The 56,580-nt window shown below is 68.4% G+C and carries 47 protein-coding genes (2 of these 47 cut by a window edge); 21 read left to right on the top strand and 26 right to left on the bottom strand.

All coding sequences use genetic code 11. The features are described 5' to 3' along the window. The 5 genes from ASF08_RS17350 to ASF08_RS17330 all read right to left on the bottom strand — a co-directional run. Positions 1-334, bottom strand: partial view of a DoxX family protein gene (locus tag ASF08_RS17350; protein ID WP_056147651.1) — the 5' portion only. The gene continues 74 nt to the left of window position 1, outside the view; only the first 334 of its 408 coding nucleotides appear in the window; the start codon lies at positions 332-334; its stop codon lies beyond the left edge, outside the window. 168 nt (positions 335-502) lie between these two features. After that, complete coding sequence (gene cynS, locus ASF08_RS17345) at positions 503-991, bottom strand: cyanase (protein WP_018041857.1); 489 nt, start codon at positions 989-991, stop codon at positions 503-505. Positions 992-1,052: 61 nt separating this feature from the next. After that, on the bottom strand, positions 1,053-2,015 hold the full coding sequence (locus tag ASF08_RS17340) for an ABC transporter ATP-binding protein (protein ID WP_056147648.1): 963 nt from the start codon (positions 2,013-2,015) through the stop codon (positions 1,053-1,055). A 9-nt stretch (positions 2,016-2,024) separates the two neighbouring features. Beyond that, complete coding sequence (gene ntrB / locus ASF08_RS17335) at positions 2,025-2,864, bottom strand: nitrate ABC transporter permease (RefSeq protein ID WP_056147646.1); 840 nt, start codon at positions 2,862-2,864, stop codon at positions 2,025-2,027. Between the two features lie 3 nt (positions 2,865-2,867). After that, a complete protein-coding gene (locus tag ASF08_RS17330; protein WP_056147642.1) occupies positions 2,868-4,229 on the bottom strand; it encodes a CmpA/NrtA family ABC transporter substrate-binding protein in 1,362 nt (453 codons plus the stop codon). A 160-nt stretch (positions 4,230-4,389) separates the two neighbouring features. Here ASF08_RS17330 and ASF08_RS17325 point away from each other — a divergent pair, with 160 nt between their 5' ends. Together ASF08_RS17325 and ASF08_RS17320 are read left to right on the top strand one after the other, a co-directional pair. Beyond that, positions 4,390-6,306: a sigma 54-interacting transcriptional regulator gene (locus tag ASF08_RS17325; protein WP_056147639.1), complete on the top strand. Its 1,917-nt coding sequence runs from the start codon at positions 4,390-4,392 to the stop codon at positions 6,304-6,306. A 141-nt stretch (positions 6,307-6,447) separates the two neighbouring features. Then, positions 6,448-7,023, top strand: a complete 576-nt coding sequence (locus ASF08_RS17320; protein ID WP_018041862.1) for a PilZ domain-containing protein — start codon at positions 6,448-6,450, stop codon at positions 7,021-7,023. A gap of 8 nt (positions 7,024-7,031) precedes the next feature. Here ASF08_RS17320 and ASF08_RS17315 read toward each other — a convergent pair whose 3' ends face one another. Further along, positions 7,032-7,958 (bottom strand): LysR family transcriptional regulator, encoded by a 927-nt coding sequence (locus ASF08_RS17315; RefSeq protein WP_056147636.1) that lies wholly within the window; start codon positions 7,956-7,958, stop codon positions 7,032-7,034. A 129-nt stretch (positions 7,959-8,087) separates the two neighbouring features. On the opposite strand from ASF08_RS17315, the gene ASF08_RS17310 reads away from it, so the two are divergent. Continuing rightward, complete coding sequence (locus tag ASF08_RS17310) at positions 8,088-9,020, top strand: ring-cleaving dioxygenase (RefSeq protein ID WP_018041864.1); 933 nt, start codon at positions 8,088-8,090, stop codon at positions 9,018-9,020. Positions 9,021-9,076: 56 nt separating this feature from the next. Continuing rightward, positions 9,077-9,706: an alpha/beta hydrolase gene (locus tag ASF08_RS17305; protein ID WP_018041865.1), complete on the top strand. Its 630-nt coding sequence runs from the start codon at positions 9,077-9,079 to the stop codon at positions 9,704-9,706. Here ASF08_RS17305 and ASF08_RS17300 read toward each other — a convergent pair. Together ASF08_RS17300 and ASF08_RS17295 are read right to left on the bottom strand one after the other, a co-directional pair. Beyond that, the gene (locus ASF08_RS17300) at positions 9,664-10,911 is read right to left on the bottom strand and encodes a glycosyltransferase family 4 protein (RefSeq protein WP_056147932.1); all 1,248 of its coding nucleotides are present in this window, start codon (positions 10,909-10,911) and stop codon (positions 9,664-9,666) included. The genes ASF08_RS17305 and ASF08_RS17300 overlap by 43 nt on opposite strands. Before the next feature lie 23 nt (positions 10,912-10,934). Further along, positions 10,935-11,750: a class I SAM-dependent methyltransferase gene (locus tag ASF08_RS17295; RefSeq protein ID WP_056147633.1), complete on the bottom strand. Its 816-nt coding sequence runs from the start codon at positions 11,748-11,750 to the stop codon at positions 10,935-10,937. A gap of 312 nt (positions 11,751-12,062) precedes the next feature. Here ASF08_RS17295 and ASF08_RS17290 point away from each other — a divergent pair, with 312 nt between their 5' ends. Then, positions 12,063-13,154 carry an adenylate/guanylate cyclase domain-containing protein gene (locus ASF08_RS17290; protein ID WP_018041868.1) on the top strand — a complete coding sequence of 364 codons (1,092 nt, stop codon included), beginning with the start codon at positions 12,063-12,065 and terminating at the stop codon, positions 13,152-13,154. Further along, positions 13,151-13,633, top strand: a complete 483-nt coding sequence (locus ASF08_RS17285; protein WP_056147630.1) for a YaiI/YqxD family protein — start codon at positions 13,151-13,153, stop codon at positions 13,631-13,633. The genes ASF08_RS17290 and ASF08_RS17285 overlap by 4 nt, the downstream gene beginning before the upstream one ends. Positions 13,634-13,678: 45 nt before the next feature. Here ASF08_RS17285 and ASF08_RS17280 read toward each other — a convergent pair whose 3' ends face one another. After that, positions 13,679-14,626, bottom strand: a complete 948-nt coding sequence (locus tag ASF08_RS17280) for an HD-GYP domain-containing protein (RefSeq protein ID WP_238254195.1) — start codon at positions 14,624-14,626, stop codon at positions 13,679-13,681. Between the two features lie 260 nt (positions 14,627-14,886). Further along, a complete protein-coding gene (locus ASF08_RS17275) occupies positions 14,887-16,194 on the bottom strand; it encodes a flavin monoamine oxidase family protein (protein WP_056147624.1) in 1,308 nt (435 codons plus the stop codon). Between the two features lie 274 nt (positions 16,195-16,468). Between ASF08_RS17275 and ASF08_RS17270 the strand changes: the two genes are divergently transcribed. After that, positions 16,469-17,185: a sulfate transporter family protein gene (locus ASF08_RS17270; protein ID WP_056147622.1), complete on the top strand. Its 717-nt coding sequence runs from the start codon at positions 16,469-16,471 to the stop codon at positions 17,183-17,185. Between the two features lie 12 nt (positions 17,186-17,197). Here the strand turns inward: ASF08_RS17270 and ASF08_RS17265 are convergent, their stop codons facing one another. After that, entirely contained in the window at positions 17,198-18,355 is a 1,158-nt protein-coding gene (locus ASF08_RS17265) for a complex I NDUFA9 subunit family protein (protein WP_056147617.1), read from the bottom strand. Positions 18,356-18,893: 538 nt separating this feature from the next. Here ASF08_RS17265 and sfnG point away from each other — a divergent pair. From sfnG to gltX, 3 genes are all read left to right on the top strand, one after another. Further along, positions 18,894-20,003 carry a dimethylsulfone monooxygenase SfnG gene (gene sfnG, locus ASF08_RS17260; protein WP_056147613.1) on the top strand — a complete coding sequence of 370 codons (1,110 nt, stop codon included), beginning with the start codon at positions 18,894-18,896 and terminating at the stop codon, positions 20,001-20,003. A gap of 167 nt (positions 20,004-20,170) precedes the next feature. Beyond that, positions 20,171-21,421: an SfnB family sulfur acquisition oxidoreductase gene (locus ASF08_RS17255; protein ID WP_056147610.1), complete on the top strand. Its 1,251-nt coding sequence runs from the start codon at positions 20,171-20,173 to the stop codon at positions 21,419-21,421. Positions 21,422-21,494: 73 nt separating this feature from the next. Continuing rightward, entirely contained in the window at positions 21,495-22,841 is a 1,347-nt protein-coding gene (gene gltX, locus ASF08_RS17250) for a glutamate--tRNA ligase (protein ID WP_056147608.1), read from the top strand. Between the two features lie 221 nt (positions 22,842-23,062). Here gltX and ASF08_RS17245 read toward each other — a convergent pair whose 3' ends face one another. Both ASF08_RS17245 and ASF08_RS17240 read right to left on the bottom strand, forming a co-directional pair. Beyond that, the gene (locus ASF08_RS17245; protein ID WP_056147607.1) at positions 23,063-24,760 is read right to left on the bottom strand and encodes a methyl-accepting chemotaxis protein; all 1,698 of its coding nucleotides are present in this window, start codon (positions 24,758-24,760) and stop codon (positions 23,063-23,065) included. 358 nt (positions 24,761-25,118) lie between these two features. Further along, positions 25,119-26,030, bottom strand: a complete 912-nt coding sequence (locus ASF08_RS17240) for a LysR family transcriptional regulator (protein ID WP_056147604.1) — start codon at positions 26,028-26,030, stop codon at positions 25,119-25,121. A 120-nt stretch (positions 26,031-26,150) separates the two neighbouring features. On the opposite strand from ASF08_RS17240, the gene ASF08_RS17235 reads away from it, so the two are divergent. Continuing rightward, positions 26,151-27,011, top strand: a complete 861-nt coding sequence (locus ASF08_RS17235) for a DMT family transporter (RefSeq protein ID WP_056147594.1) — start codon at positions 26,151-26,153, stop codon at positions 27,009-27,011. 24 nt (positions 27,012-27,035) lie between these two features. On the opposite strand, the gene ASF08_RS17230 is transcribed toward ASF08_RS17235, so the two are convergent. The 4 genes from ASF08_RS17230 to ASF08_RS17215 all read right to left on the bottom strand — a co-directional run bounded on the left by ASF08_RS17230 (position 27,036) and on the right by ASF08_RS17215 (position 33,075). Beyond that, positions 27,036-28,307: a hemolysin family protein gene (locus ASF08_RS17230; protein ID WP_018041881.1), complete on the bottom strand. Its 1,272-nt coding sequence runs from the start codon at positions 28,305-28,307 to the stop codon at positions 27,036-27,038. A gap of 125 nt (positions 28,308-28,432) precedes the next feature. Next, a complete protein-coding gene (locus ASF08_RS17225) occupies positions 28,433-29,662 on the bottom strand; it encodes an MFS transporter (protein ID WP_056147591.1) in 1,230 nt (409 codons plus the stop codon). Between the two features lie 136 nt (positions 29,663-29,798). Continuing rightward, the gene (locus ASF08_RS17220; protein WP_056147588.1) at positions 29,799-31,838 is read right to left on the bottom strand and encodes an OmpA family protein; all 2,040 of its coding nucleotides are present in this window, start codon (positions 31,836-31,838) and stop codon (positions 29,799-29,801) included. 226 nt (positions 31,839-32,064) lie between these two features. Continuing rightward, on the bottom strand, positions 32,065-33,075 hold the full coding sequence (locus ASF08_RS17215; protein ID WP_056147583.1) for a DUF2865 domain-containing protein: 1,011 nt from the start codon (positions 33,073-33,075) through the stop codon (positions 32,065-32,067). Positions 33,076-33,226: 151 nt separating this feature from the next. Here ASF08_RS17215 and ASF08_RS17210 point away from each other — a divergent pair, with 151 nt between their 5' ends. Then, positions 33,227-33,763 (top strand): CreA family protein, encoded by a 537-nt coding sequence (locus ASF08_RS17210; RefSeq protein ID WP_085984238.1) that lies wholly within the window; start codon positions 33,227-33,229, stop codon positions 33,761-33,763. A 67-nt stretch (positions 33,764-33,830) separates the two neighbouring features. On the opposite strand, the gene ASF08_RS17205 is transcribed toward ASF08_RS17210, so the two are convergent. Then, positions 33,831-34,172, bottom strand: a complete 342-nt coding sequence (locus ASF08_RS17205) for a hypothetical protein (RefSeq protein WP_018041886.1) — start codon at positions 34,170-34,172, stop codon at positions 33,831-33,833. A gap of 369 nt (positions 34,173-34,541) precedes the next feature. Here ASF08_RS17205 and cysS point away from each other — a divergent pair, with 369 nt between their 5' ends. From cysS to ASF08_RS17185, 4 genes are all read left to right on the top strand, one after another. Next, on the top strand, positions 34,542-35,924 hold the full coding sequence (gene cysS / locus ASF08_RS17200; RefSeq protein WP_056147581.1) for a cysteine--tRNA ligase: 1,383 nt from the start codon (positions 34,542-34,544) through the stop codon (positions 35,922-35,924). Beyond that, positions 35,921-36,541 carry a hypothetical protein gene (locus ASF08_RS17195; RefSeq protein ID WP_018041888.1) on the top strand — a complete coding sequence of 207 codons (621 nt, stop codon included), beginning with the start codon at positions 35,921-35,923 and terminating at the stop codon, positions 36,539-36,541. Before cysS ends, ASF08_RS17195 begins: the two co-directional genes overlap by 4 nt. A 151-nt stretch (positions 36,542-36,692) precedes the next feature. Beyond that, positions 36,693-37,031, top strand: coding sequence for a helix-turn-helix domain-containing protein (locus ASF08_RS17190; RefSeq protein ID WP_018041889.1), 339 nt, complete (start codon positions 36,693-36,695; stop codon positions 37,029-37,031). Further along, positions 37,021-38,235 carry a type II toxin-antitoxin system HipA family toxin gene (locus ASF08_RS17185; RefSeq protein WP_018041890.1) on the top strand — a complete coding sequence of 405 codons (1,215 nt, stop codon included), beginning with the start codon at positions 37,021-37,023 and terminating at the stop codon, positions 38,233-38,235. The genes ASF08_RS17190 and ASF08_RS17185 overlap by 11 nt, the downstream gene beginning before the upstream one ends. Before the next feature lie 138 nt (positions 38,236-38,373). Here the strand turns inward: ASF08_RS17185 and ASF08_RS17180 are convergent, their stop codons facing one another. Further along, entirely contained in the window at positions 38,374-40,884 is a 2,511-nt protein-coding gene (locus ASF08_RS17180; RefSeq protein ID WP_056147577.1) for a caspase family protein, read from the bottom strand. Between the two features lie 747 nt (positions 40,885-41,631). Between ASF08_RS17180 and ASF08_RS17175 the strand changes: the two genes are divergently transcribed. Further along, on the top strand, positions 41,632-43,698 hold the full coding sequence (locus ASF08_RS17175; RefSeq protein WP_244474571.1) for a TonB-dependent siderophore receptor: 2,067 nt from the start codon (positions 41,632-41,634) through the stop codon (positions 43,696-43,698). Between the two features lie 181 nt (positions 43,699-43,879). Here the strand turns inward: ASF08_RS17175 and ASF08_RS17170 are convergent, their stop codons facing one another. Together ASF08_RS17170 and ASF08_RS17165 are read right to left on the bottom strand one after the other, a co-directional pair. Then, positions 43,880-44,095, bottom strand: a complete 216-nt coding sequence (locus ASF08_RS17170; protein ID WP_056147574.1) for a hypothetical protein — start codon at positions 44,093-44,095, stop codon at positions 43,880-43,882. Positions 44,096-44,363: 268 nt separating this feature from the next. Next, positions 44,364-44,969: a ComEA family DNA-binding protein gene (locus ASF08_RS17165; RefSeq protein WP_056147572.1), complete on the bottom strand. Its 606-nt coding sequence runs from the start codon at positions 44,967-44,969 to the stop codon at positions 44,364-44,366. A 219-nt stretch (positions 44,970-45,188) separates the two neighbouring features. Here ASF08_RS17165 and ASF08_RS17160 point away from each other — a divergent pair, with 219 nt between their 5' ends. The 4 genes from ASF08_RS17160 to ASF08_RS17140 all read left to right on the top strand — a co-directional run bounded on the left by ASF08_RS17160 (position 45,189) and on the right by ASF08_RS17140 (position 52,031). Beyond that, positions 45,189-47,054, top strand: coding sequence for an ABC transporter ATP-binding protein (locus ASF08_RS17160; protein WP_056147569.1), 1,866 nt, complete (start codon positions 45,189-45,191; stop codon positions 47,052-47,054). Between the two features lie 203 nt (positions 47,055-47,257). Then, positions 47,258-48,394: an S-(hydroxymethyl)glutathione dehydrogenase/class III alcohol dehydrogenase gene (locus ASF08_RS17155; protein WP_018041895.1), complete on the top strand. Its 1,137-nt coding sequence runs from the start codon at positions 47,258-47,260 to the stop codon at positions 48,392-48,394. Between the two features lie 193 nt (positions 48,395-48,587). Then, positions 48,588-49,421 carry an S-formylglutathione hydrolase gene (gene fghA, locus ASF08_RS17150; protein ID WP_056147567.1) on the top strand — a complete coding sequence of 278 codons (834 nt, stop codon included), beginning with the start codon at positions 48,588-48,590 and terminating at the stop codon, positions 49,419-49,421. A 423-nt stretch (positions 49,422-49,844) separates the two neighbouring features. Beyond that, a complete protein-coding gene (locus tag ASF08_RS17140) occupies positions 49,845-52,031 on the top strand; it encodes a TonB-dependent siderophore receptor (protein WP_056147557.1) in 2,187 nt (728 codons plus the stop codon). A gap of 72 nt (positions 52,032-52,103) precedes the next feature. Here the strand turns inward: ASF08_RS17140 and ASF08_RS17135 are convergent, their stop codons facing one another. The 5 genes in view from ASF08_RS17135 to ASF08_RS17115 are tightly spaced (at most 37 nt apart) and all read right to left on the bottom strand, a layout consistent with a single transcriptional unit that may run on beyond the window. Then, on the bottom strand, positions 52,104-53,066 hold the full coding sequence (locus ASF08_RS17135) for an aliphatic sulfonate ABC transporter substrate-binding protein (protein ID WP_056147556.1): 963 nt from the start codon (positions 53,064-53,066) through the stop codon (positions 52,104-52,106). A gap of 29 nt (positions 53,067-53,095) precedes the next feature. Next, positions 53,096-53,629: a cupin domain-containing protein gene (locus ASF08_RS17130; RefSeq protein WP_056147551.1), complete on the bottom strand. Its 534-nt coding sequence runs from the start codon at positions 53,627-53,629 to the stop codon at positions 53,096-53,098. Positions 53,630-53,655: 26 nt separating this feature from the next. Beyond that, the gene (locus ASF08_RS17125; protein ID WP_156629628.1) at positions 53,656-54,597 is read right to left on the bottom strand and encodes an ABC transporter substrate-binding protein; all 942 of its coding nucleotides are present in this window, start codon (positions 54,595-54,597) and stop codon (positions 53,656-53,658) included. After that, positions 54,597-55,700, bottom strand: a complete 1,104-nt coding sequence (locus ASF08_RS17120; protein ID WP_056147549.1) for an LLM class flavin-dependent oxidoreductase — start codon at positions 55,698-55,700, stop codon at positions 54,597-54,599. The genes ASF08_RS17125 and ASF08_RS17120 overlap by 1 nt, the downstream gene beginning before the upstream one ends. A gap of 37 nt (positions 55,701-55,737) precedes the next feature. Continuing rightward, positions 55,738-56,580, bottom strand: the 3' portion of a protein-coding gene (locus tag ASF08_RS17115; protein WP_056147546.1) for an acyl-CoA dehydrogenase family protein. It continues 300 nt past the right edge of the window; 843 of the gene's 1,143 nt are visible here — the last part of the coding sequence; its start codon lies off the right edge, out of view; it ends in the stop codon at positions 55,738-55,740.

Here is a 56,580-nt window from a genome sequence, read left to right as displayed (position 1 = left end):
AGCAGAACAGGATGGCCGCGTCGCCGCCGTTGAGAGCCGGGAACTGGCTCTCGGGCGCATGAGCGATGAAATAGGCGAAGGCCATCTGGCCGGAGAGAATGAACGCCACCGGCCGCGTGAACAGGCCGAGGACGATCAGCGCGCCGCCGACGATTTCGAGGACGGCCGCGAACCAGAAGAGGGTGAACAGCGCCGGTGCCGCCCCGCCACCCACGCGCATGGGAAACCCGAACAGCTTCTGCGTGCCGTGCTCCAGGAACAGCACGCCGGCGACGATGCGCAGGACGCTGAGAAGCCGGGGTGCCCAGGTGGCCGAGATCGCGTTGAGGTTCATGCGGAAACAATCTCCGAGGGGGAGGGCCGTGCGTGCGGCCAAGCCTCCGCAATCAGCACGAAACCCCCTCCGCCGTCGACTCGCCGCGCGTGAGAAAAGTCACCGCGACCTCCTTCGAGGCCGCGGTGCCGCTAAAGTCCAGAATGCTTTCGAAGCATGGCTCCAGATTTACGGCTCCTTGAAGCCGTAATCCGGCACGCCTTCTTCGTTGTCATAATATTTATACGGCAAAAACTTTCCGGACAAGTTCATCTTCACCCGGTCGCCCTTGTTGTTGGGCTCTCGTTCCATGGTCATGTTGAAATCGATCGCCGACATGATGCCGTCACCGAAATCCTCCTGGATCAGTTCTTTCCAGGTGGTGCCGTAGACCATCACCAGCTCATAGAAGCGGTAGATCAGCGGGTCGGTGGGCGGCATCTGCGGGATCGAGCCGCGATAGGGCGCCTCGTTCAGCATCCGCTCCTCGGATTCGGTCAGGCCGAACAGCTCCGCCGCCTTCTTCGCCTGGGCTTTGGGCAGCTTCATCTGCCCCATGCAGGCGGCGGTGATGAGGATCGGCGAGAGTCCGCCGATCTCGGCCTGGATGTGCTTCCAGGTCCAGCCCTTCTCGCGCTTGATGTCGAGGAGCTTTTCCGTGAGGTCTTCGCGCTTCATGTGAGGTCTCCGATGAAGGAAGGTGGGTGAGAGGCGGCGCGCGGATCTGCGAGGCGCCGATCTAGGAGGCGGCGGGGACGGGGACCGGCTCCGGCTCGTCCGCGCCCGGCCGCACCACGGGCGGGTGGCGCTGGTCGTAGCCGGCGGGCATGGCGTCCCGCAGGCTCTTCGAGCGGCTGACGAGGAAGTCCATCAGGTGGTTGCGCAGGGCGTAGTAGCCCGGCGCGTGATGGAGGTTCGCGCGCTCGCGGCGCTTGGGCAGCGGGTTCTCGACGATCTCCGCCACCTTGGCCTCGGGGCCGTTGGTCATCAGCACGATGCGGTCGGCGAGGTAGATCGACTCGTCGACATCGTGGGTGATCATGAAGACGGTCTGGCCGGTCTCGATGCAGATGCGGCGCACCTCGTCCTGCAGGGTGCCCCGCGTGAGCGCGTCCAGCGCCGAGAACGGCTCGTCCATGAGCAGGATCTTGGGCTCGATGGCCAGCGCCCTGGCGATGCCGACACGCTGCTTCATGCCGCCCGAGAGTTCGGACGGGCGCTTATGCTCGGAGCCGGCGAGTCCCACCGTGGCGATGGCCTTGCGGGCACGCTCCTCCACTTCGGCGCGGGACGCCTTGCGCCAGCGCGAGGAGACCGCATAGGCGACGTTGCCGAGCACCGTGCGCCAGGGCAGCAGGGCATGGCCCTGGAAGATCACGGCCCGGTCGAGGCTGGTTCCCTCGATCGCCTGCCCGTCGACGATGACGACGCCCTCGCTCGGCGCCTCCAGCCCGGCCAGGATGTTGAGCACCGTGGTCTTGCCGCAGCCGGAATGGCCGATCATGCAGACGAACTCGCCCCGCCGCATGGGCAGCCACAGGTTCTCGAACACGGTGTTTGGCTTGCCACCGGGGGCGGGATAGCGCCGGGCGATCCCCTCGATGGAGATGAACTTTTCGGAGGACGACATGCGGCTGGTCCCGGCGGCGGGGTCGGGAGCGGCGCTCGCGGAGCGCCGCGCGAAGGGGATGAGCTTGCTCATGGCGCGGCCTCACTCGGGGAAGGTGACGAGGCGCTGCGCCCGGGCGAGCAACTGGTCGAGGATCATGCCCACGAGGCCGATGACCAGGATCGAGACGATCACATTGGTGATCGAGAGGTTGTTCCACTCGTTCCACACGAAGTAGCCGATGCCGGTTCCGCCCACGAGCATCTCGGCCGCCACGATCACGAGCCAGGCGATGCCGATGGAGATGCGCATGCCGGTGAGGATCGTCGGGGCGGCGGCCGGCAGGATCACCGTGAAGGCGCGCCGGATCGGCCCGACCTCCAGGGTCCGGGCGACGTTGAGCCATTCCTTGCGCGTTCCGGCGACACCGAAGGCGGTGTTGATCAGCATCGGCCAGAGCGAGCAGATGAAGATCACGAAGATCGCCGACAGGCTGGAATCCTTGATCGTGTAGAGGGCGAGCGGCATCCAGGCGAGCGGCGAGACCGGCTTCAGGAGCTGGATGAAGGGGTCGAGCGCCCGGCCCATCAGCGGCGACATGCCGATGAGAAAGCCGATGGGGATGGCCACCAGCACCGCGAGACCGTAGCCCAGCGCCACCCGGCCGATGGAATAGGCGAGCTGGATGCCGAGACCCTTGTCGTTGGGGCCGCGATCGTAGAACGGGTCCCTCAGGTGCTTCCAGGCGGTGGCGGCGACGTCGAGGGGCCCCGGCATCGCCGACTTGCCGGTTGTGGCGCTCGCACCCATGAGGGCCGCGTATTCCGGGTCCATGGCCTCGGTCTTGGCGACCCCGCCCACCGCGATCTGCCAGAGCAGCAGGAAGGCGGCGAGGACGGCCAGGGAGACGATGCCGGCGCGGAGCGAGAGTGAGGCCTTCATGGCTCAGCCCGCCCGCTTGATGGCGAAGGAGTTCAGGTACTCTTCGGGCTTGGCCGGATCGAAGGCCTTGCCCATCACCGAGAAGGATTTCGACGTGGCGGTCGGCGGGGTGAGGCCGGCCTCCTTCATCAGCCGGGCTGCGTCGGTGGCGAGATAGACCTTCTCGGCCACCGCCTTGTAGTCGACATCGCCCTTGATCTGACCCCAGCGCTTCATCTGGGTCATGATCCAGACCGCGAAGGACGACCACGGGAAGGCGTCGAAGTCGACGCGGTCCGGCACCTTGCGGACATTACCGAGGCCGTCGGCGAAGGTTCCGGTGAGCACCTGTTCCACCACCGTCACCGGCTGGTTGAGGTAGTTGGCCGGCGCGATCTGCGCGGCGATCTCCTTGCGGTTCTCGATCTTCGAGGCGTAGGCCGTCGCCTCGATCACGGCGCGGAGGAGGGCGGCGTAGGTGTTCGGGGTCTGGGTGACGAAATCCTGCGAGGCCGCGAAGGCGCAGCACGGGTGCCGGTCCCAGATCTCCTTCGACAGGATGTGGATGAAGCCGACGCCATCATAGACCGCGCGCTGGTTCACCGGGTCGGGGGCGAGGAACCCGTCGATGTTGTCGGCCCGCAGGTTCGCGACCATGTCCGGCGGCGGGACGGCGCGGATCTGCACGTCGGTATCGGGGTCGATCCCGGCTTCCGCGAGGTAGTAGCGCAGCAGGTAATTGTGCATCGAATAGTCGAAGGGCACCGCGAGCTTGAAGCCCTTCCAGCTTTTCGGGTCGCGCCGGTCCTTGTGCTTCATCGCCAGGGTGATCGCCTGGCCGTTGACGTTCTCCACCGCCGGCATCGTGTAGGGAACGGGGTTCGATCCGACGCCGAGCGAGATGGCGATGGGCATCGGCGCCAGCATGTGGGCGGCGTCGTATTCCTTGTTCAGGGTCTTGTCGCGGATCACCGCCCAGCCGGCGGTCTTCACCACCTCCACGTTCAGCCCCTGCTTCTCGTAGAAGCCCATGGGTTTCGCCATGATGATCGGCGTGGCGCAGGTGATCGGGATGAAGCCGACCTTGAGATCGGTCTTCTCGGGCTTCGCCCCTTGCGCGAAGGCCTCGGCCACGAATTTCGTGGGCAAGAACTGGCTGACGGCGGCCAGCGCCGTCGCCGCGCCGACGCTCCTGAGGAAGGCGCGCCGCTGGGCATCCTCGGGGAACAGGGCCCGCATCACCGCGCCTTCGACGGCCCGCGTGATCGCGGCGTCGCCGGACAAGGCTTCGGCGTCGTGCGCGGCTTGATCGCGATGGTTTCCGCAGGAGCAGCCGCCGCGCTTCAAGGTCAGCCGGGCGTTGAACGGATCGTCGAAGAGCGCCATGTCGCGGACCTTTCTGCGGAGACGCTCTTCTCATGGCAAACGCTGTGCCAGCCACAATTCCGATAAAAAGCGTAGCCTAAACAAGGGTTTGAGATAAGGACGCACGCTACGAAATATCGTCGATTACGGTTTTTCGTCACCGATGCTACGAGATGTCGTCATGGAAAGATCAGACGCGCCGACCGCCTCGCCCTATGGACCTGCCTTCGACAGGGCGGCGGAAGCGATGCTGGTGCTCGATCCGGTGGCCGACGAGATCCGGGACGCCAACCCGGCCGCCGCGCGCCTGCTCGGCTACGATCCCGATGTCCTGCGGGGCATGCGCGTCACCGGCCTCCATCCCGACCAGGTGCCGACGCTGATCGTCTTCACCCAGGCCGTGCAGGCGCGGGGCCGCGACTGGACCCACGCCCTCTCGCCGAGGCACGCCGAGGGGCACGGCCTCCATGTGGAATATAGCGGGACGATCCTGCCGGGTGAGCCGGCGCTCCTCCTCGTCAGCCTGTTCGACCTCGACGAGCGTCGCCGCCGCCTCGTGGATACGGAGGCCGATGCGCATATGCGGGCCGGCCTGTCCGAGTGGCAGCGGATGGAGCGGATCTTTCGCGATATCGAGCGCGAGAACCAGCTGATCCTGCGCGCGGCCGGCGAAGGCATCTACGGGGTCAATGCCGAGGGCATCACCACCTTCATCAACCCGGCGGCCGAGCGGATGCTGGGCTGGGACGCGGCCGATCTCGTCGGGCGCGACATGCATGCCACCGTCCACCACAGCCACCCGGATGGCTGCCATTACCCGCACCAGGATTGCCCGATCTACGCCGCCTTCCGCGATGGGGCCGTGCATCAGGTCGACACCGAGGTGTTCTGGCGCCGGGACGGCGCCCCGATCTTCGTGGAATACACGTCGACGCCGATCCGCGACCGGGGCCGGCTCCTCGGCGCGGTCATCGTGTTCCGCGACATCAGCCAGCGGCGGGAGGCCGACGAGCGCCTGCGCCAGGCCCTGGCGGAGGTCGATTCCCTGCGCCAGCGCCTGGAGCTCGAGAACGCCTATCTGCGCGAGGAAATCCGCGAGGGCGGGCACCACCAGGGCATCATCGGCCGTTCTCCGGCCATCGAGGCGACCCTCCGGCAGATCGACCTCGTGGCCGGCACCGACGCCACCGTCCTCGTCACCGGCGAATCCGGCACCGGCAAGGAGCTCATCGCCCGCGCCATCCACGAGGCGAGCCGCCGCCGGGACCGGCCGCTGATCCGGGTGAACTGCGCGGCGATCCCGCGCGAGCTGTTCGAGAGCGAGTTCTTCGGCCACGCCAAGGGCGCCTTCACCGGCGCCCTGCGCGACCGGGTCGGGCGGTTCGAACTCGCCGATGGCGGCACCCTGTTTCTCGACGAGGTCGGGGAAATCCCCATCGACCTGCAGGGCAAGCTCCTGCGCGTGCTGCAGGAGCGGCAATTCGAGAGGGTCGGCGAGGAGCGGACCCGGCTCGTCGACGTTCGCCTCGTGGCCGCCACCAACCGCGACCTCAAGGCCGAGGTGAAGCGGGGGCGCTTTCGCGAGGATCTCTACTTCCGCCTCAACGTCTTCCCCATCGCGGCCGTGCCCCTGCGCGAGCGGCCCGAGGATATTCCCCTCATCGCCCAGCACTTCCTGAAGGGCGTGGCCCGGCGCCTCGCCATGCCCGACCTGCGTCTCACGGAAGGCGATGTCCGCCGCCTCGCGCGCTACGACTGGCCCGGCAATGTCCGCGAGCTGGAGAACATCGTCGAGCGGGCGGCGATCCTGGCCGTGCGCGGGCGGTTGCGGTTCGACCTGCCCGAAGCCGAGGGCAGCGGTCCCGTCGAGGGGCGGCGCCCGCAGGGCGAGGTCGTGACCGGCGCCACCCCTGCCACCGAGGCCGAGCGGAGGGCACGCGACCGGGCCGACATCTCGGCCGCCCTCATCTTGAGCAAGGGCCGCGTCTTCGGGGCCGGAGGGGCGGCCGAACTGCTCGGCGTCAAGCCGACGACGCTCGCCTCCCGCATCAAAGTGCATGGCCTGACGGGGGTCGGCCGGTCGGGCGGCGGAGCCTGATCCGATCCGCCTCACTCGCCTTGCGTGTAATGGCTGTGGACCGCGTTGTTGATGCAGGATATTGAATCGAATTCTCTCGATCGTGAAAGCTTCGCCTGAAGACTCGCCAACATAGGAAGGCTCGACGCAACAAGGGATGCGATGAGCGACAGGCGGTCGGAGGCGCGATACAAGGTCATCCTGCCAGCTCTTTGCTGGGGGCGGCATCGGCAGAATTTCTATGCGGTCACCGACGATCTCTCCTCGGACGGAATTCGTTTCAAGTCCTCGGTCGTGCCCGCCGTCGATGAGCGACTGACCTGCAGTATCCGCCATGCCGGATCTATCGAAGCCATCGTCGTGCGAGCGGAGACATCCGCCTTCGCCATACGGGTTCTGAGCGCCGACCATCCCCTCGGGCTCGTGGTGCAGAGCCTCCTAAGCGTCGCGAAATCGCAAAATCCCCCGCCCCTGGTGACGCGCGCCTTTCCGCGCATCGTTCCGGAAATCCAGGACGTGCTGGTCACGACCGAGGCCGGATCGATGCTGCCGGGCCGTGTCATCAACATCTCGGCATCGGGGGTCGCCGTCTCCATGGAAGAACCCCTCGACGTCGGCACGCTGATCGTCATCGGCAGGACCAGGGCCAAGGTCGCCCGCCGGTTCGACAACGGCATCGGCGCGGCCTTCCTCTCGCCGCTCCACGCGGACGCGGTCGGCCCGCATGTCGTGCTCTGATCGCGGCCTCAGGGCTGTACGGCGGCTCCGTTCGACCAGGGGGCCGCCGCGAACCGGGCCGCCAGGAAGGCAATGAGTGCGAGGACGCGGGCGGGGCGCGGGTCGCCCGGCGGCGTGACCAGATGCAGGGCGATGGGCGGCAGGTCCCAACCGTGCAGCACCCGTTCGAGCCGCCCGGCCCGAAGATCCTCCCAGACCATGAAATCCGGCTGGACGGCGAGACCGAGCCCGGCGCGAAGGGCGGGGGTCAGGGCGTCGGCATTGTTGGCCCGCAGCGGCCCGGCAGGGACGATGGCCGCTTCCTCGCCCTCGCGGCTGGTGAAGATCCAGCGGTCCGGGCTCGGCAGGTAGGCGTAGCCGAGGCAGGGATGGCGGGCGAGGTCGCGCGGATGCTCCGGCCGGCCATGCCGGTCGAGATACTCCGGCGATGCCACGAGGGCGCGGTTCACGAGGCAGAGGCGCCGCGCCCGCAGGGAGGAATCCGCCAGCGCGGCGATGCGCAGGCCGATATCGAAGCCCCCGCCCACGAGATCGACCAACGCATCGCTGAGATGGAGATCCACCGAGACTTCCGGATACTGGCCCAGGAAATCCGGAAGGATCGGGGCGACGTGGAGGATCCCGAACGACATGGGGGCGGCGAGCCTCACCATGCCGCGCGGAACCGATGACGAGGCCGTGGCCTGGGCTTCCGCCGCTTCACCCTCCGCGAGGATGCGCGCGGCCCCCTCCCGCGCCGCATGGCCAAGTTCCGTCAGGGCGATCTTGCGTGAGGTCCGATGGAACAGGCGGCCGCCGATCCGGCCTTCGAGGCGGGTGATCGCCTTGGAGACCGTGGCCTTCGACAGGCCGAGTTCATCCGCCGCCCGCCCGAACGCACCCGTCTCCGCGACTTTGGCGAAGATCGCCCAGGCTTCGAAATCCGGCAGTTTCATAGGCGCATTTCCAGAAACGATAGGTTTCCATCGTTTCTGTTTTCATGCGGCATGCCAAGCCCCAGATTGTCGTCATCACGAAGCGGCGCGGTGGCCATCCACCGGCCAGCGCGTCCGGGAGACACGACCATGTCCGATAACGGCCTGCACCACGTCACCGCCTATGCCGGCGACATCCAGCGCAACCTCGATTTCTACCGGCGCGTCCTCGGCCTGCGCCTGGTGAAGAAGACCGTCAATTTCGACGATCCCTCGACCTATCACCTCTATTACGGCGACGAGGCCGGACGGCCCGGCACGATCCTGACGTTCTTTCCCGTCGCCCATGCCGCGCGGGGACGGGTCGGGATCGGCGAGACGCAGGAGACCGCCTTCCGCGTTCCCCGCGCCTCCATCGGCTGGTGGACTCACAGGCTGATCGAGAAGGGCGTCGACCATGACGCCCTGGTTCAGCTCTTCGGCGAGCCGGTCCTCCGCCTGCGCGATCCCGACGGGATGGTGCTGGCCCTGGTCGGGGTCGACGACGCCACCGAGGGGGCGTCTTCCCGGACCGGTGCCGAGGTTCCGGCCGAGCACGCCATCCGGGGCTTCCACGGCGTCACCCTGCTCCTCAAAGAGGCGGAGCCGACGGCGCGGATCCTCACCGGGGTGTTCGGCTTTTCCGAGGCCGGACGCGACGGGGCGATGACCCGCTACGCCAATGGCGGTGCTCTCGGCGGGTTCGTCACCCTCCGGGCGGTGGGCGAGTTCCTGCGCGGACGGCCCGGAGCCGGCTCGGTCCATCACATCGCCTTCCGGGCGAAGGACGATGCCGAGCAGGCCGCCATGGTGGCCGATCTCACCGGCACCCACGGCCTGCAGGTGACCGAGCAGCGCGACCGCGCCTATTTCCGCTCGGTCTACTTCCGCGAGCCCGGCGGTGTGCTGTTCGAGATCGCCACCGACATCCCGGGTTTTGCCGTCGACGAGCCGGCCGAGGCCCTGGGCGAGGCGCTCAAGCTCCCCGCCTTCCTCGAAGCGCACCGCGCGCGGATCGAGGAGGTTCTCCCCGTCATCGCCTGACACGGCCGCCCCTCCGCGAGGAGGGGCGGTTCCCACGCACTCTTCGCGAGGCCGTCATGACCAAGCTGTCCTTCACTCACCGTTTCGAGCCCGCGACCGTGGCCGGCTCGCCTCCGCTCCTGCTGCTCCACGGCACCGGCGGCGACGAGAGCGACCTGCTGCCCCTGGGTCGCGCCGTCTCGCCGGGCTCCGCCCTGCTGTCGCCGCGCGGACCCGTCCCGGAGAACGGCATGCCGCGCTTCTTCCGGCGTCTCGCCGAGGGGGTCTTCGACGAGGCCGACCTCCGGCGCCGTGCGCGGGAGCTCGCGGATTTCATCGCGGAGGCCCGTGAGGCTTACGGCATCGCCGCACCGGTGGCGCTCGGCTTCTCCAACGGCGCCAACATCGCCGCCGCCCTTCTCCTGCTCCATCCGGGCGTGCTGGCGGGAGCGGCGCTGCTCCGGCCGATGATGCCGCTGGCGGAACCGCCCGTTCCCGACCTGACCGGCACGCCCGTGCTGATGCTGTCGGGCATGGCCGATCCGATCGTGCCGGCCGAGAACGCCGCGCGTCTCGCCGGAATCCTCGGCCGGGCCGGGGCGGATGTGGCGCACGACATCCAGCCGGCGGGGCACGGGCTCGGCCAGGCCGACGTCACGGCGGTTCAGGCGTGGATGGCCAGGATGGTCGAGGGGGAGCGCGCGTAAGCGAGGCTGCTTCGGTAGACCGCCTCGATCCCGTCGAGATGCCGGTCGAGGGTCAGCGGATCGGCCCAGAACAGGTCGTAGGCCGCATCCGACATCCGGCGCGCCTCCGCGTCGTCGGAAAGACGCATGAGGGCGGCGGCGAGGGAATCCGGTTTGCCGGACGCGAACCAGAGACCGTTGACGCCGTCCTCCACCGCTTCCCGTCCGGCGCAGATGTCGCTGACGATCACCGGCGTCCCCGCCGCCAGGGATTCGAGCACGGTGAGGGGCTGGCCCTCGTACCAGACCGAGGGGAAGACGAGGGCGCGGGCCGCGCGCATGAGCGCCTTGACCTCGGCCGGGTTCTTCCAGCCGAGGAAGCGGGCCTCCGGATAGTCCGACTCCAGCTGCGCCCGCTGCGGGCCGTCGCCGACGAAGACGGCCGTCTGCCCGGCGAGGCGGGCGGCCTCGGCGAAGACGTTCGCGCCCTTCTCGGGCGAGACCCGCCCGACGAAGACGATGTCGCCCAGCGGCCGATCCGCCTTCCGCCCGAGGGGCTCCGCGTCGACCGGGTTCGAGACCTCGAAATAGCGCGTCCGTTTCGGCAGGTAGGGGGCGAGAACGGTCTTCTGCAGCCGGCTGATGGTGATGACGGTGGCCGCGCTGCCCACCAGCCCCGACCCCCGCATCAACGCATGACGGCCGACCCGCATCAGTTTGCGGGCGTAGCTCCGGGAATCGCAATTGTAGGCGATGCAGGCGGGCGAGAGCGGGGTCCGGTGGCAGGCGGCCGAGATCGGGTAATCGTAGAAGCCGCCATTGGGGCAGGCGAGATAGTATTCGTGCATGGTGAACACCACCGGCACCCTCGTCGCCTTCAGCACCGGTCCGATGGAGGGCGACAGGGCCTTGGCCCAGCCATGGACGTGGACGACGCTGTCTTCCGGATCGTAGCCGGAGAGGAGCGCTTGGAGGCGGAGCGCCGCCGGCCGGTTCCAGAGCCATTGCACGCCGAAACTGGCGAGCGAGGTGGTGAGCGCCACGTCGGTCTGGCCAAGCACGATCACCGCGATGTCGGCGGCCGCGAGACGCGGATCGGCCGGGCCGACGGCTGCGAAGAACACGACCCGATGGCCACGCCCGGCGAGGCCCAGCGCGCTCTCGATGGCGACCTTCGCCTGCCCGCCGTTGATGAAGGCGTGATCGGCGACGATGATGACATTCATGACCGCATCGGACCGGGTGATGGTCATTTACGGGCGATGACGAAGGCGAAGCTCGTGAAGGTCCGCCAGTCCCGGCTCCGGGCGAGGCGGGTGAACGCGTCGTCGATCTGGCGCAGGCCGGGCAGCTTGTGGAAGTAGCTGTAGCCGTAGAACGGCAGCACGACGATCTCGCGAAAGCCGATCTCCTTCAGGAGCGGCACGATCACCGCCTCGCTGCCCCGGCAGTAATTGTAATGCGCCGGGAATTTCGGGTTGCCGCCATCGTCCCTGCGGTCCGGGAACAGGGTGTGGAGCACGGCGCGCGACAGGGCCTCCGGCATGAGCTGGTTGGCGACGAAGGGCGGGGCGAACAGGGTGGGAAAGAAGCTCAATGCCGCGCCGCCCGGCGCGAGGAGGCCATGGATGTTGCGCCACATCTGCGCCACGTCCGGCACATGCTCCATCACCATCGAGCAATAGGCGAAGTCGAACCGGTTGCGGCCGATAGCGTCGATGGTGGAGGGCGAGGCGATGTCGCAGCAGAGTTTCGCGAATTCGGGCGGCGCGAGGTCGAGCTCCTTCTGCGAGATGTCGTTGATCGTCACCTTGATGCCATGCCGGACCAGTTCCGGGGGCTGGAAGACCGGGTCGCGCCCGCCGCCGATCTCGAGATGGTCGCGAAGGCCGTACTCGTTGGTGAGGGCGACGATCGTGTTCTTGTAGTTCTCCCAGCTCCAGTTCCAGTCGGGCGAATAGCCGAGGTCGCGCGCGATGGCGCGGATGTCGCGCGGGGCGACCAGCGGGCGTATGGCCGGCGTCCCGGAAGCGGTCGGGTCTGAGTTCGCACTGGTCATGCTCATCGCGATGCGCGCCTTCTGAAGCGGTTGAGCCGCATTGCAGCGGTGAGGGCTGCCTGTCTGACAACGAGCCTAAAGCGTACCCGGTTACGGAGATCTCACGGTCTTCCGGGCGGTCAATGAATTTCGAGGGCAGGCTTAACGGCCCATGGCCTTAATCGCGCCATCATGGACCGTTGTTCAGGGTGGGCCGGTCGTCTCGGCGCGGTTCCTCGTCCGCGCCCTCCGACGATGGCCTTCCGAAGGATGCCACGCCTTGCTTCTCCCCGCGCGACGCCATCGTCTTCGTGACGAGCCAGACCGGGGTGGTGTCTGATGCTGCCGCCGCACCGCTGGTTCTGGATCCTCATTCTCGTCGCCTGCAGCGGCGCCGGGCTCCTCTACGACCTGCTGTTCGCCAACGGTGCCTCGCCGCTGGCCGGGGTGATCTATGGCCTCGCGGTGGGGTCGACCACCCTCGCCTTCGACCGTGGACTGATCTTCGGCGGCCTTCAGGCGCGCCTGCGCCAGTTGCCGGCCAAGATCTACGTGCTCACGGCCGAGCTCGCCTATGTCCTGATGATCGCCAGCGGCATCGCGCTCGGCGGCCTCGTCGTCTGGGCACTCGGCCTGACCGGGGACGCGCTCAGGGACGCCGTCAAGATCACCCCGCGGGTCCTCGCCTATTCGCTGGCGGTGTCGGCGATGCTCGTCTTCGTCATCCGCATGCGCGATCTCATCGGCGGCGAGGTGTTCGTGAACTTCCTCGTCGGCCGCTATCATCGGCCGGTGCGCGAGGACCGCATCTTCCTCTTCCTCGACGTCGTCGGCTCCACCGCCTTCGCCGAGACCCATGGCGACCTCAAGGCCCAGGCCTATCTCGGCGCGGTCTTCGCCGCCCTCGCCGAGCCCGTGCGCCGCAATCACGGCTCCACCGACGATTACATCGGCGACATGGCCATGATCACCTGGCCGATGGAGCGGGGCCTCAAGGACGCCCGCTGCGTCGCCTGCGTGTTCGACGTCCTCGACAGGATCGAGGCCGAGGCAGCGGCCTGGCAAGCCCGTTTCGGTGTGGTGCCCCGCCTGCGGGCGGCGCTGCATGGCGGCTCCATCGTCACGGCGGAAGTCGGGGTCGACCGGCACAAGATCGCGTATTTCGGCGACACGGTGAACGTGACCTCGCGGATCGAGGCCCTGTGCCGGCCCCTGGGCACCGAGATCCTGATCTCGGATGATCTCCTCGCACGCCTGCCGCGCCTGCCCGAGGGTATTCATGCCCGCTCGCTCGGCGCCCATGCCCTGCGCGGCCGGGGCCAGCCCCTCGCGGTCTCGACCCTGGAGCGCACGGCTCCGGCGCTCGAGGTGAGCGAGGGCGGACGGACCGTGACCGCGCCCTCGGCCGTGCCCTTGGCGGCGTCCGCATGAACGAGCCGGCCGCCGACCGTTCGATCGTCGTCTTCATCGATGCCGATGCCTGCCCGGTGAAGGACGAGACCTACCGGGTCGCCGGCCGCTACGGCCTGCATGTCTACGTGGTGGCGAACAGCTTCATCACCCTGCCGCGCGAGCCCTGGATCGAGCGCGTCGTCGTCAGCGACGGTTTCGACGCCGCCGACGACTGGATCGCGGAACGGGCGAGACCGGGTTCGGTCGTCGTCACCTCGGACGTGCCGCTCGCCAGCCGCTGCGTGAAGGCGGGCGCCGAGGTCCTGGCACCCAACGGAAAGCCCTTCAGCGAGAGCGGGATCGGTCTCGCTCTGGCCACCCGCAACCTGATGCAGGATCTGCGCGAGGCGGGCACGGTCACGGCCGGCCCGCGACCCTTCTCGGCGCGGGACCGCTCCGCCTATCTCGGCGCGCTGGATCGGACCGTGATGCGGCTCAAGCGAGGCGGCTTCGGCTGACCTTCGCCCTGTCCCGAGCCGCGTCCGGGATCCGTTTCGGCGTCGTCACGAGCCGTTCCCCATGGCCTCGCCGAAGGACTGGACCAGCCTGTCCTCCAGCCGACCCTTCATGTCCGAGAGGATCGCCATGGCGACGGCGTTCGGCATGGCCGGCTTGTAGGCGCGTTTCTCGGTCAGCGCCGAGTAGATGTCGCAGATCGTCATCAGCCGCACGGTATCGCCGATGGAATCCCCGCTGAGGCGGTCGGGATAGCCCGAACCGTCGAGCATCTCGTGGTGATGCCGAACCGCGCCGAGGGTGAGGGCATCGCAGCCGGACTCCTTCAGCTTCTCGTAGCCGATGACCGGATGCGTGCGCATGATCGCCATCTCGCCATCGTCGAGCCGGCCAGGCTTGTTGAGGATCTCCAGCGGAATCCGGGCTTTCCCAATGTCGTGGAGCAAGGCGGCGCGGACGAAGTGATGGCGGTCGCTGGCCGAGAAGCCGAGGTGAAGCGAGAACTTGGCGGCCACGCCCGCCACCAGCAGGCAATGCTGGTAGGTGGCGTCGTCATGCGTCCAGACCCGGTCGAGCCAACGGGTCAACCCACCTTCGCGAACCGCCGCGATGATCGGTTCGAGGCTGGCATCGACCCGCGTCAGGGAGACCGGATCGTTCGACCGCGCCACGTCGAACAGGCGGGTCAGGACTTCGGTGGCCCGAGCCACGCCGCGCTCGATGCTCCGGGCCGGCCTCTCGGCGCGGTCCTGGATCACCTGCGTCATCATCGTGCGGGCGACCATGACGGGGTTCGTCAGAGCCGAGAGGCAGCAGGTCGCACCGAGATTCCTGGCATTGCGCATGCCGATCTCGCTCATGTTCCGAAGGAGGCAGATGACGGGAACGTCCGCGATCCTCAACCGCGCGAAGGCCCGGCGCATGGCGGAGGCGGCGTCGCGCCGGTCGAGGGTCACATCCGACACCGCACCGATGGGCACCGACTTCAAGTCCATTGCCGCATCGAATCTCATGACCTTGCAGTCCGCCACGAGGCTCAGCTCGTGTCGCAACAATTCACTGCTGTCGGGCCGATCCGTTATAAGGAGTACTGTCCCATCTAGCATTCGCGCAACGCCCGAAATCCCACCGATACCCACAGAGACAACCTATGTTGCAAAAGTGGAGAGAAAATTAATTGCATCCTCAAGTGTAAATTCGAGAGTACAAATGAACCTGTTGGTTAGAAAAACTACATTTCTACCAAAGGGCGATCTCAAAAAATTTGAGTTGCAACCTCCGTGCCCGCTCTCATGCCCTCTTGATAGGCGCCTCCGGCGGTTCCCCATTGCAGGCGCGACAGCGCCTCTCCGGCGAACCAGATCTTGTCCGCCAGCGGGGCCTGAAGCTGTCCGCGTGCCGGCGCATGTCCGGGTGGGACCACGGCCCATGAGCCGAGCGACCAGGGGTCGTGGCGCCATTCGCTGATCGCCGGAATGGCAAGATCGTGCAGGGCGCGGTGACCGAGATGCTCCGCCAGGACGGCGCGGACCAGTCGGCGGGTGGTATCCGGGTGCCGGTCCCGTGCGTCGAGGGCCCGGATCATCGGCGTGTCGAGCTCGAAGAAGTGGAACGGCGTCCCGTCCACCCGGGTGAGCAGTCCGGGGGGCTTGTGGCGTCCGCCGACCAGGGCGGCGAGGCGGTCGCGACCGAGGAAGGGCGCGGAGGGCCAGTGCAGCACGGCGTGCTCGTAGATCCCGCTGGAGAATCCATCGATGGCCGCGCGCGTCTCCGGCGGCAGGGAAGGGGTGAAGAGCGGCGCGGCGCGCAGCACCATCATCGGGATCGTGACGATCACCGCCTTGGCCCGCCGCACCGATCCGTCCGCCGTTTCGACGGTGACGCCCGTCCCCGACCAGTCGATGCGCACCACCGGCGAGTTCAGCGCGATGGGCAGCCCCTGCGCCAGGCGGGCGAGATAGCCGCCGAAGCCGCCGGCGATGAAACGGTTGTCGCCGTATTCCATGCTGGGAAAATCATGGAGTGAGACGTCCGTCAGGGGGCGACCCGACACGAGGCCGTGGACGAGGGCGATGCGCTCGGCCCAGGGGCCGAGGCCGGGCGGGAGCGCGCTCGAAGCCGGGCGGTCGGGGCCGCCGAACCCGGCCTGGGTGGTCAGGGCGCGATCGGCCACCGAGAAGGCGCGGGCATGGGCGGCGGCCTCGGCCGGGCGCCCCTTCCGCCCCGATACGAACAGATGCCCCTCCTGCGCGGCGATCCTCAAGGGTTCGCCCCGAATCTCGCCCAGGCGCACCAGCGGGTTGATCGGGCCGGCATGGAGCCAGTGCCCGCCGAGATCCACCGGATGGCCCCGCAGCATCGTGGTGATCAGCCGTCCGCCGACCCTGTCGCGCGCCTCCAGCACGGCCACGGAGACGCCGCGTTCCGTGAGGGTCCGCGCCGCGGCGATCCCGGCGGCACCCGCGCCGACGACGATCACATCTGCGTGGTCGGGCAGAGGCGCGAGGCGCGGGGCGATGCTCGGCCGGAAATGCGCGTGGGCGGGACGGGATGTCGGGATCATGCGGTGGGCAGGCATCCGGTAAGGCGGGTCGTGAAGGGCCGAGGGCCGGTAGAGTGACCCGCGATTCTCTACCGACGGTTACGGGAGAAGGGATCGCACGTCCTCAAACGTCGCCGATCTCTTGCAGGAACGCGCGGCAGCGGCAAAAAGGTTCAGCGCGGCACGGCCGGCCGGGGTTGCGCCGCAACGCCGGCGCCGCCAGAACCCGGCGCTGACGGCGGCTCCCGGACGGGGGCTCGCCCGCCCTCGCGCGGAACTCAAGGATTCGGGCGCCATGCTCATTCAGGCGGCCTTCGCTGCGGTCAAGCAGGTGCTCTCGCCGCCTCTGCGCGCCATCCTGTGGAAGTCGCTGGCCCTGACCCTCGGGCTCCTCGTCCTGATCTGGGCCGGCCTCACCAAGGCGATCGACTGGTTTCTGGCCAACCATCACCTGTCGGCGAGCTACCCGTTCCTCGATACCCTGGCGGTGTTCTTCGCCGGCGCCGGCCTGTTCATCGGCCTCGCCTACGTCATGCCGGCGGTCTCGATCCTGGTGGCGGGCTATTTCCTGGACGATGCCGCCGCCATCGTGGAGCGCACCGACTTTCCCCAAGACGCGCCGGGCACGGCTCTGCCGATCGGATCGGCGATGCTCTACGCCCTGCACTTCGCGGGCCTCGCCCTGTTGGTGAACCTCGTGGCGCTGATCCTGTTCTTCGTGCCGGGCGTGAACCTCGTGGCGTTCTTCCTCGCCAACACCTACCTCCTCGGGCGCGAGTATTTCGAACTCGCCGCCGGGCGCTTCCGGCCCATGCAGGAAGCGGGCGCCATGCGCCGGCATTTCGGCCTGACCACCATGACCGCCGGCGCCATGCTGGCGGGCCTGATGGTGGTCCCCGTCCTCAACCTGCTGACGCCGCTCTTCGGCATCGCCCTGATGGTCCATGTCCACAAGGGGTTGAGCCGCAAGGTCGCCCTGGCCGGACCGGATGTGCGCAAGCGGATCGGTTGATCGCGGCCCGCCTCAGCCCCGCGTCCCCCACCGCACGCCCATCCGGCTCGGGGCCGTCGCGTCGGGGCCGATCGGAGGACCGCTCGGCCGGGTGACCGGCGGGGATGACGGCTCCGCCGCCTCCTCTTCGGAGATGGTGATCGTCTCCTTGGCGAACTGGCCGGCCTTGCGGAAGGTCCAGAGATAGCTCGGCACGACGGCCGCCATGGCGGTGGGCAGGATGCCGAGGCCGTCGAGGGTCCGCCCCTCGGCCTTGGCCGCCTCCGAGACCACGTTGTCGGTCTGCAGCAGGGTGACCTGGTCGCGCGTGAGCTTGAGGCTGTCCGGCAGAAGGCCGAGGCTCAGGGTGTCCACGGTCTCGATCACACGGGCCTGCAGCATGGCGAGGGGCTTGGGCAGGTCGACCACGAGGCGGCGGCGCATGGTGGTCTTGAGCATGTAGCGGACGAGGGCGTCGAGGGTCTCGATTTCGGGACCGCCGAGTTCGAACACCCGGCCCGCCTCGGCCTGTCCGTCCACCGCGCGGGCGACCGCCTCGGCCACGTCGCCGACGAAGACCGGCTGGAAGCGCGTGCCGGCGCCGGCCAGGGGCAGGACCGGGAGCACGCGGGCGAGCGACGCGAAGCGGTTGAAGAAGCTGTCGCCGGGGCCGAAGACCAGGGAGGGGCGCAGGATCACGGAGCGGGGCTGGGCGGCCAGGACGTTCGCCTCGCCCAAGGCCTTGGAGCGGGCGTATTCGGACCCGGACGTCTCGTCCGCCCCGATGGCCGAGACATGGACGACCGGCGCGCCGACGCTGGCCGCCGCGCGAGCGATCTCGCCCGCCCCCTCGGCCTGGAGGCCCAGGAAGCTCTGCTTGCCGCTCTCCTGCAGGATGCCCACGAGGTTCACCACCACGTCGGCACCCTCCACCGCCCGGGCGATGGAGTCGGGGTAGCGCAGGTTCGCCTGGACGGCGACGATCTGCCCGACCTTGCCCAGCGGCTGCAGGAAGAGCGCGAGGTCGGGGCGGCGGACGGCGACGCGGATGCGATAGCCGCGCTTGGCCAGCGCCCGCACCACATGGCGCCCGAGGAAGCCGGAGCCGCCGAAGACGGTGACGAGTTGTGATGACGGACGCGGCAAGGACGGTCCGGCGAAAGGAGAGGTCGAAGCGTCGAAGCCGGTCATCGCCTGGGTTCCACCTGTCATCCGAGATGCCCCGCCATGCCCCGTTCGGGGCGGGGCCGAGCCCGTATCCGTCACCATCGAGCGTCTCTCACACGACTCCCCTGCGCAATCGTGCTCCGCGCGAGAAACGACCGTGACCGGGAGTGTGTGAAGCCCTCCGAGTGCGGGGATTACCATCGCTGGCGCATCGATAGCTAGGGCCGTTTGCCGCCGTGCGGGAGGCTCCGGTGACCGGGAAAGGTCGACGCCCGGGAAAATCTCGCGGACCGGCCCGTCCGAGATGCCGCGCCCCCGCCGATCCCGGTCCTGCCGGAACACGATCGTGTCGTTCGAGGCCGGTTTGCCGGAAGATTGTCCCGACATGGCGCAAGAAAAAGTATTTCTCTTCCTTTGACTATGCCCCGTCTTCGTAAGACATTCGGCACACCAAAGCTACAACGCAAGCTTAACTTCGTCGTGTGCTTGATATCATAATGTATTCACTTGCGGTCGCGGCGTCGACTGGGCCGCACGATGTCTCGAATTCGCGGATAGATGCATGACTCTCCCGAACCATTTCGCCCCGGAGCCGATCCGTTTCGCCTATTGGGTGCCCAACGTGTCCGGCGGCCTCGTCATCAGCAAGATCGAGCAGCGCACCAGCTGGGATGCCGACTACAACCGCAAGCTCGCCCAGATCGCGGAGGCGGCGGGGTTCGACTACGCCCTGACGCAGATTCGCTTCACCGCCGGTTACGGGGCCGAGTTCCAGCACGAATCGGTGGCGTTCAGCCACGCCCTGCTGGCGGTGACCACGAAGCTCAAGGTCATCGCCGCGCTCCTGCCCGGCCCATGGAACCCGACCATCGCCGCCAAGCAGATCGCCACGATCAGCCAGCTCACCAACGGGCGCATCGCCATCAACGTCGTGTCGGGCTGGTTCTCCGGCGAGTTCCGCGCCATCGGCGAGCCCTGGCTCGACCATGACGAGCGTTATCGCCGCTCCGAGGAGTTCATCCGCTCCCTGCGCGGGATCTGGACCCAGGACGACTTCACCTTCCGCGGCGATTTCTACCGCTACACCAACTACACCCTGAAGCCGAAGCCGGCCGACCCGCAGCCCGAGATCTTCCAGGGCGGCTCCTCCCGCGCCGCGCGCGACATGGCGGCCCGCGTCTCCGATTGGTACTTCACCAACGGCAACACGCCGGAGGGCATCCGGGCGCAGGTGGACGACATCCAGGCCAAGGCCTCGGCCAACGGGCATTCGGTGAAGGTCGGCGTCAACGCCTTCGTCATCGCCCGCGACACCGAGGAAGAGGCCCGCGCGGTCCTCCAGGAGATCCTCGACAACGCCGATCCCGATGCGGTGAAGGCCTTCGGCCACGAGGTGAAGAACGCCGGCAAGGCCTCCCCGGAAGGGGAGGGCAACTGGGCGAAATCGAGCTTCGAGGATCTCGTCCAGTACAATGACGGCTTCAAGACCAACCTGATCGGGACGCCCGACCAGATCGCCGAGCGCATCGTCGCCCTGAAGGATGCCGGCGTCGACCTCGCGCTCCTCGCCTTCCTGCACTTCCAGGAGGACGTCGCTTATTTCGGTGCCCACATCATCCCGAAGGTGAGGGCGCTGGAGGCCGCGCGCGAGCGCCGGGCCGAGGCCGCCTGAGCTGACGCAACGCTCCTCCCTCCCCCTTGTGGGGAGGGATCGAGGGTGGGGGTGGTGCCGGATATGGCGCGACATCTTCGGGGCCACCCCCACCTCCAACTCCTCCCCACAAGGGGGAGGAGAGTGCGCGAGCCGCCGCGCGACACCCTTCGACTTCGGAGCCATCCATGAACATCGCCGTCAGCGCCCAGTCGCTCGAAACCGCCCGGGGCGCGCCGCCGGTTCCCCGTCCGGCATCCCCCGCCCATGTCATCCGCGACGATGCCGAGGCGATCCGCGTCGCCCATGGCCTCGCCAGGGAGTTCCGCGAGGGCGCGTCCGAACGCGACCGGACCAACCGGCGGCCCTATGCCGAGCTCGACGCGTTCTCGCAGAGCGGGCTCTGGTCGATCAACGTGCCCAAGGCCTTCGGCGGGCCGGAGGTCTCCTACAAGACCCTGGCGCAGGTCGTTGCCATCATCTCGGCGGCGGATCCCTCGATCGGCCAGATCTCTCAGAACCATCTCGGCATCGTGGCGGCGATCCGCACGGTGTCCGACCCCGATCAGCAGGCGCTGCTGTTCGGCGAGGTTCTCAAAGGCACCCGCTTCGGCAACGCCTTCTCGGAGATCGGCACCCCGCGCGCCACCGACTTCAAGACCCATTTCGTCGATGACGGCGACCACGTCATCGTGCGCGGCAAGAAGTTCTATTCCACGGGCGCGCTCCTCGCCCATCTCGTCCCCATCGTCGCCCTCGATGGCGAGGGCCGCGCCTGGTACGCCATCGCCGACAGGAGCGCGCCCGGCCTCACCGTTATCGACGACTGGTCCGCTTTCGGCCAGCGGACCACGGCGAGCGGCACCGTCCTCATCGACGACGTCCGGGTGCCCAAGACCCATCTCGTGCCGGCCTGGAAGGGCTACGAGCAACCGCGCTCCGACGGGGCGATCTTCCAGATCATCCAGGCGGCGGTGGATGCCGGCATCGCCCGCGAGGCCATCGACGACACCATCGCGTTCGTGCGCACCAAGACCCGCCCCTGGGTCGATAGCGGCCAGGACCGCGCCTCCGACGACCCCTACACGATCCAGGCCATCGGCGAGCTGACGATCCGGCTCCATGCGGCCGAGGCCATCCTCGACAGGGCCGGCCTCGCGCTGGACGAGGCGGTGGCCAACCCGAGCGCGGAGACGGTCGCCGCCGCCCAGCTCGCCGTGGCCGAATCGAAGGTGCTCACCACCGAGATCGCCGTGCAGGCGAGCAGCAAGCTGTTCGAGCTCGCCGGCACTCGCTCGACGCTCGCCGAGAGCAACCTCGACCGGCACTGGCGCAACGCCCGCACCCACACCCTCCATGACCCGGTGCGCTGGAAATACGCGATCATCGGCAACCACGCCCTCAACGGGGTCAATCCGCCGTTCCACGCCTGGAGCTGACGGGCTCGTCTGAACTGACAGTCTCTCGGGGCCGACAGTCCCCAGACACTCGAAAATCGGCTAGAGGGCGGGCATGACATCCGCCCCCCTCGTCCGCTTCGCTCCCTCGCCCACGGGCTTCCTCCATATCGGCAACGCCCGCCCGGCGCTGCTGAACGCCCTGTTCGCGCGGGCGCGGGGCGGGCGTTTCCTGCTGCGCCTCGACGACACCGACCGGGAGCGATCGACGGAGGAATTCGCCAAAGCCATCGAGGAGGACCTCGCCTGGCTCGGCATCGTGCCCGATCTCTTCGTTCGCCAGTCGGACCGCTCCGCCATCCACGATGCGGCGGCCGAGCGCCTGAAGGCGGCGGGCCGGCTCTATCCCTGCTACGAGACCCAGGAGGAACTCGAGCGTCGCCGCCGGCGGCAGCTCGGACGGGGCCAGCCGCCGATCTACGACCGGGCGGCGCTCGGCCTCAGCGATGACGAGCGCGCGGCTTTGGAGGCCGAGGGGCGCACGCCGCATTGGCGCTTCAAGCTCGATGCCCGCACCGTCGCCTGGGACGATCTCGTGCGCGGGCCGGCGCATGTGGATTGCGCCTCCCTCTCGGACCCGGTGCTGATCCGCGCCGATGGCAGCTACCTCTACACGCTGCCCTCCGTGGTGGACGATGCCGAGATGGGGATCACCCATGTGATCCGCGGCGAGGACCACGTCACCAATACCGGCGTGCAGGTGCAGATCTTCGAGGCCCTGGATCAGCCGGTGCCGATCTTCGGCCACCACAACCTGCTCACCACCGCCGACGGCGAAGGCCTGTCGAAGCGGCTCGGCCACCTCTCGCTGAGGGGCCTGCGCGAGGCGGGCTACGAGCCCGGCGCCGTGCGCTCGCTCGCCGTGCTCACCGGCTCGGCCGAGGCGGTGCGCGCGGTGCCGGGCCTCGACGACCTCGCCGCCCTGGTCGATCTCTCCCACATCTCGCGGGCGCCGGCGAAGTTCGACCCGCAGGAGCTCGACGGGCTCAATGCACGCCTGATCCACGCCATGCCCTATGACGAGGCGCGCGAACGCCTCCTCGCCCTGGGCATCCCGGAGGCGCGCGCGGAGGCGTTCTGGACGGTGATCCAGCCCAACCTCACCAAGGTCGGGGACGCCGCCGAATGGTGGCGGATCGTGGCCGGGCAGGTGACGCCGGTCATCGCGGATGCGGGCTTCGCCGCCGCCGCCCTGGACGTGCTGCCGCCCGAGCCCTGGGACGGCCAGACCTGGAAGGCCTGGACCAATGCGGTGAAGGAGCGGACCGGCGCCAAGGGCAAGGCCCTGTTCATGCCCCTCCGCCTCGCGGTGACAGGGCTGGAGCACGGGCCGGACCTCTCGGGCCTGCTGCCCCTCATCGGCCGGGACATCGTGGCGGCGCGGCTCGGCGGTCGAGACTGACGGCCTCGGCCCGAAAAGCGGATCCCGCTTTTCAGACCAAACGGCGCTGATCCCGACCGATGGTCGTCCTCATCGTCGGCCGGTCTCGGACCGATGCCGGCCGGCCTCATACCCCCTCCGGTCGATCGCTTCGGTCAGTATGGCCGGAGCAGGCTCCCTCTCCTTCCAAAGGGAGGGGACCCGCACTCGCCGGACACCGAATGCAGCGGCCGGAGACGGCCTCAGGCCGCTCTTACGCTGGCGAGGAAGCGGCGCACCTCGACGTTCAGGTGCTCGGATTGGCGAGAGAGCTCGCCCGCCGAGCCGAGCACCTGGGATGCGGCTGCCCCCGTCTCTTCGGCGGCCCCCGCGACGCCCGAGATGTTGCTCGTCACTTCGCTCGTTCCCGTCGCGGCCTGGGCGACGTTGCGGACGATCTCCTGGGTCGCGGCCCCCTGCTGCTCCACCGCCGCGGCGATGGTGGTCGCCACCGAATCGATCTCGCGGATGCGGGACGTGATGGAGGCGATGGCCGACACCGCCTCGCCGGTGGCACCCTGGATCTGGGCGATCTGGCTGGAGATCTCGTCCGTGGCCCGCGCTGTCTGGCTGGCCAGTTCCTTCACCTCCGTGGCCACCACGGCGAAGCCTCGGCCGGCCTCTCCCGCGCGTGCTGCCTCGATGGTGGCATTGAGGGCGAGAAGGTTGGTCTGCGCGGCGATGTTCGAGATCAGTCCGACGACGTCGCCGACGCGGGAGGCCGCCTGGGACAGGGCCTGCACCAGGGCCGCCGTCCGGTCGGCTTCCGTCACGGCGCCCTGGGCGAGATCGGCCGACCCGCTGACCTGCCGTCCGATCTCCTGCACGGAGACGCCGAGCTCTTCCGCCGCCGCCGCGACGGTGTTGACGTTGGTGGCGGCTTCCTCGGCGGCGGCCGCCACGGTCATGGATTGGCTCGCCGTCTGCGTGGCGGTGGAGGTCATGGTCTGGGCGGTGGCCTGGAGTTCGGTGGCTGAGGCCGACACCATCTCGATGATGCCGCCCACGGCGCCTTCGAAGCTGTCGGCCATCGCGATCATCGTGCGCTTCCGTTCCGCCTGTGCGGCGTCGTCGGCGATGCGCCGGATGTCGGCTTCCTCGGCGGCTTTCCGGGCGACCATGGCCTTGATCTCTTCCACGGCCTTGCCCACGGCGCCGATCTCGTCTCCGCGCTTGGCCTCCTCGATCTCGGCGTCGATGTCGCCCTGCGCCATCCGCTGCAGGACCGAAACGAGATGGCCCAGCGGGCGGGTGATGCCGAACGTGACGATGAGGCCGGCCAGGATCGCGGCGGCGGTGAGGCCGATGGCCGCGATGGCGATCAGGCGCTGGATGGTGTCGGCGACCTCGGCTTCCAATGCTCGCTTTCCCGCCTGCATTTCCTCCGTGATTCGCTGGGTGCGCTGCTCGATGAACGCGTTCAGCTTCGTCCGTGCCGGCTGGCCTTCCTGCTGCACGACCTGCAGCGCCTTGGCGATCTCGTTCTCCAGAGCGAGCGCCGTCGCACGATGCAGGATGACGAAATACGCTTCGGCCATTTGCCGGACATCCTGGCCGATCTTGCGACGTTCGGGGGTTTCGGCCAGGAGGATCAGCCTGTCTATATGCTCGATCGTCGTCTTGGCGGCCTGTTCATACCGTGTCTTGTAATCGATAATCTTTTCGGGCTGCTTCTCCAGCAGGATGTTGCGGCTCAGGAGGGCCGCTTCCGCGAGTTTGAACTGAGCCCGCAGATAAGTCTCCTGGCGGACTGTGAGAACGTCGGCATAATATTTTGTCTGTTCGGCGACGCTGTTCAGGGCCGTGCGCGAATAGGCCACCAGCCCGACCGCCATCAGTCCCATCAGGGCCAGCGGGATGGCGATCTTCAGCATCACGCTGGCTTGCCTGACGACCTTCATCTCGAACCCCGGATTGATATGCGCTCAGGCGCAGCAGAATGCGAAGCAAGGTTACAAGAGATCGTCTAAAGATAAGCTTAAGCGCGCATGTGTGGGCAATCGATCTGTCGCCCGCCATTACGATCAAGCAAGTGCGGAGGAAGCACTGCTTAAACCGGCAGGATTGTGCCGGATATCAAGGCCGAGATGTGTCGTGACTTGAATCTGACACGAGGGATCTTGTCGTTCGGGCGAACGTCACCGAGCTAAGCTTTCGATATGGGGTCGCTCATGGGGGAGCCTGCAAGGAGGCGAAGCGTTCCGTCGCGCCGAGTGTCTTCAGCCCGGTGGCTCCGTCCCGATCCGGCGCGGCTCGGGTTCAGTCGCCTCCGCCCGCCGCCTTCGGCAAGAGCGCGTCCCGTTCCCGGAGGAGATGTCCCACGAGCCGTTCCGCCGCCTGGCCCGGCGGTCGGCCCGCCGGGCGGATCAGCATCGTCTCGATGGGCAGGCGCGGCCGGAACGGTCGCAGCACGATGGGTAGGTTCGCGAGCGCGCGGGCGGGAAGGGGATCGACGATGGCGATACCGAGCCCTTCGGCCACGAGGCCGCAGCGCGCGGACGTATATTGCGCCATGAGGCCGAAGCGCGGGACGATGCCGGCCGCCGCGAAGGCCGCCTCGATCGCCTGCTGGAACACCCCGGTTCCGCCCGCGATCAGGGGCTCGTCGGCGAGATCGCTCACCCCGATCGCCCGCCTGGCCGCGAGGGAATGCCCCCGGGGCAGGGCGCAGACCGCATCGATGGCGAGGAAGGGCTCGCAGATCACGCCCGCATAGCCGGAGCGGGGCCGCACCAGGCCGAGATCGCATTGACCGGAGGCGGCCCAGGACCAGATCGTCTCCGGCGCCGGCACATGGACTGCGACCCGGATGCCCGGTGATTCCTCGCTCAACCGCCGGATCGCCCGCGGCAGCAGCCGTGAGGCCAGGGATGGTTGGCAGGCGATGCGCAGCGGCCCCGTGCCGAGGTCGCGGATCTGGCGGGCCGCCTGGGACAGGTGGTCGAGCCCCGCATAGGTCCGCTCCACCTCGCGGGCGAAAGCCTCACCCTCCTGCGTCGGCAGAGCGCTGCCATGGCCGCGCACGAACAGCGCGAAGCCGAGATCGGCCTCGAGCTGCGCCATCGCGCGGCTGACATGGGGTTGCCCGATGCCGAGGGCGGCAGCGGCCCGCGTCATCCCGCCATGGCGGAGGACGGCGCGAAAAAGATCGAGATGGGCCGGATTCATCATGCCTGTTTCGCATGGACAGCGACGGGTCAAGCATTTGACGGCATGAGTGCCGGATGGTTGTCAAGGCGTCCGCGCCGAGACCTCTCCGGTCTGGCGGTCCGATCGGTGTGGGACGAAGCGATGCAACGGATCACGGCGGGATGGGGCAGCGGCCTCCTGGGCGTCATCATCTTCAGCGCCTCGCTGCCGGCGACGCGGGTGGCGGTCGGCGGTTTTTCACCCCTCTTCCTGACCTCGGCGCGCGCGGTGATCGCCGCCCTGCTCGGCGCAGCGATGCTGTTCGCCCTGCGGCAGAAGCGTCCCGAAAGATCCGATCTCGCGCCGCTGGCCATCGTGGGCCTGGGTGTCGTCGTCGGTTTCCCTCTCCTAACGGCGCTGGCGCTCCAGCACATCACGTCGGCTCATTCCATCGTGTTCATCGGCCTGCTGCCGCTCGCCACCGCCATCTTCGGCGTGATCCGGGGCGGAGAGCGTCCAAGCCCGGCCTTCTGGCTGTTCTCCGGCATCGGCAGCCTCACGGTGGCGGGCTTCGCGCTGTTCCAAAGCGGGGGCGGCTCGCTCACGGGCGACCTCCTGATGGTGGCCGCGATCGTGCTCTGCGGCCTCGGCTACGCGGAGGGCGCGACCCTGTCGCGCCGGCTCGGGGGATGGCAGGTGATCTCCTGGGCTCTGGCTCTGTCCCTGCCGCTCATGGCCGCCATCGCCCTCGTGAACCTGCCCCCGGCCTGGAGCGGCATCGGCCTGCCGGCCTGGATCGGCCTCGCCTATGTCTCGGTCTTCAGCATGCTGGTGGGGTTCGTGTTCTGGTATCGCGGGCTGGCCCTGGGCGGGATCGCCGGCGTCGGGCAGCTCCAGCTGCTGCAGCCGTTCTTCGGCCTGGCTCTCGCGGGCCTGCTGCTCCACGAGCCCGTGGCCCCGAGCATGCTGGCCGTCACCGGCCTCGTGGTTCTCTGTGTGGCGGGGGCCAAGCGCTATGCCTGAGGGCGCCCGCTTCCCGGGGGAAGCTCAGGCGATCCGCGACACCAGGATCTTGTCCACCCGGCGCCCGTCGAGATCCACCACCTCGAAGCGCCAGCCGGCGATGTCGCAGGTCTCGCCGGTCTCCGGCAGGCGCTGCAGCTTGGCGATGACGAGGCCGGCGGCGGTCTCGTAGTCGCGGCTCGATTCGAGCTTGATGCCGAGCTGGTCGGCCATCTCGTCCACCGGCATCCAGCCGGCGATGAGCCAGGACCCGTCCTGGCGCTGCACCGCCTCGGGCTCGGAATCCTCCGAATGGAACGCGCCCGCGATGGCGTCGAGGATGTCGGCCGGGGTCACGAGCCCGTCGAAATGGCCGTACTCGTCGTGGACGAGCGCCATCGGAACGTCGGCCGCCTGAAGGGCGGTGAGCGCGTCGAGGGCGTCGAGGGTGTCGGGGAGCACCGGGGCGCTGCGGATATAGGCGCGCAGGTCGAACCGTTCGTTCTCGATGAGCGCTTTGACCAGTTCGCGCACCTGCACCACGCCGAGCATGTTGTCCGGATTGCCCTCGCCGACCGGGATGCGCGAATGCGGGCTCGAGACCAGCATGGCGCGGATCTCCTCCGGCGCCTTGTCGAGGTCGATCCAGTGCACGTCGGTGCGCGGGGTCATGACGCCCCGCACGGCGCGGTCGCCGAGGCGCAGCACGCCGGCGATCATCTTGCGCTCGTCGGTCTCGATCACCCCCGCCGTCTCGGCCTCCGCCACGATGGTGCGGATCTCCTCTTCGGTCACCGCGCTGGCGCTGGAGGCTTCCTGGCCGACCAGCCGGAACACCGCGCGGGTCGAGGCGTCGAGGAGCCAGACCGCCGGAAGCGCGATCCGCGAGATCAGCCGCATCGGCCGGGCGACGAAACAGGCGATGCCCTCAGGGTCGCGCAGGGCCACGTGCTTGGGCACGAGTTCGCCGATGATCACCGACAGATAGGTGATGATGGCGATGACGATCCCGTAGCCGAGGGGATCGGCCACGGGTTTCGACAGGCCCGCCTCGAACAGGATCTCGGTGAGGCGTTCGCCGAGCGCCGCGCCGGAGACGGCGCCGGACAGGATGCCGACGAGGGTGATGCCGATCTGGACGGCGGAGAGGAAACGTCCCGGATCTTCGGCGAGGGTCAGTGCCGCCTGGGCACCGGGCCGGCGCGCCTCCACCATCATCCGCAGCCGGGACTTCCGCGACGAGACGACGGCGAGTTCGGACAGCGCGAAGGCCCCGTTGAGGGCGATCAGGGCGACGGCGACGGCGAGCTCGAACACGTTCGGTTCCGTAAGCCGGAGCCGCTTGGACCAAGCGTGCCGGACTTCCAAGTTTGCGGCGATCGCTCGCCTGTCGCTCCGGTGAGCGACGACGAGCGCCTAGATGGGCTGTCGAACCGGGCTGGTCAACGGTCGGGGTCGGACGATGGACCCGGAACGAGGGGGGGCAGGCGCGAAAGTCGGAGCGCGATGGCCAGCGCGAGACCGTAGAGGGCGCCGAAGAAGGCGACGACCCCCGACCATCCCGCATGTTCGAAGAACCAGCCCCCCGCCGTGCCGAGCACAGACGAGCCGAGGTAATACAGGCACAGATAGACCGAGGAGGCCTGCGCCCGGTCGCGCAGGGCGCGCCGCCCGATCCAGGAACTCGCCACCGAATGGGCGCCGAAGAAGCTCACCGTGACCACGACGATCCCCGCGATGATGAGGGGAAGGCGCTCGGACAGGGTCATGAGGATGCCGACGAGGCCGAGCAGGATCGCGAGCCACAGCACCCGGCGCCGCCCGAGCCGGCTCGCGATCTCGCCCGTCACCGCCGAGCTGAACGTGCCGGCGAGATAGACCACGAAGATCGCGCCGATGGCCGACTGGCTGAGGTTGTAGGGCGGATCGAGCAGGCGGAAGCCCACGTAATTGTAGACGCTGACGAAGCCGCCCATGAGCAGGAACGCTTCGGCGAAGAGCCAGGGCAGGCCGGGATCGCGGAAATGCTGGCCGAACGTACCCGGCACCTGACGCCAGCGCATCGGGTTGGCGAGAAAGCGCCGCGACGGCGGCAGGCCGCGCCAGAACAGGATGGCGGCGACGAGCGCCAGGATTCCGATGGTGCCGAGACCCACGCGCCAGGAGGCATGATCGGTGATGATGCCGGCGATCAGCCGCCCGACCATGCCGCCCATGGCGTTGCCGCCAATGAGGAGCCCCATGGACAGGCCGATGGCGCGGGAATCCATCTCCTCGCTGAGATAGGCCATGGCGACGGCCGGCAGGCCGCTCGCGGCCAACCCCGTGAGTGCGCGCAACGCCAGGAAGCCGTGCCAGCTCGGCACGATCACGGCGATGAGGGTGAGGATCGCCGAGGCGAAGAGGGAGGCGACCATGATCGGCTTGCGCCCCCACACCTCGGAGAGCGGGCTGACCACGAGGAGCGCCAGGGCCAGCATCGCGCAGGGGAGCGACAGCGACAGGCTGCTCTCCGCCGGCGAGACATGGAACTCGTCGGCGAAGACCGGCATCAGCGGCTGGACGCCGTAGAGCACGGCGAAGGTGGAGAAGCCTGCGGCGAACAGAGCGAGGGTGGTCCGACGAAAGATCGGCGTCCCGGCCGTGATCAGGCGGTCGCTCTCCTCGGCCATGGTCGCCGGTCTCCTCGATGTCGCGCGCTCGCGGGAGTGTTGCAGAAGCACGGAACGACACGGGCCGCACCCCTCTTTCGAGACATGCGGCCCGTGACGTCACGACAATGCGGCCAAGCCGCCTTACTTGCCCGGCTTACTTGGGCGGAGCTTCCGCAGCCTCGCCCTGCTGCTGGATCAGCGGGGTGATGCGGCGCACCGTGACCCGGCGGTTCTCGCGCGAGGCCTCCTGGGTGTTGACCTTCAGCGATTGCTCACCGTAGCCCTGGGTGGTGAGGTTCTCCGGGGGCACCTGGAAGTTCTGGCTGAGCACCGTCGCCACCGACTGGGCGCGGCGATCCGAGAGCGACAGGTTGTCGACCTCGCTGCCCACCGCATCGGTGTAGCCCTCGATGAGGAACACTTCCTGCGGGTTGGCCTTCACAGCCTGGTTGATCGCCGCCGCGATGTTGCCGAGCCGCGAGGCCTGGTCGGGCGTCACGTCGAACGATCCGGTATCGAAGGTGATGGTGTCGATGTCGACGCTGCGCATCCGTGCCCGCAGCTGCGGGCTGTAGCGCACCTGATCGAGGGTGTAGCGGCGGTCCACCGCCACCACCGGCGGGGCGGACAGGGCCTCGTAGACCTGCCGCTCGTCGGCGCCCTCGTAATTCACCACGTAGCGGTCGCGGGGGATGCGGATGTCCGGCGGCGGCAGGTCGATCACGTCCTCGTAGATCGGACGCTGGGGACCGCCGAAGCCGTTGTCGATGATCACGACTTCGCGGCCGTCGCGGAACCGGCGCGAACGGCGCACGAGGCGGCCGTCATCGTCCACCACGGTGACGATCTGGATGCCGCCCGGACGGTCGAGATAGGTGATCGTGTCGCCGCCGCGGCGCTCGCTGCGGTAGGCGCCGCGGTCGAGATAGCGGAAGCGCTCGTTCTCGTCGTGCCGGATGAAGTAATTGTCACGATCCCGCACGATGATGCGGCCGGGCTCGCGGATATAGGTGCGTCCGCCCTCGTTGAACTCACGCCGGTCACGACGGACCTCGTCGTAGCTGCGCACGTCGTTGCCGCGGAAGCCACCCTCGACATAGCCGGGCCGGCCCGGACGGTTGAAGACGTCGCGGCGGTCCCGCTCGTCCTTGCGCTCGAACGCCTCGCGGCGTTCGCGGTCGCGTCGTTCGATCTCGCCACGCCGCTCGGTGTCGCTCGCCGCCGGGCGGTTGGCGCCGCCGGGCCGGTTGTCATCCGCTCCGCGCCTGTCTTCCGGCCCGCGCCGGTCGTCCGCACCGCGCCGGTCGTCCGGTCCGCGCTTGTCGTCACGGTCGTTCTTCTCCTGCGCCTGACCCGGCGGGACGAAGGGCTTACCCGGAACGCCCGGCCGGGTGTTGGGAGCCGGCTTCGCGTCGGGGGCTTTGGTATCGGGTGTCTTGGCATCCGGCTTCTTGGCATCTGGAGTCGCGTCCGGCGCGCCGCGACGGGCGGGGTCGGTCTTGTCGTTCCGGTCCGGCTTCTCGTTCCGGTCCGGCCTGCCCTCACGCTCGGGCTTGTCCCCGCGCTCGGGTTTGGTGCTCGGATCGGGCCTTTCGCCACGCTCGGGCTTGGCGCTTCTGTCCGGCTTGTCGCCGCGGTCGGGCCTGTCCGGCTTTTCGGTCCGGTCCGGCCTGTCGCCACGCTCGGGGCGGGCGGGACGGTCGGGTGTCGCGTCGCGCTCGGGAGCGGCCGGGGCACGCTCGCGCGGGGCCGGAGCCTCCTTCGGTGCCGGCTTGGCGGGGGCGGGATCCGGATTGCGCTCGCGCGCGGCCGGAGGGGTCGGCCGTTCGGCCGGGGCTCGGTCGGGCTTCTCGGGACGCTCTGCGCGCTCGGGCCGCTCAACCGGAGCCCGTTCCTGGCGCGGCTCGGGACGTTCGGGACGCTCCGCTCTCTCGGGGCGCTCGGCCCTCTCCGGCCGTTCTGCGCGCTCGGGGCGTTCAGCCCTTTCCGGGCGCTCGGCTCTTTCCGGCCTGGCCGCGCCGCCACGGGGGGCATCGCCGCCTCCGCGCGGGTCGCCGCGCTCGGCTCCCGGACCCGCTTGGGCGAGCAGCATCACGCCCGGCCCGCCTCTGTCGGGGCTGGCCGCAAGGGGGCCCGATAGGATCAAGGCCGGCAACATGGTGCCGGTCAGAAAGAGCAGGCGGAGGTTCCGCATCGATGGTCACTCACAAACGTTGATGTGGCCATCGGAACCGAATGGAGCCGGGATGGTTCCGAATTCATTCCCGGAGCGTGCGCCCGCGATCCGCCATCTCGACGCGGAATCGAAGGCGAGGGCGAAGGAAACCCTTCGCCCTCAACCGGTTAGGGGACGTGTCGCCCGGGTCGCTCGTGACATCGCGGCGGGACCGACGATTTCCCTCGCCCGCCGTGAATGTCCGCTAGGGCGCGGCGGCGCGAGCCGGGACCGCGATCATGCTCGGCGCGATGATGCGGATGGCCGCGCGCTCGTCGCGGCCGGTGGTGGACGCTTCCGTGGTCGCCCCGTCGCGAACCACGCCCCCATCGGACAGGATGGCCCCGTTCCGGGTCGCCGCATCGGCGGCGATGGCCGCCACGGTCTTGTCCGCACGGCCCGCGAGGGTGACGCGCACCTTCGGCCGCGACATGGCTTCCGCCTGCATCGGTGTCACGAAGATGTCGCCCTTGTGCCGGACGAGCATGCTCTCGGCCTTCACCAGGGACTGGGCCCAGGTCTGGTTCGCCTTCTTACACGAGCAGTCCGGCGTGAAGCTCTTCTGGAACTTGAAGGCGTTGGCGAGCGACACGTAGGCCCGGCTGCCCTTGATCGATGCGGCCTGTTTCAGCCCGTCATCGCCATTGGGCATCGAATAGGCCACCGCCTCCGTGCCGGGGCACAGGGCCTGACACAGCTCGTTGGCCCCCTCGCGACCATCGGGCAAATTGTTCATGGGGAAATAGGCGCCGTCGCAGGTCCGGACGCAGACCACCTGCGGCCCGCCCCGCCCGCGCTGCTCGCCGACCACGCCCTCGACGATCTTCGGACCGGTCTCGGCGCAGGAGGAGGCGATGGCGGCCGTGAGCTGGCGCCGCCGGGCGGCGGTGACCTCGCCGTTCTCGGCGCCGTAGCCGGCCTGGAGCGCCCGGATACGCTGCTCCACCGCGCCGCATTGCGGCGGGCGCGAATCGAAGAACAGGAACTTGCCGCCTTCGCAGCTCAGGGTCCGGTAATAGGCCTCCAGCCGGCCGATCTCGTTCTGCAGGGCGCGGGCGGTGTTGGCGCCGTCGCTGAGATTCGCGAGTTCGAAGCGGTATCGCTGGCACTGGGCGTTGGGTGCCTGCGCCTGGACGGCTGTCCCGAACGCGATGGCGGCCATGGCGGCGCCGAGCGTTGCGACGAGCTTGCGGATCTGTGGAGGGATCAGCGGCATGACCTGTCAGAAACGGGTGTGAAGCTGGGCGGTTCCGGCCCTCGGGCAGGGTACGGAAGAACGCCTTTGCAAAGGGTGTCTAACCGCCCTCGCCAGAGCGCGACAGTGTTCCCACATGCCCATCGGCAAACTTGAGGGGAATGATGTGATGATGTGTCTTCGGAGTCTCACAAGCCGCGCGGTGGCGGCCGGATTGGCGGCGTTGGTGATGGGCGGGACGGCGGTCCGCGCCGACGACACGGACCGGATCTTCGACAAATCCACGGTGTGGCGTCCGCTCACCCCCAACGACAAGCTGGTGGTCTACGGCATCGACGACCCGGAGGTCTCCGGCATCGCCTGCTGGTACACGCAGCCCGAGAAGGGGGGAATCAAGGGCACGCTCGGCCTCGCCGAGGACGTCTCCGACATCTCCCTCGCCTGCCGGCAGGTCGGCCCGGTATCGTTCAAGAATCCGAAGGACAAGCTCAAGCAGGGCGACGTCGTGTTCAGCGAGCGGCGGTCGCTGATCTTTAAGTCGATGCAGATCGTCCGCGGTTGCGACGCCAAGCGCAACACGCTGATCTACATGGTCTATTCGGACAAGGTGATCCAGGGCTCGCCCAAGAACTCCACCACGGCGGTGCCGCTGATGCCGTGGGGCACCGCCGAGGCGCCGCCCCGCTGCGGCGATTTCTTCAAGGGCTGATCCGGCCCGGGGGCGGCGCCGGCATCGGGCCGGGCCGCCTCGAACGAGCGGGTGTGAGTCCTGCGGATCAGTCCTTGCAGGTGATGCGGATCGGCGGCTCGACGGGCTTCGGCGCGGGCGGCTGGTCGATCGCGCCGGTATAGTCCTCGGGAGCGGCCAGGCCGAAGGAGCCGGCGACGGCGAAGCCTTGCGCCTCGCACCAGGCATCGGCCACCACCTGCCCGCAGGAGCCGCTGCCCGCCACCAGGCATTCGCCGACGCCGTAGCCTTCGCCGGCGGGAATCAGGAACGTCTTCTCTACCTGTGCCGGCGCGCGGGCGGGCTTCTCGCCGTCATCGACGGCCAGGGCGGCGGAGGAAATGAGCGCGAGGGCGCAGAGAGCGCCGAGACCGGCAGCCGAGCGTCGCATGGGCAGTGACCTTGATGACGGGATCCGCGAAAGGCTGGATTCACAGGATGGGAGGATTCGCGTTTGGGAAAATCTCGGCCTCGTCGGTAAACAAATCCTTTCCGGATCGTCGCGACCTTGACCGAACCTCTCCCGGCGTCGTTCTCGAATTCATCACCGTTTTGGGGTAGCCCAGTTGGTCGGCAGGGTCCGTCGCCTCCGTGCAACACGTAGGGTGCTTGGCGTCCGGCCGATCCGGTCATCGCGGTTGCGGGGCGCATGCCTCGCGACTCGTAAAAGTTGATCGGTTCTCGGGATTTAGGGCATGGGGACAGGCGGCATCCGCAGGCGGCGGAGCGGTCGCGTCCCAGGGTTACGAAAGACGGTTTCATGGCGCCGATGTTGCGGCTCTACAACACGCTGACCCGCGAGAAGGCGCCCTTCGTGCCGATCAATCCGACGCATGTGCGGATGTATGCCTGCGGGCCGACGGTCTACGACGCCGCCCATATCGGCAATGCCCGGCCGATCATCGTGTTCGACCTGCTGTTCCGGCTGCTGCGCCATCTCTACGGCGAGGCGCATGTCACCTATGCCCGCAACGTCACGGACGTGGACGACAAGATCAACGCCCGCGCGGCCGAGCGCGGCATCACCATCCGCGAACTCACCGACGGGACGCTCGCCGCCTTCCACGGCGACATCCGCGACCTCGGCGTGCTGATGGCCGAGGACGTGAACGTGGCGGGCGAGCGCCCGCGCTTCGTCGAGCCCCGCGCCACCGACCACATCGCCGAGATGCACACGATCATCGACGGGCTCGTGGCATCGGGCCATGCCTATGTGGCGGAAGGCCATGTGCTGTTCGACGTGCCTTCGATGCCCGATTATGGCGCGCTCTCGAAGCGGCCCCTCGACGAGATGGAAGCCGGCGCCCGCGTCGAGGTCGCCCCCTACAAGCGCTCGCCCCTCGACTTCGTCCTGTGGAAGCCCTCCAAGCCCGGCGAGCCGTCATGGCCGTCGCCGGCCGGTATCGCCGCGCCGGGGCGGCCGGGCTGGCACATCGAGTGCTCGGCCATGTCATGGAAGCATCTGGGCAAGACCTTCGACATCCATGCCGGCGGCATCGACCTCATCTTCCCCCATCACGAGAACGAGGTGGCCCAGTCCCGCTGCTGCTTTGCCACCGACGTCATGGCCCATGTCTGGCTCCATAACGGCTTCCTCCAGGTGGAGGGGCAGAAGATGTCCAAATCGCTGGGCAACTTCATCACCCTGCGCGAGGTGCTGAAGGATTGGCCCGGAGAGGTCGTGCGCCTCGCCATGCTGAAGACGCATTACCGCCAGCCCATCGACTGGACGGTACGTGGGCTGGAGGAGGCGGCGAAGATGATCGACCGCTGGTACGGCATCGTGGGCGACGTGGCCGCCGGTGCCGAGGTGCCGGCCTCGGTGGTGGAGCCGCTCCTCGACGATCTCAACACCGCCGCCGCCCTCGCCGAGTTGCACCGCCTCGACGACCCGGCGACGCTGAAGGCCGGGGCGGGCCTCCTCGGCCTCCTCGGGCGGACGCAGTCGGCGCGGGCGGACAGTGCCATCGCCGCCGCCGGCGTCGACGTGGCGGCGGTGGAAGCCGCGATCGAGGCCCGCCGTGCCGCGCGCGCCGCCAAGGACTGGCCCGCCTCCGACCGCGCCCGCGACGCCCTCGCCGCCATGGGCGTCACCGTGAAGGACAACAAGGACGGCACGACCACCTGGACGGTGTCGCCATGATCGCCCCCTCGGACCGCCAGCCGATCGTCGTGGCCGATGCGGGGCCTCTGATCCGACTCGCCGCAGCGGGCATCCTCGATACGCTGCGCGGTCTCAACCGGCGCATCGTACTGGTGGACCGGGTCGAGGAAGAGGTGGTCGGTGATCTCTCCAAGCCCTTTGCTGCCGAGATCGCCGCCTGGATCGATGGCCTCGGCGAAGCCGCGCTCCGGGTCGAGACCGTGGTCGGCATCGGTGTCGCGGCCCTGCGCGCCCGGCCGCGGACTCCAGCGGGGGATGCCTTGCTCAAGTCAGCCCTGCGTGATTCCGGCGAGCAGGCTCTGCGCGAGTTCGTGGCGCATTGGCACCCGACCGAGGCGAGTTCGGCGGTCGTGCTCTACGAAGATCGGAAGGTCGCGACCCTCTTCCTCGACGTGGAGTTCCCCGTGACGCTGATGACGACGCGCGCCTTCGTGGCGACGGTGACGCGCTGGGGCATCAATCAGGACGCGATCGCCGCCCTCGAAGCCATTTCCGGTCTCTATGACATGAAGCCGGCCCTCGTCGGTGAGATCGACCCGAGCCAGCCCGGCGACCTACGGACGTTGCCGCAGCCGATGCCACCGATCCGAACTTGACCGACCGTCTCCCCGCCCTAGCCTGGCGGCATGGACCTATGCCGGTTCGTTCCCCGTCGAGAGAGACGCCAGATCCCCCTTCCGCAGGAAAACCGACCCAAGATAGAAAACATACTTTCATCTAAGCCGCCTGAGATGCAAGGATGGCGGCATGACGAACGAACGCTCGGCACATGCGCCCTTCGAGGTTTCGGAGGGTCTTCGCGAGATCGGGCAGGCCATAAGGGTCGCGCGATTGCGCCGACGTCAGCCCGCATCCGACCTCGCGTCCCGCGTGGGGGTCTCCCTCCCGACCTTGCGCAAGCTCGAGAAAGGCGATCCTTCGGTGTCGCTCGGCGTCTTCGCCAGGGCCGTCTGGACCCTCGGCCTGTTCCCGGCCGTCCGGCGCGCGGTCAGCCCCGAGAACGACCACTTGGCCGCTTCCATCGAAACCAGCCGCCTTCCCAGCCGCGTGCGCCGCCCGCGCGAACTGAATCTCGATGACCTCTGACGTCTATGTCCATGTCCGCCGCGAGGACGGGGCCACGGACCTCGTCGGCCGTTACCGGCTCGTCATGCCGGCGGCCGGTCGGTCCTATGGCGAATTCGCCTATGTCGGGTCCTGGCTGAAGAACAATCATGGCCGGGCTTTCGCCCTGGACCCGGAACACTTGCCGCTTCAGCCGGGGCCATTCAGGAGCACCATCCGTGGCCGACTTCCGGGCGTCCTGGCGGATGCCACGCCGGACCGTTGGGGGCGACGGCTCGTCGAACATCGTCGGCCTCACGATTCTCCGCCGATGATGCCGTCTGACTGGTTGCTCGCCCCCGGAGACGAGCGCGTCGGCTGCCTCGCCTTCTCCGAAACCCCGGCTCCCCCGTCACCGCGTCCGAGCTACGCGGCCACGGCCGATCTCGACGGCATCGCGGACGGGTTCGAGCGTCTCGAACGAGGCGAGGCGGTCGAAGGGCTGGCGGCCCGCCTCTGGACGGCGGGCATGAGCATGGGCGGCGCCCGACCGAAGGCCGTCATCGACTACGAGGGTGCCTTATGGATCGCCAAGTTCCAAAGGCGGGACGACACCTACGACCAATGCGGCGCGGAGCACGCGACGATGCGTATGGCATTCCGTTGCGGGATCGACGCCGCCGAAACCCGGGTTCTCGCGGTCGGGCCTCGCAAGGTCGTCCTGGTGAAGCGCTTCGACCGCGATGCGGCCCCCTACCACCCGACATGCCACTACATGAGCGGATTGACCGCTCTCGGATTGGATGAAACCTCCGATTTCGGTTCCTACCCCGACCTCGCCATGTTCCTCCTCCGGCACGGCGCGCGTCACGTGTCCGACCGCCATGAACTGTTCCGCCGCATGGTGTTCAACGTCCTGTGCGGCAACCGGGACGATCACCTCAAGAACCACGCCTTCCTCCGATGCGGCGACGGGTGGCGGTTGTCCCCGGCCTTCGACGTGGTCCCCCAACCGGATATGGATCCCCAGCAAGCCATCGGCGTCGGTCGATCCGGGAGCTACCCGACCACCGGCAACTGCCTGACACGGGTCGAGGATTTCGACCTCTCGCGGGACGAGGCCCGAGACATCGTCGCCACCCTCGCCATCCGCATGCGCTCCTGGCGTACCGACTTCGTCGCCGATGGCGTCGACGATGCAACGGTCGAGCGCCTCGCGCGCGCATTCTCGAAAGACCTCGACTGACCTCGGGCGTGGCGGGATTCCGCCGAACGCGCTGAGGACGACCATCGGCCGGGATCGGCGCCGCTCGATGCAAGGCGATCTCAGCGAGGCCCGACACCGAGGTCCGGGCTCATCCTCCCGTTCCCGGGATAAGCCGCCTCAGCGACAGGGCCGGCCCGGATGGCAGTTCGGGTTCCCGCCCGAAGGCGGAGCCTGCCTCTGCTGGCGCTGGGCCGCCTGTTGCTGCTGCTGTTGCTGCATCATCTGTTGCCGCTGGGCGGCCTGTTGCTGGTGTTGCTGGGCCTGCATCTGCTGACGTTGCATCATCTGTTGCTGCTGCTGCATCTGCTGGCGCTGGGCCTGTTGCTGCTGCTCCATCTGCATGCGCTGTTGCTGGCGGTTCTCCTGGATCTGCTGGCGCTGCATCATCTGCTGCTGCTGGACCTGCCCCTGCTGGCGCCGGGCGGCCTGTTGCTGCTCCATCTGCATCCGCTGTTGCTGGCGGGCCTCCTGGATCTGAAGCCTCTGCTGCTGGCGCTGCAGGGCATCGGAATCCGGGCCGCGTCGCGGCGGCTGGCCAGCCGCTTCGCGATTGAGATTGGCCGGCTCCCGTCTGGCGCGCTCGGGGCCGTTCGGCTCGAATCCCGGCCGGGCCACTCGATCATGGCCCGGACGCCCCTCGCGGGCGCGGTCGCTTTGCGGCTGGTCGAGGGCGGGACGCAGCTGCGGTCGTTCGGCTTTGGCGGCGGCGCGGGCCGCCTCCCGGCGCTCGATCCGCTCCCGGCGCAAGGCCGCCCGGTCGGCGGGATCGGCGTTGCCGCGTCCGGCTCCGGGTCCGGCGGGGTTCGCCGCATCGGGCGGGGGACGACGGTCGATGGCGGCTTTGCGGTCGGGCCCGGTCTTGCCGTCCCCCGGGCGCACGCGGTCGGGCGGTCCGCCGACGTCACCGGATGGGCGCGTGTTCGCCACCGGCCTCAGCTCGGGCAAAGCTTTCGGGTCTGGGGCGCCCACCGCGGGGAGCGGGCGGCCGATGCGGGGACCGTTCGGTCTTTCGTCGCGGGCACCCGGCGGCAGGGTGGGGCGGTCGCGGCGAGGGCCGTCGGCGTTGTGACCGGCGTCGTGACGGTCGGCGCGGTGCGACAGGGAGGGCGGCAGCGCCACCCGAGGGGCGAGAGCCGCCGCTCCGAGACCGGCGGCACCGCCTATGAGGGCCGCCGCCGAAGGTCCGCGCGGCCGCTCGATGACGCGCCGGTTGATCTCGTTGATCACCACCCTGTTGTGGATGTTCTGGTAGATGACGTTGTCCGGCGGCGCGACGATATAGGCGGGCGCGCTCACATAGGCCGGAACCGGCTCGAAGAGGGGGACGGGGAGGGCGAACGACTCGTCCTCGGGCGGCGGCGCCGCGATGTCCACGATATAGGCGGGGCGGGGTGCCAGCACGCCGGGGGGCGGCGGGGGCAGGGCATAGGCCGGGTCGTCGAAGGCGACGACCTGCCTGTCGAAATAGCTCTCCTCCTCCGGCGGCGGCGGGGGCAGGTCGAAGGAGAGCGCCGTGAAGGCCTCGGGCGGTCGCGGCGGGGCGGAGAGGCGGGCGAGGCGACGGCGCGCATCCGCCGCGTGCGGTCCGCGCGGGTAGCGCGAAAGGTAGGACCAGTAGGCGTCCTGCGTGCCGGACGACAGGGCGCGGCGCCAGGTCGTCGCCTCGCGCCGGGCGGCCACGATGGCGCGCACGCGCTTGGCCATCGGGTCATCGGGATAGGCCCCGAGGAAATCCTGGTACCCCTGCAACGTGTCGCGCTCGACCGCCACCGAATAGGCGTCCCGCGCACCGATCTCGCGCAAGGGGCGGTCGCGCAAAGTCGCGATCTGCTCGGCCTGCGCCGGGGCGGGCGCGTCGGCGTTGCGCTCGAAGAACACGAACGGCACCTCGATCTTGGAATCGTCCCAGGGCATGGCCGCGCCCCCGGTGGTCTCGCTCACCCGCAGGCGCACCCGGTCGAACAACGCCGCCGGCTGGAGACCGCCCTCGCGGATCATCTCCACCAGGGCCTGCGCATAGGCGCCATACGCCCCCGTCTCGGGCGGCGCCACGGTGCCGGGCGCCGCGTTGTAGGCGATGAGGCTGCCGGGTTCGGCCTCCACCAGGGCGAGACCGCCGGCGAGCGGGTCGCCCGTCTTCACGAACGGGTTGGCGCGGGCCGCGTCGAGCACCACGAACCGGGCCTTCAAGGGGACGGTGGAGAGGCGCTTGATGTAGTCCGACACGCGCAGGGCCGAGACGGGAACATCGACGGCGGTGGCGATGCGGGCATCCGCCGGGGCGAAGAAGGTCTCGCCCTCGAGTTGCAGCCCGTATCCGGCGAGATAGACGAAGGCCACCGTGTCCGGCCCCGAGGCCGCTGCCTTGTCGAGGAAGTCGCGCAAGGCCTTGCGCAGGGCATCCTCGTCGAGGTCGCGCGCCCCCACCACGTCGAAGCCCGCCGCCTGCAGCGTCTGCGCGATGAGGCCGGCATCGTTGGCGGCGGTGGCGATGGGCGCCCCCTCATAGGCGCCGTTTCCGACCACGAGGGCGATGCGCTTCTCGGCCTGCTGCGCGGTCGCCGGAACGGATATCAGCAGGGCGGCGAACAGGGCCGCGAAGACGGCGACACATCGAGACAGGACCATCGCCGGGAACCTCCGTCACCGTAGGCAGCGTCGACGGACACCCTACGGAGCATCGCGGACGACCTGAGCGCGAGCGGTCGCACCATCGTGGAGAATTGAGCACGCGTCCAGGGATGCCCGGAATCGGGCTTACCAAATCCTCGCTTGGAGCGGCCCCGATCCCGGCGCATGCCTGCGCCTGTCCGCCGGGCCGGTGACCGAGGAGCCGCGGTTCGTGTGCGCCATGGCTTGGCGCGATTGATCCGCTCGCGGAGCGCTTTCGCCTCGGTCTCGGCGACGTTCCCGCGGGCCCTCTCGGGGACGAGTTGGCCGTCGTGATGGATGTCGTGCTCCACATGGGGCCGCTCATTGTCCCACCGCACCACATTGTCGGTCCCGGAGGTCTCCGTCACCCCAGGATCGTCCCGCAGGGTGATAGTGTTCGGCAATAGATGGGCTATTATACTATGGATCGTCTTTTTTATGTCTTGATCAGAAATAGTTTGGAGCTTTTCTAGAGCGTCATCGAATTGCAACAGGGCTGTATGAACCGAGTTGCGCCCGCCCGTGTCGCGTGAAGCGTGCTTGTTGCGGAGTGAGTTGTCCTTCAACAGCTCTCGATGCCGGCAATGACGTGCCGAGACTTGAGACGACGACACAATGAGCAAACTAGCAGTTGAGTTATATCGCAGCACAATGCTGCGTCCGCTCGTCGTCCTGAATATAGCCGCCATTCTGGCGGTCGGTGTCGGGCCGTTCTCCGGCGCGATGGCCCAGACGCTTCCGGCCGAGAGCGCGGTGGTCCTGTCGGAGCTGTCGGTGATCGGCAGCGGCGAACGGGCGAACGGCCCCGTCACCGGCTACCGGGCGAGCCGTTCCGCGACCTCGACCCGGACGGACACGGCCCTGCGCGACTCTCCGCAATCGGTCCAAGTGGTTCCCCGTGACGTGCTCGTCGATCAACAGGACGTCCGCCTGACCGATGCGCTCACCAATGTGAGCAATGTCCAGCCCGCCGGCACCATCCAGGGCCGGTCCGACACCTATGTGCTGCGTGGCTTCAACACGCAGACCTACGCGATCGACGGCGTGCTGCTGAACCCGGCCAACACCTTCCAACCGACACAGCGCGACCTCGCCAATGTCGAGCGCGTGGAAGTGCTCAAGGGCCCCACCTCCGTCCTCTATGGCAGGGGCGATCCCGGTGGCCTGATCAACATCGTCACGCGCCAGCCCCTGCTCACGCCCTCCGCGGACCTCACCCTGCAGGGCGGGTCTTACGCCTTCCGGCGGCTTCAGGGCTCGGTGACGGGAGCGGTCCCGGGGACGGAAGGGCTCGCCGCCCGCTTCAGCTTCGCCACGCAGGACGACCCCACCTTCCGGGATTTCGGCGGCCCTTCCAATTCGCGCCATTTCTTCGCGCCGTCCTTGTTGTGGACGCCCGATGCTTCGACGCGGATCTCCCTGAATGCCGAGTTCTCGCGCCAGCACAGCCAGTATGACGAAGGTCTCACGGCTTTCCAGGGTCGGGTGCCCCTGGACAACATCCGCCGTTACTATGGCGAGTCCTGGTCCCGGTATTACGGCGAGTCGAACTCCATCACCCTGCGGGCCGAGCATGACGTCAACGAAAGCCTGACCCTGCGGCAGGTGATCAACGGTCAATGGGGCCAGTTCGACGTGTTCGCCACCCGCGCCACCGGGGTGAGCGCGAGCGGGGCGTCGCTGACGCGGCGTCTGTCCGAGATCGAGTCCATCTACAACTCGATCGACAGCCAGACGGAAGCCGTCGCCCGCTTCGATCTGTTCGGCTTCCGCCACACGGCCCTGTTGGGCGTCGAAATCGTCGATGGGTACCGGCATCCCTATGCGCAGCAGGGCACGGCCAGCCCGGTCTCCTTCCTCAATCCGATCCGGGGATCGATACCGCAGATCGGAACGCTCGCCCTGCAGAGCGACCTGCGGCAGAAGCTGTTCATGGTCGGCACCTACATGCAGGACCAGATCGAGCTGGCCCAGGGGCTGCAACTCGTCCTCGGCGTCCGCGTGGATACGGCCAACCAGTTCTATTTCCAGCGCACCCTCACCAACAACACCGTCCCACCCACGCGGGACGTCACCGGAACCTCGCCGCGCGTCGGCCTGGTCTGGCGGCCGATCGAGCCGCTCACCGTCTACGGAAGCTACACGACCTCCTTCACGCCCCAGACCGCCAATGTGATCAGTGGCCTGACGCCGGCGCCGGAGACCGGCGAGCAGGTCGAGATCGGCACGCGCGTCGACCTGATCCCCGATCGCCTCACCCTGAGCGCCGCCGCCTTCCGGATCGTTCGGGCGAACGTGGCCGCGACCGACCCCTCCGACAGCCGCTTCTCCATCATCACCGGCGAGCAGCGTTCGCAGGGCGTCGAGGCCGACATTGCGGGTGAGATCCTGCCCGGATGGAGGATCATCGGCGGTATCGGTTACCTCGATGCGCGGGTGACGCAGGATAGGACGGTCGCCATCGGCAACCGGCTCCCGGCCGCCCCGACCTTCAGCACCAGCCTGTGGTCCACCTACCAGTTCCAGAGCGGCCCGATGCGGGGCTGGGGCTTCGGCGGCGGCGTCACCTATGTGGGCGAGCGCTTCGGCGACATCGCCAACAGCTACAAGGTCGGTGCCTATGCGCGCCTCGACGCGACATTGTTCTACGAGATCGACCCGATATGGCGTTTCGCCGTGAACGGCCGCAACCTCACGGATCGCCGCTACATCGAGCAGCCCTTCAATCAGTTCAACAATCTCCCCGGCGCACCGCTCACCGTCCTCGCCAGCGTGACGGCCCGCTACTGAGGCGAGGCTCGCGGCCTGCTGCTAGTCACACCTCGCGCCCGGCCGGTTGCGGGATGCGACGCGCCCCGGCGGCCGACATCGTCGACTGATTCGGCGGCCCTCCTACCGGACCCGGCAGGGCCGATCCCGCCTGTGGCGCGTCGGTCTCCTGTGGCAGTGGGGCCTGACGGACGCCGCCACGCTATTGCTTGGCGCGATTGATCAGCGCCTGGAGTGCCTTCGCCACGGGTTCGGTGACGTTCTTGCGGTACTTTTTATGGACGAGCTGGCCGTTGTGATAGATGTCGTGCTCCACATAGAGCCGTTCGCCGTCCCACCGCACCACGTTGTCGGTCTCGGAGGTCTCCGTCACCCCGAGATCGTCGCGCAGGGTGATGTTGCTGGGCTGTGTCAACATATCGGGTCCTTTCAAGCGTTTCCGGTGCATCGGGCGCGTGGGATGCGGCTTTGTCCCGTGGCTGGCGGAGCGGGCTTTGTGAAAACGGTCCGCGCGATGCCGGTGAACCGGGCCGTTCCTCGCCGAGCCGTGGTGGCACGCATCTCACCCATCCGGCCCCGACGCCTCGTTGTCTCTTCGGTCGATCGCAGGGCTGGCGCCCACGACCCTCTCGCCGATCTTACGAAGCGGCGGCGTCCGATGCCAGCACGAAGCCGGCCTCCATCGCTCAACGCACGGTCACCTGGTTCTTGATCCGCTCATAGGTCGACCGGCTGAGGACGCGTTTCGAGAGCAGCTGATCCACCGAGGCATAGGGCCGGCGCTGGGCGATGGCGCGGCCGATCATGCCGCCACCCTTGAGGCCGTTGAGTTCCGCCACCGAGGCGGTGTTGAGATCCACCACGGAGACCGCCGCCGGACCCGAATTGTCGCTTGCCTGCTGCGTCTCGGACCGGGCCGCGTTCAGGGGAGGGCTCTCCGCCAGGGGCGTCACCGGGCCGCCATAGGGGAGGGGGGCCGGGTCGAGCGCGGAATTCGCTCCCTCCGGAGGGGCGGGCGGCGTTTGCCGCGGCAGCGGCCGGATCGGAGACGGCGGCAGCACGGCTTGCGGGGCGGGAGCGGCGGGCTGCGGAGCGGAAGGCGCCGGCTCCGCACGACGCTCGGGCGGCGGGGGCGCGGGTTGTGGCGGAGTCACCTTGGTCGGCTCGGTGCGCTGCACCGGCGCCGCCGGATCGTCGCTGCCCTGCGGCCAGAAGGCCTGGACCAGGCCCGCCAGCGCCGCCGCCACGACGAAGAGCACCACCACCCGTAGAAGAGTCGAACCGCTGAGCATCCAACCCGCCTCACGCGCACAATACACGCGGGACGCTAACATGGGAGAGAAACCAAAGTCTTGCCGTCCTGGCCGATGTCCTCAGGCGTCTGCGTCACGAAGCGCATCGTCTGAAACCACGCGTCGCATGAGGCGGTCGCGGCATCGCCGTCGGGGACGGTGACGGAGCACTCTACGACGCATCGACGGACGGGGCCGCTCCGGTCATGGTCCGCCGCGATGTCCACCGCCTCCCTCGCTGCCTCGCTGAACCGGTTCGTCGTCGAGCGCATGGGCGCCCTGCGATACCTGCCGGCGCTGTTTCGCCTCGTCTATGCCGCGAGCCCGCGCCTGCTGATGGCGAGCGTCGCTCTGCGTCTCGCGCGGGCGAGCCTGCCGGTGTTGATGCTCTATCTCGGCAAGCTCATCCTCGACGCCATCGTCGCCGAACACGCCCGGCCCCATCCCGCAGGAACCGGCATCGCCGGCTGGATGGCGGATCCGGCCCTCAGGCGTCTCGCCGGCCTCGTCGCGGTGGAACTCGGCCTCGCCATCCTGTCCGATCTGCTCGGGCGGCTGAGCACCCTCACCGACGGGCTGGTCGCGGACCGCTACGCCAATGCCGCCACCCTGCGGCTGATGCGCCACGCCGCCGCCCTCGACCTCGAGCAATTCGAGGACAGCGCCCAGCAGGACCGGCTGGAGCGCGCCCGCCGGCAGGTGACCGGGCGCTCCAACCTGCTGTTCCAGCTCTTCGGGCAGGGGCAGGATCTCATCACGCTCGTCGCCTTCGGGATCGGTCTGGCCGCCTACGCTCCCTGGCTGATCCTGCTGCTCGCCGGCTCCCTCGTCCCGGCCTTCCTCAACGAGCTCTACTTCAACCGGCAGGGCTATCGCCTCGCCTGGACCCGCACCCCGGAGCGGCGCCAGATCGACTATCTGCGTTATCTCGGGGCCAGCGTGGAATCGGCCAAGGAGGTCAAGCTCTTCGGCCTCAACGCCTATATCGCCGAACGCTACCGGATCGTGGCCGCCAAGCTCCTGGCCGATAACCGCTCCCTCGCCATCCGCAGGGCCGGTTGGGGCGGCCTCTTCGCGGCCTTGGGCACGCTCGCCTACTACGCGGCCTATGCCACCATCGTCTGGCGGACGGTGGCGGGCGCCTTCTCCATCGGCGATCTCGCCTTCCTCGCCGGCTCGTTCCAGCGCCTGCGCGGCCTGATCGAGGGCCTGCTGCTCGGCTTCTCGCAGATCTCCTCGCAGGCGCAGTATCTCGAAGACCTGTTCTCGTTCTTCGAGGTGGTGCCGCTGATCCGCTCGCCGGAGCGGCCCGTGCCGTTCCCGCAGCCGATCACCGAGGGCATCGTCTTCGAGGAGGTCGGCTTCCGCTATCCCGGCACCGAGACCTGGGCTGTCCGGTCCCTGAGCTTCCGCCTCGCCGCCGGGGAAGTGCTCGCCCTGGTAGGTGAGAACGGGGCCGGCAAGACCACGATCGTCAAGCTCCTGACCCGGCTCTACGACCCCACCGAGGGCCGTGTGCTGCTCGATGGCCGACCGCTCTCCGATTACGACCTCGACGACCTGCGCACCCGAATCGGCGTGATCTTCCAGGATTTCGTGCGCTTCGATTTCACCGCCGCCGAGAACGTCGCCGTCGGGCGCATCGACGAGCGGGACGACGCCGCCCGCATCGCCCGTGCCGCCGGGCGCAGCCTCGCCGACGGCGTGATCGAACGCCTGCCGCTCGGCTACGACCAGCCGCTCGGCAAGCGCTTCGCCGACGGTGTCGACCTCTCCGGCGGCCAATGGCAGAAGATCGCGCTCAGCCGGGCCTATATGCGCGAGGCCGAGATCCTGATCCTCGACGAGCCCACCGCCGCCCTCGACGCCCGCGCCGAGTTCGAGGTGTTCCAGCGCTTTCGCGATCTCAGCCGGGGGCGCAGCTGCGTGCTGATCTCGCACCGCTTCTCCACCGTGCGCATGGCCGACCGCATCCTCGTCCTCGACGGGGGCAAGGTCATCGAGGCCGGAACCCACGAGGAACTCCAGGCGAGGGGCGGGCGCTACGCCGAATTGTTCGAACTGCAGGCCGCCGGCTATCGCTGAGGCGCCGGCGGGTATGCTTCCGCGACAACACAGGGGCGACGCGACCTCCCGCGCGGCCCGAGGGCGTTGCATCTCGTCTCCAGAACCATCATTGCACGAAACAGATTTTCGGGCCGTTCGGCTTGCCCTCCCCTGGATGAGGCGAAGTCGAAGAGTCGGCAGTTCGACACCGTCCGTGATCGTCCAGACATGAGAATAATGACATGAAGACGCGCGCTGCGGTCGCGTGGGAGGCCAAGAAGCCCCTCACCATCGAGACCATCGACATCGAAGGCCCCAAGGCCGGCGAAGTCCTCATCGAGTTGATGGCCACCGGCATCTGCCACACCGATGCCTATACGCTGTCGGGCCTCGATTCCGAGGGCAAGTTCCCGGCGATCCTCGGCCACGAGGGCGCGGGCATCGTCCGCGAGCTCGGCGCCGGGGTCACGGACCTGAAGGTCGGTGATCACGTCATCCCGCTCTACACCCCGGAATGCCGCAGCTGTAAGTCCTGCCTGTCGCAGCGCACCAACCTCTGCACGGCGATCCGCTCCACGCAGGGCCAGGGCGTGATGCCGGACGGCACCTCTCGCTTCTCCTGCGTCTCCACCGGCGGCAGCCCGAATGGAGCGAACACCCTGTTCCACTACATGGGCTGCTCGACCTTCTCGAACTTCACGGTCCTGCCGGCCATCGCGCTCGCCAAGATCCGCGAAGACGCTCCCTTCGACAAGATCTGCTACATCGGCTGCGGCGTCACCACCGGCATCGGCGCGGTGATCTACACCGCCAAGGTCTGGCCCGGCGCCAACGTCGTGGTGTTCGGTCTGGGCGGCATCGGCCTCAACGTTCTCCAGGCCGCCCGGATGGTCGGTGCCGACAAGATCATCGGCGTCGACATCAATCCGGACAAGCAGGAGATGGCCCGCAAATTCGGCATGACCCACTTCATCAACCCGAAGGAGGTCGGCAACGATCACGTGGTCTCGGCGATCCTCGACGTCACCGGCGGCGGCGCGGACTTCTCGTTCGATTGCACCGGCAACGTCCACGTCATGCGCCAGGCGCTGGAATGCTGTCATCGCGGCTGGGGCGAGTCGATCGTCATCGGCGTGGCCGAGGCCGGCAAAGAAATCTCCACCCGTCCGTTCCAGCTCGTCACCGGCCGCGTCTGGAAGGGCTCGGCCTTCGGCGGGGCGCGGGGCCGCACCGACGTGCCGAAGATCGTCGACTGGTACATGGAGGGCAAGATCAACATCGACGACCTGATCACCCACACCATGCCACTCGAAGACATCAACCACGGTTTCGACCTGATGCACGAGGGCAAGTCGATCCGTTCGGTGGTGGTTTACTGATCCCATCTAGACGAAACGCCTCGACCCTCCCCCCTCTGCGGGGGAGGGTGCCTGCGGAGCAGGCGGGAGAGGGGCCCCCTCTCTGGATACGGCGCTCCCCTCTCCCGACCCTCGCTGACGCGAGGCCCACCCTCCCCCGCAGAGGGGGGAGGGAAGAGCCCGCACCGACCATCGCCCATCAGGAGATCACCGCATGGAAACCATTTCGAAGGCCCGCGCCCATGGCGGCACGCAGGGCGTCTACAAGCACGATGCCAAGGCCACCGGCTGTCCCATGACCTTCGCGGTGTTCGTGCCGCCGCAGGCCGAGAACGGCCCGGTGCCGGTGCTCTGGTACCTGTCCGGCCTCACCTGCACCCATGCCAACGTCATGGACAAGGGCGAGTACCGCCGCGCCGCCGCCGAGCATGGCGTGATCATCGTGGCGCCCGATACCAGCCCGCGCGGCGCGGATATCCCCGACGAGGCCGGCAACTGGCAGTTCGGCTCGGGCGCCGGCTTCTATGTCGACGCGACGGAGGCGCCCTACGCCACCAATTACCGGATGTGGAGCTACGTCACCGAGGAGCTCCCCGCCCTCATCGCCGAGAACTTCCCGGCCGACATGACCCGGCAGGGCATCTTCGGCCATTCCATGGGCGGCCATGGCGCGCTGACCATCGCGCTCACCTATCCCGACCGTTTCAAGTCCTGCTCGGCCTTCGCGCCCATCGCCCAGCCTTCCACGGCCGGATGGTCGAAGCCCGCCTTCGAGAAGTATCTCGGGACCAACGAGGCGGCCTGGCGCGCGCATGACGCCACCGCCCTGATCGAGGACGGCAAGCGCTTCTCGGAGTTCCTCGTGGACCAGGGCACGGCCGACAGCTTCTTGGAAGACGGCCTGCGCCCCTGGCTCCTCGAAGAGGCCTGCAAGAAGGCCGGGATCCCCCTCACGCTGAACATGCGCGAGGGCTACGATCACTCCTACTTCTTCATCTCGACCTTCATGGACGACCACATCGCCTGGGCCGCCGACCGCCTGAAGTAAGGTCTTCACCCGTCACCCCATCCCCGGCCCGTCGCGCCCGGGATGGGCTCCGTCGGCCGTCATCAGAACAGGCCGCACTCCGCCACGCAAAGCGTCGCGTCGAGAACGGGCCCCGGCCCTCATCCGGTCCACACCCTCGATCCGCTGGCTCACGCCCCGATCCCGCATCGTTGCCGCCACCGGCATCTCCAGCAGGCTGAGTGCGAAGAAGCATTGCAACCTGCGCGGCCTGTGTCGAAGCAGCAACGGCGAGTGACGAAGAGTGTTCGGTATCTTGCCACCGCCTGAGCCGAAAGCTACGGCGGAAGGGCGAATACATGTTGTATTACAGTAGTTTATCATAATTCTAAAGAGCACTGCAGGCCACGTCTCGCCACTTGCGCGCGCTCGTTCTGCTGCCCGTCATCCGGAGCCAGGCCGTCCATGCCGTCGTCCCCATTCGCCCGTTCCGCCGTCCTCGCGGCCGGGGTGTCGATCACGGTGCTCGCCCTGACGGGAGCCGGTTCGGCGCAGGAACGGGCCGTGACCCTCGATACGCTGAGCGTCGAAGGGTCGGGCGCGGGGAACGGCACGGGTGTCGGGAATGGTCGTCGCGCGCCCGAGACCGCCCGCAGTCCGGTGGACGGCTACGTCGCCACCCGCAGCGCCACGGCCACCAAGACCGACACGCCGATCATCCGCACGCCGCAATCGATCAGCGTCGTCGGTGCCGATCAGATCAGGGCGCAGGGCTCCCAGACCCTGTCCGAGGCCGTGCGCTACACGCCGGGCATCTACGCCAACCAGTTCGGCCCCGACACGCGCCTCGATTGGTTCCTGATCCGCGGCTTCTCGGCCACCGGAACGGGCCTGTTCCGCGACGGGCTCCAGCTGTTCCAGACATCGTTCGCCAATTTCCGCGTCGACCCGTTCGGCGCCGAGCGCATCGAGCTGCTGCGCGGCCCCGCCGCCACCCTGTTCGGCGGCAGCCCCGTGGGCGGCCTCATCAACATCGTCTCCAAGCGTCCGACTCTCGAGCCCCTGCGCTATCTCGAACTCGGCGGCGGTTCGTTCGACCAGCGCTACGCCGCCTTCGATCTCGGTGGCCCGGTGGACGAGTCCGGCCACTGGTTCTACCGCTTGACCGGCCGTTTCCAGAACGGCAACGCCCAGGTGAATTTCGCGCCGGAGGACCGCTACTACATCGCGCCGAGCTTCACCTATAAGCCCGACGGTGCCACCACCTTCACGGTGCTGACGAGCTTCCAGCGCGACGAGACCGGCGGGGCCGGCCAGTTCCTTCCCTATGCCGGCACTGTGCGCAACAACGCCTCGGGCTTCCGCATCGACCGCAAGCTCAACGCCAGCGACCCGCTCATCGACCGTTACACCCGGAACCAGGCCAATCTCGGCTACGAGTTCGAGCATCACTTCGACGATGTGTGGACCGTGCGCCAGAATCTGCGCTTCTCCTTCCTGGAAGTGACAGACCAGCGCTACATTCCTTTTGCCTACGGGAATGCGGCTCAGACGAACCTCTCCCGTTACGGCTTCCTGACGACGCCGCGCGCCGGGCTCTTCACGGTCGACAATCAAGCTCAAGCGCGCTTCAACGACGGGTATTTCGGCCATACGCTGCTGATGGGCGTCGATTACAAGCGCTACAGCCTGTCGGATAATCAGGCTTCGACCTTCCCGGTCTCATCGCTCAACGTCCTGTCTCCGCGCTACTATCAGTCGAGTGCGAGGCCGACGCCTTATCTCGTGATGGACCAGCAGCTGCAGCAGACCGGCCTCTATGCTCAGGATCAGGTCGCGCTCACGGAGCGGCTGACCTTCCTCATCGGCGGTCGTCAGGATTTCGTCAGGTCCGACGTCCAGGACAAGCTCTTCGGCGCTTCCACGCCGAGCCTAAACGAGAGCGCGTTCACGGGACGGCTCGGTCTGATCTACAATTTCGACAATGGGTTCGCGCCCTACGTTACATACGGCACTTCATTCAATCCGACGCCGGGCTTCGATGCGGCGCAGAAGCCGTTCAAGTCGGAGAGTGGCGAGCAGGTCGAGGTGGGCGCCAAGTTCCAGCCGGTCGGCTGGAACAGCTTCTTCACCGTCGCGGCCTTCGACCTCGAGCGGTCGAATGTTCCGACACCCGCGACGGCTCTTACCGGTCGTCAGATCGGGGCGGTGCGGTCGCGCGGCTTCGAGGCTTCGGCGACGGCCAATCTCGCCGAAGGGCTGAACCTCGTTGCGTCCTACACCATCTACGATCTCAAGAACGTCAAGACCGACAATGCCGATGAACTCGGCAAGGTACCCGTAGGTATCCCCGAGACGCTGGCCTCTCTCTGGGCCGATTACACGATCCCGCTCGGCGATTTGAAAGGATTCGGCTTCGGTGGCGGCGTGAACTATGTCGGGCGATCTTTCGCCGACGTGGCGAATACATTGAAAGTGTCCGAGTATGTCACTTTCGATGCGTCGGTTCATTACGACTATGTCGGTTGGCGCGCTGCGGTGAACATCCTGAATGTCGGCGACCGCCGCTTCGTCTCGTCCTGCTCGACCGATTTTTCCTGCTTCTACGGCACGCAGCGCAAGATCGTCGCGAGCGTCTCCTACAAGTGGTGAGTTCGTCTCTCCTGCGCTGAGGAACGCCCCGATCCCGATGAGCCCGGCTCATCGGGATTTTTCGTTCGCCGGTCAGGACTTGGTCGGCGCCCAGATGCCGAGCGCCGAGGCATCGACGGCGCGCGGAAGCAGGCCCTCGGCGCGGAACGCGTCCGCGATGGTCTGCTGTTCGGAGAGCCCCTCGCGGGTCACCGGCTCGACCACGTAGGTGCGGCGGGCATTGGCCTTGGCGACGATGGCCGGGTCGAGCTTCCACAGGGCGCCGAGGCGGGTGGCGGCCTCGTCGGGGTTGGCCTTCACCCAGGTTCCGGTGTCGCGCAGCTTGGCGAAGACGATGTCGAGGATGTCGCCGTGCTTGGCCGCGTAGTCGTCCGATGCGAGGTAGTAGCGCTTGTAGAGCGACAGGCCGGTGCCGTCCTTCAGGATACGGGCGCCCGATTGCAGTTCGGCCGCCGACAGGAACGGGTCCCAGGCGACCCAGGCCTCGACCCCGCCGCTGGCCAGCGCCGTGCGCCCGTCCGCAGGGGTGAGGTAGGCGGGCGTGATCGCCTTGAACGGAATCCCCTCCGCCTTCAGGGCGGCGAGGAGCAGGTAATGGCTGCCGGCGCCCTTCGTCACCGCGACCTTGCGGCCCTTGAGGTCGGCCACCGTCTTGATGGGCGAGTCGGCCCCCACCACGATGGCCTGCGCGGCGGGGGAGGCAGCCTCCTGCGCCACATAGGTGATCCGCGCATTGGCGGCCTGGGCGAAGATCGGCACCGTGTCGGCCACGTCCGCGGAGAGGTCGATCTGGCCTGCGTTGAGCGCCTCCATCACCGGCAGGCCGCTGGTAAATTCGTGCCAGGTGAGCCCGACCTTGAGGGGCTCCAGCGCCTTTTCCAGGCTGCCGTCCTGCTTGAGCAGGGCGATCAGCGTCGAGGATTTCTGGTAGCCGATGCGCAGCGTCCTCGGCTCGGCGGCGAGCACGCGTCCCGGAGCGAGGGCGAGAAGACTCAGCGCGGCGGCGGCGCGCAGCGCGTGGCGACGATGGATCATGGAGCGGCGTCTCTCGCTAGGGCGCGGAATCAGGGATGCTTGTGGATCGGGTCGACCCAATGGACCGTCTCGGGGCGTTCCACGGGTTCCACATCGGTGATGTTGACCACCACCGCCTCGTTGTCGGAGCGCACCAGGACGCAGTTCAGCGGCTGGTCCGGATCGGCGTTGATCTCCTGGTGCGGCACGTAGGGCGGCACGAAGATGAAGTCGCCGGGGCCGGCCTCGGCCACGAATTCGAGCTTGTCGCCCCAGCGCATGCGGGCGCGGCCGGAGACCACGTAGATCACGCTTTCCAGGGCGCCGTGATGGTGCACTCCGGTCTTGGCGTCGGGGGCGATCGCCACCGTGCCGGCCCAGATCTTCTGCGCGCCGACGCGGGCATGGTTGATCGCCGCCTGCCGGAACATGCCCGGCGTCTGGGCGGTGTTGGAATCGAGCTTGTCGCCGGGGATCACCCGCACGCCGTCATGCTTCCAGCGCTCGGTCGCGGGCGCCGCCTCGTGGTCGTGCGTGTGCGCGTCGTCGGAATGGGCGTGGTCGTGGTCGGAAGGGTCGTGCATGGGTCCGGTCCTCGGCGGCAATCGGTTCAACGTACCGCAGCGGCGGCCGGTTCGAAGCTCCGATCGAGGATGAGCTCGGCGCGCGGCGCCCGCGCGGCGGGGATCAGCCCGGAACGGACATAGAGGTCGATGTTGCGCTGCTCGTCGGCGATCACCGCGTCGTCGATGGGCACCGCCCGATACTCCGCCCGCGAGAACCAGCGCAAAGGCACGGTCTCCGGCAGGCCGATGAGCTTCGACCAGACCGCCGCGTAGGGCGCCGGGTCCTTCAGCGCCCATTCCCGTGCCTTGACGAGACGACGGCCGAAATCGGCGAGCTGCGCCCGCTTGGTCTTCAGCGCGGCGTCGGACGCCACCGCGAAGCTCAGGCCCGGTGTGATGCCGTTGCCGTCGCGCACGACACGGGCGAGGCCGGCGAGCTCCGCCGTGGAGGTGTAGGGCTCCCAGGTCGCCCAGGCATCGACGCTGCCGCTGGCGAGCGCGATCTTGGCATCCGCCGGGGGCAGGAAGCGCAGGGTCACGGCATTGGCCGGCAGGCCCGCCTCTTCGAGTGCGGCCAGCACCACTTGATGACCGATGGAGCCGCGATTGGTGGCGATGCTCTTGCCCTTCAGGTCGGCCACATTCCTGATCGGCGAATCCTTGGCGACGAGGATCGCGAGGCCGTCCTGCTTGTTGCGGAAGGCGACGAAGGCCTTCACCGGAACCCCGGCGGCGGCCGCGAAGGTGAAGGGCGCGTCGCCGACGCCGCCGGCATCGATCGCCCCGGCATTGAGGGCTTCGAGGAGAGGAGCGGCGGCGGGAAACTCGCTCCATTCGAGCCGGTAGGGCAGGTCGGCGAGGACGCCGGCCGATTCCATGAGCGCGCGGGCATTGCCGCGCTGGTCGCCGACGCGGAGCACCGTCTCGTCGGCGCGGGCGATGCCGCCGAACGCCAGCAGGGCGAGGAGGGCGATGAGGGCGCGCATCAGGCGGCCTCCGCCCGTGCGCCACGCTGGGCGAGGAGCCGCTTGAAGGCGGGGATCAGGTCGCGGCCATACGCGATGGCGTCCTCCAGCGGGTCGAACCCGCGGATCAGGAAGGTCCGCACCCCGAGGTCGTGGTAATCGAGAAGGGCGTCGGCCACCTGCTCGGGCGTGCCGACGAGGGCGGTGGAATTGCCCGAGGCGCCCGTCTCCCTGGCGATGGCGGTGTAGAGCCGCTTGTCGAGCCTGGACCCCTGAGAGGCCGCCGCGAGCAGGCGGCGCGAACCCTCGTTCTCGGGCACGGGCGCCGGCCCAAGTCCCCTGGCGGCGCGGGTGGCGCGGGTGCGCGCCAGGATGTCCTCGGCCCTCGCCCAGGCTTCCTCCTCCGTCGCCGCCAGGATCGGCCGGAACGACAGGCTGAACCGGGGATCGCGACCATGGGGGGCAGCTGCCGCTCGCACCCTGGAGATGGCCTCCCGGACCTGATCGAGGCTCTCGCCCCACAGGGCGTAGGTGTCGGCGTGGCGGCCTGCGACGCCGATGGCGGCGGGCGAGGCGCCACCGAAGAAGACCGGGATGCCGCGCGGGTCCACCGGCTTCACCTCGGAGAAGCCCCGGTCGATCCGGTAATGCGCGCCGGTAAAGTCGAACGGCGCCTCGGAGGTCCAGACCTGCCGGGCGATGGTGAGGAACTCGTCGGTGCGGGCGTAGCGCTCGTCCTTGGTCAGGTGGTCGCCGTCCTGCGCCAGCTCCCGGTCGTCGCCGCCGCTGATGGCGTGGATGGCGACGCGCCCGCCGGTCAACTGGTCGAGGGTCGCGAATTGGCGGGCGGCCACCGTCGGCGCGGTGAATCCGGTGCGATGGGCGATCATCAGGCCGATCCGGTCGGTCACCGCCGCGATCTGGGCGGAGAGCAGCAGCGCGTCGGGCTGGGTCGCGTAGAAGGCCACCAGGATGCGGTCGAACCCGCCCCATTCATGCGCCTGGGCGAGCAGGCGCAGGTAGTCGCGGTCGATGGCCGGTCCCGAAGCCGCATGGGTCTCGGAGGTGTAGCGCGGGGCGGCGAAGCCGATGAACTCGACGGCGTCGGCTGGAAGGAAGCTCATTGCGATCTCCTTGTCCGTGTCGGAAGGGGCGGTGATGTCAGAGCGCGAGGGCGGTGCGGCCGGCGGAGACGCGGACCGAATCGGCCTGCGGCCAGTGGATGCGCCCACACAGGACGTCGCGCAGGTGCCGCTCCAGCGGGTTCGCCCGCGACAGGCCGGGATTGCCGGCGAGTTCCACGGCCCGCTGCACCACTTGGATCGCGTTCTCGGTGACGGTGGCCTTGAGGAACCCGGATTCGAAGATGGAGGGGCAGGCGCCCCCGTCCACCTCCGCGGCGACGCTCCGGATCAGGCGGGCATTGAGGCTGAGCAGCCGCTCGTTCTCGCCGACGGCATCCTGGAACCGCGGGAGGGTGGCGAGGCTCTGGCCGAGGCTTCCGGGTTTGCGGTCTTTTGCGAAGGCGATGAACCAGGCCTGGGCCGAGCGCGCGATGCCGTCGTAGAGGGCCGACAGCATCGTGGTGCTCCAGGCCTGCTGGTCGGCGTCGGCCTTGCGCCAGCCTTCGGGCGGGCGAAGGTCCACCGCATGGTCGGCCGGCACCTCCACATCCTCGAAGATCACGTCGTGGCTGCCGCTGGCGCGCAGGCCGAGATGGTCCCAGGTCTCCTCGATCCGCACGCCCGGCGAGGCCATGGGCACGAGGATGTTGCCGATGCGCGGCTCCGCCTCGTCGGTGCGGACGAAGACGAGGCCGTGCGTGAGGGCCGGGCTGCCGGTGGAATAGATCTTCCGGCCGCTGACGCGCCAGCCCATGACTGTCGCCCGCGCCACCGTCTCCGGCAGGCCGCCCCGGGCGGGGGTGCCGAGTTCGGGCTCGACCCGCAGGGCGTTGATGAGCGCGCCGTCCTCCACCGCCGCGCGGCCGAGCCGATCGGCGAT

The sequence above is a fragment of the Methylobacterium sp. Leaf85 genome (genome assembly GCF_001422125.1).
Lineage (GTDB): Bacteria > Pseudomonadota > Alphaproteobacteria > Rhizobiales > Beijerinckiaceae > Methylobacterium > Methylobacterium bullatum.
Note: the sequence above shows the minus strand (reverse complement) of the source record. Positions and strands in the feature narration are given on the sequence as shown.

What these genes read in the sequence shown, in the direction of transcription:
- ASF08_RS17275 (WP_056147624.1), bottom strand. Translation starts at nt 16,194, where the DNA reads ATGATCCCGACATCCCGTCCCGCCCACGCGCATTTCCGGCCGAGCATC.
- ASF08_RS17225 (WP_056147591.1), bottom strand. Translation starts at nt 29,662, where the DNA reads ATGGCCGAGGAGAGCGACCGCCTGATCACGGCCGGGACGCCGATCTTT.
- ASF08_RS17330 (WP_056147642.1), bottom strand. Translation starts at nt 4,229, where the DNA reads ATGGCGCTCTTCGACGATCCGTTCAACGCCCGGCTGACCTTGAAGCGC.
- ASF08_RS17155 (WP_018041895.1), top strand. Translation starts at nt 47,258, where the DNA reads ATGAAGACGCGCGCTGCGGTCGCGTGGGAGGCCAAGAAGCCCCTCACC.
- cysS (WP_056147581.1), top strand. Translation starts at nt 34,542, where the DNA reads ATGGCGCCGATGTTGCGGCTCTACAACACGCTGACCCGCGAGAAGGCG.
- ntrB (WP_056147646.1), bottom strand. Translation starts at nt 2,864, where the DNA reads ATGAAGGCCTCACTCTCGCTCCGCGCCGGCATCGTCTCCCTGGCCGTC.
- sfnG (WP_056147613.1), top strand. Translation starts at nt 18,894, where the DNA reads ATGACTCTCCCGAACCATTTCGCCCCGGAGCCGATCCGTTTCGCCTAT.
- ASF08_RS17270 (WP_056147622.1), top strand. Translation starts at nt 16,469, where the DNA reads ATGCTCATTCAGGCGGCCTTCGCTGCGGTCAAGCAGGTGCTCTCGCCG.
- ASF08_RS17265 (WP_056147617.1), bottom strand. Translation starts at nt 18,355, where the DNA reads ATGACCGGCTTCGACGCTTCGACCTCTCCTTTCGCCGGACCGTCCTTG.
- ASF08_RS17280 (WP_238254195.1), bottom strand. Translation starts at nt 14,626, where the DNA reads ATGGACTTGAAGTCGGTGCCCATCGGTGCGGTGTCGGATGTGACCCTC.
- ASF08_RS17235 (WP_056147594.1), top strand. Translation starts at nt 26,151, where the DNA reads ATGCAACGGATCACGGCGGGATGGGGCAGCGGCCTCCTGGGCGTCATC.
- ASF08_RS17320 (WP_018041862.1), top strand. Translation starts at nt 6,448, where the DNA reads ATGAGCGACAGGCGGTCGGAGGCGCGATACAAGGTCATCCTGCCAGCT.
- gltX (WP_056147608.1), top strand. Translation starts at nt 21,495, where the DNA reads ATGACATCCGCCCCCCTCGTCCGCTTCGCTCCCTCGCCCACGGGCTTC.
- ASF08_RS17160 (WP_056147569.1), top strand. Translation starts at nt 45,189, where the DNA reads ATGTCCACCGCCTCCCTCGCTGCCTCGCTGAACCGGTTCGTCGTCGAG.
- ASF08_RS17125 (WP_156629628.1), bottom strand. Translation starts at nt 54,597, where the DNA reads ATGCGCGCCCTCATCGCCCTCCTCGCCCTGCTGGCGTTCGGCGGCATC.
- ASF08_RS17215 (WP_056147583.1), bottom strand. Translation starts at nt 33,075, where the DNA reads ATGCCGCTGATCCCTCCACAGATCCGCAAGCTCGTCGCAACGCTCGGC.
- ASF08_RS17305 (WP_018041865.1), top strand. Translation starts at nt 9,077, where the DNA reads ATGACCAAGCTGTCCTTCACTCACCGTTTCGAGCCCGCGACCGTGGCC.
- ASF08_RS17130 (WP_056147551.1), bottom strand. Translation starts at nt 53,629, where the DNA reads ATGCACGACCCTTCCGACCACGACCACGCCCATTCCGACGACGCGCAC.
- fghA (WP_056147567.1), top strand. Translation starts at nt 48,588, where the DNA reads ATGGAAACCATTTCGAAGGCCCGCGCCCATGGCGGCACGCAGGGCGTC.
- ASF08_RS17205 (WP_018041886.1), bottom strand. Translation starts at nt 34,172, where the DNA reads ATGCGACGCTCGGCTGCCGGTCTCGGCGCTCTCTGCGCCCTCGCGCTC.
- ASF08_RS17165 (WP_056147572.1), bottom strand. Translation starts at nt 44,969, where the DNA reads ATGCTCAGCGGTTCGACTCTTCTACGGGTGGTGGTGCTCTTCGTCGTG.
- ASF08_RS17135 (WP_056147556.1), bottom strand. Translation starts at nt 53,066, where the DNA reads ATGATCCATCGTCGCCACGCGCTGCGCGCCGCCGCCGCGCTGAGTCTT.
- ASF08_RS17180 (WP_056147577.1), bottom strand. Translation starts at nt 40,884, where the DNA reads ATGGTCCTGTCTCGATGTGTCGCCGTCTTCGCGGCCCTGTTCGCCGCC.
- ASF08_RS17120 (WP_056147549.1), bottom strand. Translation starts at nt 55,700, where the DNA reads ATGAGCTTCCTTCCAGCCGACGCCGTCGAGTTCATCGGCTTCGCCGCC.
- ASF08_RS17285 (WP_056147630.1), top strand. Translation starts at nt 13,151, where the DNA reads ATGAACGAGCCGGCCGCCGACCGTTCGATCGTCGTCTTCATCGATGCC.
- ASF08_RS17175 (WP_244474571.1), top strand. Translation starts at nt 41,632, where the DNA reads ATGGCCCAGACGCTTCCGGCCGAGAGCGCGGTGGTCCTGTCGGAGCTG.
- ASF08_RS17295 (WP_056147633.1), bottom strand. Translation starts at nt 11,750, where the DNA reads ATGAGCATGACCAGTGCGAACTCAGACCCGACCGCTTCCGGGACGCCG.
- ASF08_RS17140 (WP_056147557.1), top strand. Translation starts at nt 49,845, where the DNA reads ATGCCGTCGTCCCCATTCGCCCGTTCCGCCGTCCTCGCGGCCGGGGTG.
- ASF08_RS17190 (WP_018041889.1), top strand. Translation starts at nt 36,693, where the DNA reads ATGACGAACGAACGCTCGGCACATGCGCCCTTCGAGGTTTCGGAGGGT.
- ASF08_RS17195 (WP_018041888.1), top strand. Translation starts at nt 35,921, where the DNA reads ATGATCGCCCCCTCGGACCGCCAGCCGATCGTCGTGGCCGATGCGGGG.
- ASF08_RS17245 (WP_056147607.1), bottom strand. Translation starts at nt 24,760, where the DNA reads ATGAAGGTCGTCAGGCAAGCCAGCGTGATGCTGAAGATCGCCATCCCG.
- ASF08_RS17255 (WP_056147610.1), top strand. Translation starts at nt 20,171, where the DNA reads ATGAACATCGCCGTCAGCGCCCAGTCGCTCGAAACCGCCCGGGGCGCG.
- ASF08_RS17210 (WP_085984238.1), top strand. Translation starts at nt 33,227, where the DNA reads ATGTGTCTTCGGAGTCTCACAAGCCGCGCGGTGGCGGCCGGATTGGCG.
- ASF08_RS17300 (WP_056147932.1), bottom strand. Translation starts at nt 10,911, where the DNA reads ATGAATGTCATCATCGTCGCCGATCACGCCTTCATCAACGGCGGGCAG.
- ASF08_RS17310 (WP_018041864.1), top strand. Translation starts at nt 8,088, where the DNA reads ATGTCCGATAACGGCCTGCACCACGTCACCGCCTATGCCGGCGACATC.
- cynS (WP_018041857.1), bottom strand. Translation starts at nt 991, where the DNA reads ATGAAGCGCGAAGACCTCACGGAAAAGCTCCTCGACATCAAGCGCGAG.
- ASF08_RS17220 (WP_056147588.1), bottom strand. Translation starts at nt 31,838, where the DNA reads ATGCGGAACCTCCGCCTGCTCTTTCTGACCGGCACCATGTTGCCGGCC.
- ASF08_RS17170 (WP_056147574.1), bottom strand. Translation starts at nt 44,095, where the DNA reads ATGTTGACACAGCCCAGCAACATCACCCTGCGCGACGATCTCGGGGTG.
- ASF08_RS17240 (WP_056147604.1), bottom strand. Translation starts at nt 26,030, where the DNA reads ATGATGAATCCGGCCCATCTCGATCTTTTTCGCGCCGTCCTCCGCCAT.
- ASF08_RS17185 (WP_018041890.1), top strand. Translation starts at nt 37,021, where the DNA reads ATGACCTCTGACGTCTATGTCCATGTCCGCCGCGAGGACGGGGCCACG.
- ASF08_RS17325 (WP_056147639.1), top strand. Translation starts at nt 4,390, where the DNA reads ATGGAAAGATCAGACGCGCCGACCGCCTCGCCCTATGGACCTGCCTTC.
- ASF08_RS17290 (WP_018041868.1), top strand. Translation starts at nt 12,063, where the DNA reads ATGCTGCCGCCGCACCGCTGGTTCTGGATCCTCATTCTCGTCGCCTGC.
- ASF08_RS17340 (WP_056147648.1), bottom strand. Translation starts at nt 2,015, where the DNA reads ATGAGCAAGCTCATCCCCTTCGCGCGGCGCTCCGCGAGCGCCGCTCCC.
- ASF08_RS17315 (WP_056147636.1), bottom strand. Translation starts at nt 7,958, where the DNA reads ATGAAACTGCCGGATTTCGAAGCCTGGGCGATCTTCGCCAAAGTCGCG.